General features: G+C 66.6%; 40 protein-coding genes and 1 pseudogene. 32 read left to right on the top strand and 9 right to left on the bottom strand.

Going from position 1 to position 45,692, the window contains the following annotated elements:
• From RMP09_RS10325 to RMP09_RS10275, 11 genes are all read left to right on the top strand, one after another.
• Positions 1–1,370, top strand: a 1,370-nt coding sequence (locus RMP09_RS10325) for a molybdopterin dinucleotide binding domain-containing protein (RefSeq protein ID WP_310565892.1), incomplete at its 5' end; no start/stop codon positions are given.
• Between the two features lie 20 nt (positions 1,371–1,390).
• A complete protein-coding gene (gene narH, locus RMP09_RS10320; RefSeq protein WP_310565891.1) occupies positions 1,391–2,914 on the top strand; it encodes a nitrate reductase subunit beta in 1,524 nt (507 codons plus the stop codon).
• 11 nt (positions 2,915–2,925) lie between these two features.
• Positions 2,926–3,606 (top strand): nitrate reductase molybdenum cofactor assembly chaperone, encoded by a 681-nt coding sequence (gene narJ / locus RMP09_RS10315; RefSeq protein WP_310565890.1) that lies wholly within the window; start codon positions 2,926–2,928, stop codon positions 3,604–3,606.
• The gene (gene narI / locus RMP09_RS10310; protein ID WP_310565889.1) at positions 3,603–4,328 is read left to right on the top strand and encodes a respiratory nitrate reductase subunit gamma; all 726 of its coding nucleotides are present in this window, start codon (positions 3,603–3,605) and stop codon (positions 4,326–4,328) included. Before narJ ends, narI begins: the two co-directional genes overlap by 4 nt.
• A 20-nt stretch (positions 4,329–4,348) precedes the next feature.
• Positions 4,349–5,182: a peptidylprolyl isomerase gene (locus RMP09_RS10305; protein ID WP_310565888.1), complete on the top strand. Its 834-nt coding sequence runs from the start codon at positions 4,349–4,351 to the stop codon at positions 5,180–5,182.
• A 13-nt stretch (positions 5,183–5,195) separates the two neighbouring features.
• Positions 5,196–5,867 carry a carbonic anhydrase gene (locus RMP09_RS10300; RefSeq protein WP_310565887.1) on the top strand — a complete coding sequence of 224 codons (672 nt, stop codon included), beginning with the start codon at positions 5,196–5,198 and terminating at the stop codon, positions 5,865–5,867.
• On the top strand, positions 5,864–6,559 hold the full coding sequence (locus tag RMP09_RS10295; protein ID WP_409559710.1) for a nitroreductase family protein: 696 nt from the start codon (positions 5,864–5,866) through the stop codon (positions 6,557–6,559). Before RMP09_RS10300 ends, RMP09_RS10295 begins: the two co-directional genes overlap by 4 nt.
• Positions 6,556–6,960 carry a ribonucleotide reductase subunit alpha gene (locus RMP09_RS10290; protein WP_310565886.1) on the top strand — a complete coding sequence of 135 codons (405 nt, stop codon included), beginning with the start codon at positions 6,556–6,558 and terminating at the stop codon, positions 6,958–6,960. The genes RMP09_RS10295 and RMP09_RS10290 overlap by 4 nt, the downstream gene beginning before the upstream one ends.
• Positions 6,961–7,065: 105 nt before the next feature.
• A complete protein-coding gene (locus tag RMP09_RS10285; RefSeq protein WP_310565885.1) occupies positions 7,066–8,001 on the top strand; it encodes a recombinase RecA in 936 nt (311 codons plus the stop codon).
• Complete coding sequence (locus RMP09_RS10280) at positions 7,958–9,364, top strand: DNA polymerase Y family protein (protein WP_310565884.1); 1,407 nt, start codon at positions 7,958–7,960, stop codon at positions 9,362–9,364. The genes RMP09_RS10285 and RMP09_RS10280 overlap by 44 nt, the downstream gene beginning before the upstream one ends.
• 97 nt (positions 9,365–9,461) lie before the next feature.
• Positions 9,462–12,698: an error-prone DNA polymerase gene (locus tag RMP09_RS10275; RefSeq protein ID WP_310565883.1), complete on the top strand. Its 3,237-nt coding sequence runs from the start codon at positions 9,462–9,464 to the stop codon at positions 12,696–12,698.
• A gap of 22 nt (positions 12,699–12,720) precedes the next feature.
• Here RMP09_RS10275 and RMP09_RS10270 read toward each other — a convergent pair whose 3' ends face one another.
• Together RMP09_RS10270 and RMP09_RS10265 are read right to left on the bottom strand one after the other, a co-directional pair.
• Entirely contained in the window at positions 12,721–13,482 is a 762-nt protein-coding gene (locus tag RMP09_RS10270) for a hypothetical protein (RefSeq protein WP_310565882.1), read from the bottom strand.
• Between the two features lie 6 nt (positions 13,483–13,488).
• The gene (locus RMP09_RS10265) at positions 13,489–14,325 is read right to left on the bottom strand and encodes a DUF2167 domain-containing protein (protein WP_310565881.1); all 837 of its coding nucleotides are present in this window, start codon (positions 14,323–14,325) and stop codon (positions 13,489–13,491) included.
• A 321-nt stretch (positions 14,326–14,646) separates the two neighbouring features.
• Here RMP09_RS10265 and RMP09_RS10260 point away from each other — a divergent pair, with 321 nt between their 5' ends.
• Positions 14,647–14,925 carry a DUF2277 domain-containing protein gene (locus tag RMP09_RS10260; protein ID WP_310565880.1) on the top strand — a complete coding sequence of 93 codons (279 nt, stop codon included), beginning with the start codon at positions 14,647–14,649 and terminating at the stop codon, positions 14,923–14,925.
• An 18-nt stretch (positions 14,926–14,943) separates the two neighbouring features.
• On the opposite strand, the gene RMP09_RS10255 is transcribed toward RMP09_RS10260, so the two are convergent.
• The 4 genes from RMP09_RS10255 to metK all read right to left on the bottom strand — a co-directional run bounded on the left by RMP09_RS10255 (position 14,944) and on the right by metK (position 20,721).
• Positions 14,944–15,411, bottom strand: a complete 468-nt coding sequence (locus tag RMP09_RS10255) for an EVE domain-containing protein (RefSeq protein ID WP_310565879.1) — start codon at positions 15,409–15,411, stop codon at positions 14,944–14,946.
• Between the two features lie 36 nt (positions 15,412–15,447).
• The gene (locus RMP09_RS10250) at positions 15,448–17,004 is read right to left on the bottom strand and encodes a methyl-accepting chemotaxis protein (RefSeq protein WP_310565878.1); all 1,557 of its coding nucleotides are present in this window, start codon (positions 17,002–17,004) and stop codon (positions 15,448–15,450) included.
• A gap of 225 nt (positions 17,005–17,229) precedes the next feature.
• Complete coding sequence (locus RMP09_RS10245) at positions 17,230–19,281, bottom strand: PAS domain S-box protein (protein ID WP_310565877.1); 2,052 nt, start codon at positions 19,279–19,281, stop codon at positions 17,230–17,232.
• Between the two features lie 258 nt (positions 19,282–19,539).
• Positions 19,540–20,721: a methionine adenosyltransferase gene (gene metK / locus RMP09_RS10240; protein ID WP_310565876.1), complete on the bottom strand. Its 1,182-nt coding sequence runs from the start codon at positions 20,719–20,721 to the stop codon at positions 19,540–19,542.
• 228 nt (positions 20,722–20,949) lie between these two features.
• On the opposite strand from metK, the gene RMP09_RS10235 reads away from it, so the two are divergent.
• Together RMP09_RS10235 and RMP09_RS10230 are read left to right on the top strand one after the other, a co-directional pair.
• Positions 20,950–21,795, top strand: a complete 846-nt coding sequence (locus tag RMP09_RS10235) for a lysophospholipid acyltransferase family protein (RefSeq protein WP_409559712.1) — start codon at positions 20,950–20,952, stop codon at positions 21,793–21,795.
• A 25-nt stretch (positions 21,796–21,820) separates the two neighbouring features.
• The gene (locus tag RMP09_RS10230; RefSeq protein WP_409559709.1) at positions 21,821–22,747 is read left to right on the top strand and encodes a lipid A biosynthesis acyltransferase; all 927 of its coding nucleotides are present in this window, start codon (positions 21,821–21,823) and stop codon (positions 22,745–22,747) included.
• Between the two features lie 2 nt (positions 22,748–22,749).
• Here the strand turns inward: RMP09_RS10230 and yihA are convergent, their stop codons facing one another.
• Positions 22,750–23,493, bottom strand: coding sequence for a ribosome biogenesis GTP-binding protein YihA/YsxC (yihA, locus tag RMP09_RS10225; RefSeq protein WP_310565874.1), 744 nt, complete (start codon positions 23,491–23,493; stop codon positions 22,750–22,752).
• A gap of 100 nt (positions 23,494–23,593) precedes the next feature.
• Between yihA and RMP09_RS10220 the strand changes: the two genes are divergently transcribed.
• The 5 genes from RMP09_RS10220 (at position 23,594) to RMP09_RS10200 (ending at position 29,626) form a co-directional block, all read left to right on the top strand.
• Positions 23,594–24,208 (top strand): c-type cytochrome, encoded by a 615-nt coding sequence (locus RMP09_RS10220; protein WP_310565873.1) that lies wholly within the window; start codon positions 23,594–23,596, stop codon positions 24,206–24,208.
• A 172-nt stretch (positions 24,209–24,380) separates the two neighbouring features.
• Entirely contained in the window at positions 24,381–26,510 is a 2,130-nt protein-coding gene (locus tag RMP09_RS10215) for a cytochrome c biogenesis protein ResB (RefSeq protein ID WP_310565872.1), read from the top strand.
• The gene (ccsB, locus tag RMP09_RS10210) at positions 26,507–27,868 is read left to right on the top strand and encodes a c-type cytochrome biogenesis protein CcsB (protein ID WP_310565871.1); all 1,362 of its coding nucleotides are present in this window, start codon (positions 26,507–26,509) and stop codon (positions 27,866–27,868) included. Before RMP09_RS10215 ends, ccsB begins: the two co-directional genes overlap by 4 nt.
• A 127-nt stretch (positions 27,869–27,995) precedes the next feature.
• Positions 27,996–29,003, top strand: a complete 1,008-nt coding sequence (gene msrP, locus RMP09_RS10205) for a protein-methionine-sulfoxide reductase catalytic subunit MsrP (protein WP_310565870.1) — start codon at positions 27,996–27,998, stop codon at positions 29,001–29,003.
• Positions 29,003–29,626: a protein-methionine-sulfoxide reductase heme-binding subunit MsrQ gene (locus tag RMP09_RS10200; protein ID WP_310565869.1), complete on the top strand. Its 624-nt coding sequence runs from the start codon at positions 29,003–29,005 to the stop codon at positions 29,624–29,626. The genes msrP and RMP09_RS10200 overlap by 1 nt, the downstream gene beginning before the upstream one ends.
• Here RMP09_RS10200 and lptM read toward each other — a convergent pair whose 3' ends face one another.
• Positions 29,627–29,809 (bottom strand): LPS translocon maturation chaperone LptM, encoded by a 183-nt coding sequence (lptM, locus tag RMP09_RS10195; RefSeq protein ID WP_310565868.1) that lies wholly within the window; start codon positions 29,807–29,809, stop codon positions 29,627–29,629.
• A 58-nt stretch (positions 29,810–29,867) separates the two neighbouring features.
• Here lptM and cyaY point away from each other — a divergent pair, with 58 nt between their 5' ends.
• Positions 29,868–30,197: an iron donor protein CyaY gene (cyaY, locus tag RMP09_RS10190; RefSeq protein ID WP_310565867.1), complete on the top strand. Its 330-nt coding sequence runs from the start codon at positions 29,868–29,870 to the stop codon at positions 30,195–30,197.
• Here the strand turns inward: cyaY and RMP09_RS10185 are convergent.
• Complete coding sequence (locus RMP09_RS10185) at positions 30,187–32,619, bottom strand: penicillin-binding protein 1A (protein ID WP_310565866.1); 2,433 nt, start codon at positions 32,617–32,619, stop codon at positions 30,187–30,189. The two genes, cyaY and RMP09_RS10185, sit on opposite strands and share 11 nt — an antisense overlap.
• A 269-nt stretch (positions 32,620–32,888) precedes the next feature.
• Between RMP09_RS10185 and RMP09_RS10180 the strand changes: the two genes are divergently transcribed.
• The 12 genes and pseudogenes from RMP09_RS10180 to RMP09_RS10125 all read left to right on the top strand — a co-directional run.
• On the top strand, positions 32,889–33,968 hold the full coding sequence (locus RMP09_RS10180; RefSeq protein ID WP_310565865.1) for a pilus assembly protein PilM: 1,080 nt from the start codon (positions 32,889–32,891) through the stop codon (positions 33,966–33,968).
• Complete coding sequence (locus RMP09_RS10175) at positions 33,965–34,591, top strand: PilN domain-containing protein (RefSeq protein WP_310565864.1); 627 nt, start codon at positions 33,965–33,967, stop codon at positions 34,589–34,591. Before RMP09_RS10180 ends, RMP09_RS10175 begins: the two co-directional genes overlap by 4 nt.
• A 14-nt stretch (positions 34,592–34,605) precedes the next feature.
• Positions 34,606–35,277: a type 4a pilus biogenesis protein PilO gene (locus tag RMP09_RS10170; protein ID WP_310565863.1), complete on the top strand. Its 672-nt coding sequence runs from the start codon at positions 34,606–34,608 to the stop codon at positions 35,275–35,277.
• 17 nt (positions 35,278–35,294) lie between these two features.
• Complete coding sequence (locus RMP09_RS10165; RefSeq protein WP_310565894.1) at positions 35,295–35,822, top strand: pilus assembly protein PilP; 528 nt, start codon at positions 35,295–35,297, stop codon at positions 35,820–35,822.
• Entirely contained in the window at positions 35,819–37,987 is a 2,169-nt protein-coding gene (pilQ, locus tag RMP09_RS10160) for a type IV pilus secretin PilQ (protein WP_310565862.1), read from the top strand. Before RMP09_RS10165 ends, pilQ begins: the two co-directional genes overlap by 4 nt.
• Positions 37,988–38,507: 520 nt before the next feature.
• Positions 38,508–39,071 (top strand): shikimate kinase, encoded by a 564-nt coding sequence (locus RMP09_RS10155; RefSeq protein ID WP_310565893.1) that lies wholly within the window; start codon positions 38,508–38,510, stop codon positions 39,069–39,071.
• Between the two features lie 37 nt (positions 39,072–39,108).
• Positions 39,109–40,227, top strand: a complete 1,119-nt coding sequence (gene aroB, locus RMP09_RS10150) for a 3-dehydroquinate synthase (protein ID WP_310565861.1) — start codon at positions 39,109–39,111, stop codon at positions 40,225–40,227.
• Positions 40,228–40,253: 26 nt separating this feature from the next.
• Positions 40,254–41,420 (top strand): deoxyguanosinetriphosphate triphosphohydrolase, encoded by a 1,167-nt coding sequence (locus tag RMP09_RS10145; RefSeq protein ID WP_409559711.1) that lies wholly within the window; start codon positions 40,254–40,256, stop codon positions 41,418–41,420.
• A 5-nt stretch (positions 41,421–41,425) separates the two neighbouring features.
• Positions 41,426–42,652 carry an MFS transporter gene (locus tag RMP09_RS10140; protein WP_310565859.1) on the top strand — a complete coding sequence of 409 codons (1,227 nt, stop codon included), beginning with the start codon at positions 41,426–41,428 and terminating at the stop codon, positions 42,650–42,652.
• 52 nt (positions 42,653–42,704) lie between these two features.
• The gene (locus RMP09_RS10135; RefSeq protein WP_310565858.1) at positions 42,705–43,352 is read left to right on the top strand and encodes a hypothetical protein; all 648 of its coding nucleotides are present in this window, start codon (positions 42,705–42,707) and stop codon (positions 43,350–43,352) included.
• Between the two features lie 192 nt (positions 43,353–43,544).
• Positions 43,545–44,246, top strand: a complete 702-nt coding sequence (locus RMP09_RS10130; RefSeq protein WP_310565857.1) for an REP-associated tyrosine transposase — start codon at positions 43,545–43,547, stop codon at positions 44,244–44,246.
• A 191-nt stretch (positions 44,247–44,437) separates the two neighbouring features.
• A pseudogene (locus RMP09_RS10125) lies at positions 44,438–45,692 on the top strand (glutamate synthase subunit alpha); the annotation flags it as partial.

Here is a 45,692-nt window from a genome sequence, read left to right as displayed (position 1 = left end):
CCACCTGGTACGAGAAGAACGACCTCAACACCAGCGACATGCACCCCTTCATCCACCCGCTGTCCACCGCGGTGGACCCGGCCTGGCAGAGCAAGAGCGACTGGGAGATCTACAAGGGTTTCGCCAAGGCCTTCAGCGAGGTCTGCGTCGGCCACCTGGGCGTGGAGAAGGAACTGATGCTCACGCCGCTGATGCACGACAGCCCGTCCGAACTGGCCCAGCCTTTTGACGTGAAGGAATGGAAGAAGGGCGAGTGCGAGCTGATCCCGGGCGTCACCGCCCCGAGCATCACGGTGGTCGAACGCGACTACCCCAACACCTACGCCCGTTTCACGGCCCTGGGCCCGCTGATGGACAAGGTCGGCAACGGCGGCAAGGGCATCGGCTGGAACACCCAGACCGAGGTCGGCCAGCTCAAGGAACTCAACGGCACCGTGCACACCGAAGGCGTGGCCAAGGGCCTGGCCCGCATCGACAGCGACATCGACGCCTGCGAGGTGGTGCTGCAGCTCGCGCCCGAGACCAACGGCCACGTCGCCGTCAAGGCCTGGGAAGCGCTGAGCAAGATCACCGGCCGCGACCACACCCACCTGGCCCTGCACCGCGAAGACGAGAAGATCCGCTTCCGCGACATCCAGGCCCAGCCGCGCAAGATCATTTCGTCGCCGACCTGGTCGGGTCTCGAATCCGAAAAGGTGTCGTACAACGCCGGCTACACCAACGTGCACGAACTGATCCCATGGCGCACCCTCACCGGCCGCCAGCAGTTCTACCTGGACCACCCCTGGATGCTCGCCTTCGGCGAAGGCCTGACCAGCTACCGCCCGCCGGTGGACCTGAAAACGGTGGACGAGATGATCGACCGCAAGCCCAACGGCAACAAGGAGATCAGCCTCAACTTCATCACCCCGCACCAGAAGTGGGGCATCCACAGCACGTACAGCGACAACCTGCACATGCTCACGCTCAACCGCGGCGGCCCGGTGATCTGGCTCAGCGAGGACGACGCCAAGAGCGCCGGCATCGCCGACAACGACTGGGTCGAGCTGTTCAACACCAACGGCGCCATCGCGGCACGGGCGGTGGTCAGCCAGCGCGTGAACCCGGGCATGGTGCTCATGTACCACGCGCAGGAAAAGATCATCAACACCCCCGGTGCGGAGATCACCAACACCCGCGGCGGCATCCACAACTCGGTCACCCGCATCGTGACCAAACCGACCCACATGATCGGCGGCTACGCGCAGTTCAGCTACGGCTTCAACTACTACGGAACCATCGGCACCAACCGCGACGAGTTCGTCATCGTGCGCAAGATGCGCAAGATCGACTGGCTCGACGGCGAGGGCAATGACACGGTTCAGGCTTGATCAGCACAGGAGAAAACAAGATGAAAGTACGTGCCCAAATCGCGATGGTGCTGAACCTGGACAAGTGCATTGGTTGCCACACCTGTTCGGTCACCTGCAAGAACGTCTGGACCAGCCGACCCGGCGTGGAATACGCCTGGTTCAACAACGTCGAAACCAAGCCCGGCATCGGTTACCCCAAGGAATGGGAGAACCAGGACAAGTGGAACGGTGGCTGGGTCCGCAAGGCCGACGGTTCCATCGTCCCCAAGCAGGGTGGCAAGTGGTCGCTGCTGATGAAGATCTTCAGCAACCCCAACCTGCCGCAGATCGACGACTACTACGAGCCCTTCACCTTCGACTACGACCACCTGCAGTCGGCGCCCGAGATGAAGGCCGCGCCCACGGCCCGGCCGCGCAGCCTGATCACCGGCCAGCGCATGGAGAAGATCGAATGGGGCCCGAACTGGGAGGAAATCCTGGGCGGTGAATTCAGCAAGCGTTCGAAGGACAAGAACTTCGACGACGTGCAGAAGGACATCTACGGCCAGTTCGAGAACACCTTCATGATGTACCTGCCGCGCCTGTGCGAGCACTGCCTGAATCCAGCCTGCGTGGCATCCTGCCCCTCGGGCTCGATCTACAAGCGCGAGGAAGACGGCATCGTGCTGATCGACCAGGACAAGTGCCGCGGCTGGCGCATGTGCGTCAGCGGCTGCCCCTACAAGAAGATCTATTACAACTGGCAGACCGGCAAGGCCGAGAAGTGCATCTTCTGCTACCCGCGCATCGAAGCCGGCCAGCCAACCGTGTGCTCTGAGACCTGCGTGGGCCGCATCCGTTACCTGGGTGTGGTGCTGTACGACGCCGACCGCATCGCCGAGGCCGCCAGCGTGCCCGACGAGAAGGACCTCTACCAGGCCCAGCTCGACATCTTCCTCAACCCCAACGACCCGGCCGTGATCGAGCAGGCGCGCAAGGACGGCATCCCCGAGAGCTGGCTCGAAGGCGCGCGCAAGAGCCCGGTCTACAAGATGGCGATCGACTGGAAGGTGGCCCTGCCGCTGCACCCCGAGTACCGCACCCTGCCCATGGTCTGGTATGTGCCACCGCTGTCGCCGATTTCCGCCGCCGCCAACGCCGGCCAGATCGGCAGCAACGGCGAGTTGCCCGACTTCAGCCAGATGCGCATCCCGCTGCAGTACCTGGCCAACCTGCTGACCGCCGGTGACACCGGCCCGGTGGTGCGCGCCCTCGAACGCATGCTGGCCATGCGCGCCTTCCAGCGCGGCAAGCACGTGGACGGCGTGGAAAACCTGAAGGTGCTGGAGCAGACCGGTCTGACCCGCGCCCAGGTGGAAGAGATGTACCACGTGATGGCGATCGCCAACTACGAGGACCGTTTCGTGATCCCCAGCTCGCACCGCGAGTACGCCGAAAACGCGTTTGACCTGCGCGGAGGCTGCGGCTTCTCGTTCGGCAACGGCTGCTCGGACGGCGCCTCGGAAACGAGCCTGTTCGGTGGCGACAAGCGCCGCACCATCCCGATCCAGTCGGTGGTCTGAAAGGAAGCACGATGAAAAACACCCGTTACTCCCTGCGCGCACTCGCCCGCCTGATCGCCTACCCCGATGCGCAGCTGCGCAGCGAGCTGGACGCCCTGCTGCAGGTGCTGGACGACGAAGACGCCGTGCCGGCCGCGCGCCGCGCCGAGCTGCGCACCCTGGCCGTCAACCTGCAGCGCCAGGACCCGCTGGAGGTGGAAGCCCGCTTCGTCGAGACCTTCGACCGCGGCCGTGCCACCTCGCTGCACCTGTTCGAGCACGTGCACGGCGACTCGCGCGACCGTGGCCCGGCCATGATCGACCTGGTGCAGACCTACGAGAAGGCCGGCCTGTACCTGGCCCCCGAGGAACTGCCCGACCACCTGGGCGTGGTGCTGGAGTTCGCCTCCACCCAGCCGCCCGAGCTGGCCAAGGCCTTCCTGGGCGAGATGGCCCACATCCTCAACGCCATCTTCAGCGCGCTGCTCAAGCGCGAGAGCCCCTACGCCGCCGTGATCGCGGCCGTGCTGGAGCTGGCCGGGCACAAGGCCCAGGCCGTGGCCATCCCGGTCGAAGAGAGCATGGACGAGGCCTGGGCCGAGCCCGAGGCTTTCGACGGTTGCAGCACCCGGGGCCAGAACCGCCCGGGCCAGGCGCAGCCCATCCACATCGTTCGCAAGAACACCTCCACTTCTCAAGGAGTCGCAGCATGAACGGCTTCCACAACTTCGTTTTCGGCATCTACCCGTACATCGCGCTCACCATCTTTTTGCTGGGCAGCCTGATCCGTTTCGACCGCGACCAGTACAGCTGGAAGAGCGATTCCTCGCAGCTGCTGCGCAAGGGCCAGCTGCGCTGGGGCAGCAACCTGTTTCACGTCGGCATCCTGTTCCTGTTCTTCGGCCACAGCGTGGGCATGCTCACGCCGCACGCGCTGTACGAGTCCTTCATGACCGCGGGCGCCAAGCAGCTCATGGCCATGGTCTCGGGCGGCCTGTTCGGCCTGTTCGGTTTTGCCGGCGTCAGCATCCTGCTGCACCGCCGCCTGTCGGACGTGCGCATCCGCGTCACCAGCAAGACCAGTGACATCGTGCTGCTGTGGCTGCTGTGGGCGCAGTTCGCGCTCGGCCTGGCGACCATCCCGCTGTCGGCCCAGCACCTGGACGGCGGCATGATGATGCTGCTGGCCGAATGGGCGCAGCGCATCGTCACCTTCCGCGGTGGCGCGGCCGAGCTGATCGCCGATGCCAGCTGGGTCTTCAAGGCCCACATGTTCCTGGGCATGAGCATCTTCCTGATCTTCCCGTTCACCCGCCTGGTGCACGTGTGGAGCGGCTTCGGCACGCTGGCCTACATCACGCGCCCCTACCAGGTGGTGCGCAGCCGCCGCATCGGCATGACGCCGCAACAGCCGCTGAGCCAGCGGGGCCGCTGACCATGCAACAAGGAACCCCCATGACCGACCGTTCGTCCACCGGCTGCGGCAGCGCGCACTGCGCCTGCTCCGGCCAGATGCAGATCGTGCCCGCCAGCATCAACGGCATCGCCCTGCACGAGCCGGGCGAGGCGCTGGACGCCGAGACCCTGCGCGAGCGGGCCTACGCCGAACTGCTGCGCCAGCGCGCGGTGTTCCGCGGGCTGCTGCCGGGCGCCCACGTGCTGGTCGCGCCCGAACTGAACGCGGCCGAGCGCCACGTGCTCGAGGCCATGACCGACGAGGAGGTCACCTGCCCCGAGCCCACCGACGACGAATGCCGCCGCTACTACGACGCCAACAAGCCGCACTTCATCGTCGGCCAGGCGCTGCATGTGCGGCACATCCTGTTCGCGGTCACGCCCGGTGTGAACGTGCACGCGCTCACCCAGCGCGCCGAAGCCGCCCTGCTGGAGCTGGCGCGCAAGGACGTGCCCCCCGGCCGCTTCGAGCAGCTGGCGGCCGAGCTGTCCAACTGCCCGTCCAGCGCCGAAGGCGGCAGCCTGGGCTGGGTGTCGCCCGAGGACTGTGCCCCCGAACTGGCCAACGAGCTGTTCTTCCAGACCGACTCGCGCTGGGGCATGGGGGTGCATCCGCGCCTGGTGCACACGCGCTTTGGCCTGCACATCATCGAGGTGCTGGGCCGCAAGAAGGGCAACCTGCCGGCCTACGAAGACGTGGCCGAATCGATCCGCCAGCGCCTGCAGCACCAGTCGCGCGCCACCGCGCTGCGGCAGTACATGCGCCTGCTGGTGGGCCAGGCGAAGGTCGAGGGCATCGAGCTCGACGGCGCCGATTCACCCCTGGTGCAGTGAGCACGAAGCCGCCATGCCCGACGAACTGCTGCTGCGCCTGCGCGATTTCCAGGACGACTATTTTCCGCAGCACCAGCAGCGCTTCCAGGACCTGGTGGCCCAGGGCCAGCGCCCCAAGACCCTGTTCATCGGCTGCAGCGACTCGCGCCTGGTGCCCTACCTGCTGACGGGGGCGGCGCCGGGCGAGCTGTTCCTGGTGCGCAACGTGGGCGCCTTCGTGCCGCCCTACGACCAGTCGCACGGTCTGCACGGCACCATGGCGGCGATCGAATTCGCCGTGCTCAGCCTGAAGGTCGAGCACATCATCGTCTGCGGCCACAGCCACTGCGGCGCCATCCGCACCGCCTACGAAGGCGCGCCCGACGAGGCCATCGCGCTCAAGGCCTGGCTCAAGCTGGTCGACGAGGCGCTGCTGCCGGTCAGCCTGGGCCCCGAGGTGCTGCACCGCACAGAACAGCGTGCGGTCGTGCTGCAGCTCGAACGCCTCATGGACTACCCCATGGTGCGCCGCGCGGTCGAGGCCGGGCACCTGAGCCTGCACGGCTGGCACTATGTGATCGAGAGCGGGCAGGTCCACGTGTTCGACGCCGCGCTGGGCGCCTTCGTGCCGGCCGCCGAGGCCTCGCACAGCGGCACCGGTCCCTACCTGGCCTACGTGGAACCCGACGGACAATCTTCGGAATGAACGTTTCCCTGCACCGCTTCGCGTCTTCGGCGCCGGCCGCGCCGACGCTGCCCGACGAGGCGCCCCTGGCCGATGCGCTGCAGGCGCTGATGGACGCGCGCCAGACCGTGCTGCCCAAGCGCCTGGTCGACCCCGGCCCCAGCGCCGCCGAACTGCGCGACTGGCTGGCCTGCGCCACCAGCGCCCCCGACCACGACCGCCTGCGCCCCTGGCGCCTGGTGCTGGTGCCCGCCGCCCAGCGCCCGCGCCTGGGCCAGGCCTTTGCCGACGCCCTGCGCGAACGCGACCCCGCCGCCACCGCCGACCAGCTGGAGCAGGCGCACGACAAAGCCCTGCGCGCGCCGGTGCTGCTGCTGGTGGTGGTCAACGGCGCCTGTGGCGACCCCGAGATCGACCTGAACGAACGCATTCTCTCGGCCGGCTGCGCGGTGCAGAATCTGCTGCTCATGGCCACCGCGCGTGGCTGGGGCTCGGCGCTCACCAGCGGCAAGGCGCTCAAGTCCGGCGCGTTGCGCACGCTGTTCGCGCTCGGCCCGCAAGAGCACGCGCTGTGCTGCCTGAGCGTGGGCACCGCCAGCGCCCGCAAACCCACCCCGCCCCGCCCGGGCGTGCACGAGATCGTGCGCACCCTCACCGACGCCGGCCCCATCGACGGCCTGACCGAAGGCCCGAACCCCGACACCACGCCATGAACATCACCTGCTTTGACGACCTGATCGCCGCCGCCCGCACCCAGCCCACGCCCCAGACCCTGCTGATGGTCTTTGTGGACGTGGAACTGCCCCCCGACGCCAGCCCCGCCGAACGCGCGCGCTTCGAGCAAGGGCAGGGCGGTGCGCTCAGCCCGCGCATGTGCCTGGACCGCACCGCGGCCGAACTGAGCGACTGGGCCAGCCTGGCGGCCGAGGCCGACCAGCAGTCGCGCGAATGGCGCATGGCCATGGTGGCCGCGCTGTCCGGCACGGCCGGCCAGCCCCCCAAGGACGACGCCATCGAACAGGCCCTCAACCGGATGGTCATGGCCGTGCACCAGGGGCAGATCGAGGGCTTCATCCCCTTCGACCGCCAGGGCCAGGCGGTGCACTTCGGGTGAGGCGGCGGGGCCGGACAGTCCCCGAATATGCCCCCCAACAGCCTCGTGAACCGCTGGTCAAAAGACTGTACAAAAAAACAGTAAAAAGGCTATCATGGGCGCACCATGCAGCCCATTCCTCGCCGGCAGGCGGCCCTTGCGCCCCCTGCCGTTCCTGTCTCTGAAGCGCCCCCGGCGCTGGTCCTGCCGCCGGCCGTGGCCGCCGCCGTCTGGCGCGGCGACCAGCTCGGCCACGCGGCCCTGCCCACCCGGCCCAGCGGCTTTGCCGCGCTCGACGCCGAACTGCCCGGCGGCGGCTGGCCCTGCCAGGGCCTGACCGAACTGCTGTGCCCCCAGCCGGGCACGCTGGAATGGCGCCTGCTTGCGCCGCTGCTGCGCGCGCTGTGCCCGGCCGGTGGTCCCGTCGGTGGCTCCGTCGTTGGTGGAGCGGGTGCCACGGCGCGCCCGTCCGCGTCCACCCCGGTGCTGCTGGTGGGGCCGCCGCACCCCCCGCACCCGCCCGGCCTGCGGGCCGACGGCATCAGCGAACGCGGCCTGGTCTGGCTGCAGGCCCACACCATGGCCGAACGCCTGTGGACCACCGAACAGCTGCTCAAGGCCCGCGCGCCGGGCGTGCTGGTGGCCTGGCTGCCGCAGGCCCGACCCGAACAGCTGCGCCGCCTGCAGGTGCTGGCCGGTGCGGCGCAGGGGCCGGTGTTCGTGTGCCGGCCACAGGCCGCCGCGAGCGAAGCCTCGGCCGCGCCGCTGCGCCTGCTGGTGCGGGTGGGGGCGGGGGGCACGGCGGGGGTGGATGACGGCCCCTGGTCGCTGCAGGTCGATCTGCTCAAGCGCCCCGGGCCGCCGCTGGCGCGCACGCTGTGCCTGCCCTCGGTGCCCGGTGGCCTGGGGGCGCTGCTGCCGCCGCGCCTGCGCGTGCCACCCCGGCCTGTGCCGGCCCCTGTTCCTGCCCCAGTGGCGGGCCCTGTCCCGGTTGCTGCCACGGCCCTGGAGAACGACCATGTGGTGGTCCGCCCTGCTGCCGCCCGATCCGTCTGGCACTGACGCTGGCGCCGGTGCCCAGGCCCGTGCCGATGCGCTGGCCTGCGCGGCCGCCCGGGCCGACGCGACCGCGCAGGCGCTGGCCCTCTGGGCGCTGCGTTTCACGCCGCGCGTGGCCCGGCTGGACGAAGCCGTGGTCATGGACGTGGCGGCCAGCCTGCGCCTGTTCGGCGGTGCGGCGGCCCTGCGCGAGCGGGTGCAGGCCGAGGCCACCGAGCTGGGCGCCACCCGCATCGCCTGGGCGCCCAACGGCCTGGCCGCGCTGGCGCTGGCCCGTGCGGTGCGAATGGCGCCGGGTGCGCTCTCTGTGCTTGCGGCGCCGGTCGACGCGGCCCCGCTGACCGCGCAGCTCGACCCCCTCCCGCTGACCGTGCTCAGTGCCACCGCGCCGCACCGGCAGACGCTGGCCCACATCGGCTGCCGCACCCTGGGCCAGCTGCGCCGCCTGCCGCGCGCCGGCCTGGCGCGCCGCTTCGATGCCGCGCTGCTGCACGCACTCGACCAGCTCTACGGCCACGCGCCGCAGACCCCCACCTGGGTGCGCACGCCCGCCGTGTTCGACGCCCGGCTGGAACTGCCGCACCGGGTGGACGAGGCCGGCGCGTTGGTATTTGGCGCGCGCCGCCTGCTGCTGCAGCTGGCCGGTTGGCTGGCCGCGCGGCAGGCCGGCACCACCGCCTTCACCCTGCACTGGGCGCACGACGCCATGCGCTCGCGCGGCGCGGGCGAAGGCGGGCAGCTCACGGTGCGCACCGCCGAACCCACGCGCGAGGTCGAGCACCTGGCGCGCCTGCTGGCCGAACACCTGGCCCGCGTCACCCTGGCCGCGCCGGTGGGCGACCTGCGCCTGCTGGCCGACGAGGTGCGACCACTGGCCCCGCGCAGCGCGTCCTGGCTGCCCGACGACGCGCAGTCCGAGGGCGAAACCCTGTCCAACGCGCTCGAACGCATCGCCGTGCGCCTGGGACCGGACCGTGTGCAGTGCCCGGTGCTGGTGGACGACCACCGGCCCGAACACATGTGCCGCTGGCAGAGCGCCGGGCAGGCACTGCCCCGGCGCGCGGGCGCGCCGGACGCCGACACCGCCTTCGGCCCCGGCCTGCCGCAACCGGCCTTTGTGCTGCCGCAGCCGCTGAAACTGTGGGTGCACCAGCACCGGCCGCTCTACCAGGGCGAACTGCAGCTGCTGCTGGGCCCGCAGCGTGTGGAAGGCGGCTGGTGGGACCGCGACGAAGCCCTGGGCCACACCCGCCACGCGGTGCGCGACTACTGGGTCGCCGCGTCCGCGCAGGCCGGGCTGCTGTGGGTGTTCCAGACCCGGCTGGCCGAAGAACCGGCGTGGTTTCTGCACGGCTTTTTTGCATGAACCTTGTGCCCCCACGCTCCCCCACTGCGTGTGGGTCGCTGCCCCCCACGGAGGCTGATCCGGCTTGGGGCGGCCCGGCGCCGGATCGGCTGTGACCATGTCCCTGCCCGACCACGCCGAGCTGCTGTGCTGCTCCAGCTTCACCTTTCTGCGCGGCGCCAGCCACCCGGGCGAACTGGTCGAACGCGCGAACGCCATGGGCTACACCGCGCTGGCCATCACCGACGAATGCTCCATGGCCGGCATCGCGCAGGCCCACGTGGCGGCCAAAAAACACGCGCTGCCGCTCATCGTGGGCAGCCAGTTCCGCGTGCAGGGCGGGGCGGCGCCCACCGGCGACTTCACCCTGGTGCTGCTGGCCACCAGCCTCGACGGTTACGGCCACCTCTGCGAGTTCATCACGCGGCTGCGGCGCGCAGCCGACAAGGGCCACTACCGCCTGGCGCTGGACGGCATCCGCCCCGCTGCGCTGGCCGACTGCGTGGCCATCGCCGTGCCGCCGCGCGGCGCCACGCAAGACCAGTGCGACGCCACCGCGCGCTGGCTGCTCGGCGCCTTCCTGGGCCGCTGCTGGCTGGGCGTGACGCAGCTGCGCCAGCTGGACGACGCCATCCACCTGCACCGCCTGCGCGAGGCCAGCGCACTCACCGCCGTGCCCCTGGTGGCGGTGGGCGACGTGCACATGCACGTGCGCTCGCGCAAGGCGCTGCAGGACGTGCTGACCGCCACCCGCGTCGGCCGGCCGCTGGCCGACTGCGGCTTCGCCCTCACGCCCAACGCCGAACAGCACCTGCGCACCCGCGTGCGCCTCGCCCAGTGTTTCCCGCCCGATCTGCTGGCGCAGACGCAGGTGGTCGCGCAGCGCTGCACCGGCTGGTCGCTGGACGAACTGCGCTACCAGTACCCGGCCGAGGTGGTGCCGCCCGGCAGCACGCCCGCGCAGCACCTGCGCGCGCTCACCGAAGCCGGCGCCGCCGCGCACTGGCCCGCCGGCGTGCCATGCAAAGTGCGCGCGCAGATCGAACACGAGCTGGCCCTCATCACCGAACTCGGCTACGAGCACTACTTCCTCACCGTGCACGACATCGTGGCGTTTGCGCGTGGGCAGGGCATCCTGTGCCAGGGCCGCGGCTCGGCGGCCAACAGCGCGGTCTGCTACTGCCTGGGCGTGACGGCGGTGGACCCGGCGCGCTCCTCGCTACTGTTCGAGCGCTTCATCTCGCGCGAACGCAACGAGCCGCCCGACATCGACGTGGATTTCGAACACGAGCGGCGCGAAGAGGTCATCCAGTACCTCTACCGCAAGTACGGGCGCGACCGTGCGGCGCTGACGGCCACGGTCATCCGTTACCGCCCGCGCAGCACCGTGCGCGACGTGGGCAAGGCCCTGGGTTTTGACGACGCCCTGCTGGAACGCCTGGCCAAAGACCACCGCTGGTGGAGCGAAGACGGCCTGGCCGATGAGCGCCTGCGCGAAGCCGGGCTGGACCCCGACAGCCTGGCCGCGCGCCAGTTCGTCACCCTGGTGCGGCAGCTGCTGGGCTTTCCGCGCCACCTCTCGCAGCACACCGGCGGCTTCGTGCTCACCCGCGGCCCGCTGGCGCGGCTGGTGCCGATCGAAAACGCGGCCATGCCCGACCGCACCGTGATCCAGTGGGACAAGGACGACCTCGACGCCATGGGCCTGCTCAAGGTCGACGTGCTGGCGCTGGGCATGCTGACCGCCATCCGCAAGGCACTGGACTTCATCGGCCAGCGGCGCGGCCGGCCCATGCCCATGCACACCATCCCCGACAAGGACGAAGCGACCTTCGACATGATCTGCGCCGCCGACACCGTGGGCGTGTTCCAGATCGAAAGCCGCGCGCAGATGGCCATGTTGCCGCGCCTGCGGCCGCGCACGTTCTACGACCTGGTGGTCGAGGTCGCGCTGGTGCGGCCCGGCCCCATCCAGGGCGGTGCGGTCCACCCCTACCTGCGGCGCCGCCAGGGTCTGGAGCCGGTGGACTATCCCAAGGGGCTGGAGGCCGCGCTGGAACGCACCCTGGGCGTGCCGGTGTTCCAGGAGCAGTGCATGCAGATCGCCATGATCGCGGCCGATTTCACGCCCGGCGAAGCCGACGGCCTGCGCCGCGCCATGGGCGCGTGGCGGCGCAACGGCGGGCTGGGCGCCTACGAACACCGCCTCATCGACGGCATGACGCGCAACGGCTACCCGCTCGATTTCGCGCAACGTGTGGTCGAACAGGTCAAGGGTTTTTCCAGCTACGGCTTCCCCGAAAGCCACGCGGTCAGCTTCGCGCTGCTGGTCTACGACAGCTGCTGGATCAAGCGCCACCACCCGGCCGAGTTCCTGGCCGCCATGCTCAACAGCCAGCCCCTGGGCTTCTACACGCCCAGCCAGCTGGTGCAGGACGCGCAGCGCCACGGCGTGGTGGTGCGCCCGGTGGACGTGATGGCGAGCGAATGGGATTGCACGCTGGAACCTGCAGAAGGGAATTCCGTCGTGGCACCTCATGCTTCCGTTCGCCCTGAGCCTGTCGAAGGGCACACACACCAGCAGGTGTCTACGCAAAGGCTTCGACAGGCCCAGCCCGAAGGGGAGCCTTTGACCGCAAACACCGGAAAACCCGCCGTCCGCCTGGGGCTGCGGCAGGTCAGCGGCCTGTCGGCAGCCGAAGCGCAACGCATCTGCACCGCTCGCGCCGAACACCCCTTCACCAGTGCGGAAGACCTGGCCCTGCGCGCCAGCCTCGACCGCCAGGCCCTGCAACACCTGGCCGCCGGCGACGCGCTGCACAGCCTGGCCGGCCACCGCCGCCAGCAGGTGTGGGACGCGTCCGCGCTGCAGGCCGCGCCGGCCATGCTGCGCCGCGCCCCGGTCAACGAAGCCGCGCTGCAACTGCCCGAAGCGCCCGAAGGCGAAGCCATCGTCTGGGACTACGCCAGCACCGGCCTGACCCTGCGCCGCCACCCGCTGGCCCTGTTGCGCGAGCGCTTGAACCAGCGCCGCTTCATGACCGCCGAACAACTCAAAGCCGCGCCCGACGGCCGCCTGGTGCGCGCCTGCGGCATCGTCACCTGCCGCCAGCAACCCGGCACGTCCAAGGGCGTGGTGTTCGTGACGCTGGAAGACGAAACCGGCACCGTGCAGGTCATCGTCTGGCGCGCGCTGCGCGAACGCCAGCGGAATGAACTGACCGGCTCACGCCTGCTGGGCGTGCACGGCGTCTGGCAGCGCGACGGCGCGGTCTGCAACCTCATCGCCGGTCGTCTGGAAAACCTCAACCCCCTGCTGGGCCGGCTGGCGCCGGAGAGCCGGGATTTTCATTGACGGGAGCGCTCTTCATGGAGGCTCAGCCTGTCAGGCAGGAGCGGGCTTTCTGTATCCATTGCTGTTGTTGCGAGTGCGAAGATGACGTCGGCGTGTCGTCCAGCTCAAGACCCAGATTGGTTTCCAGCGTAGCCAAGCGCTCGCGCAGTTGATACACCAGAAGCTCGCGCTGAACACTGCCCACTGCCAGCCGTTTGAGTTGGTGCAGACCCACACCCAGGGCCGGCATATCCAGCTTTTTGCGCGATACCAAACGCCGCCCCATGTTCATCAGGTAGGCGGGCACGAACAAAGCTTCTGCGGCAAAGACAAACACCTCATGACCACTCAGATGGAGGTCGTGGCGTCGCCGCAGAAGCAGGCCCAGCCCGATCAGCCAGAACACGGCGTGTGCCAGGATGAGTGCCAGCAAGCAGAGGCTGAAATCGGTTCGGAACGAAGCCCAGGCCAACACCAGCGCTATCACCAAGTAGGTGCTGCCCAGCCAAGAAAACGCATTGAGCGCAGGCAGAGCCCGTCGCACCTGACGCTGACCCGTACGCCAAGCGGCGGGTCGCAGGTCACCCAGGCAGTGGGTGGTGAGCACGCCCCGGTCAAACAGATTCAAAGGATTGAGCAGCACCACCTCACGGCCGCTGGCCTCCAGGCGCTTGTGGGCCGAGTAACGCAGCCGACCCTTGCGTCCAAAGCGCAGCATATCGTGGCCCGCAGGCACAAAGACCAGGTTGTCAAACAAGAAAAACCCCGCGGCCACCAGCCAGAACAGGGCAATCTCGTTGGGCACGCAGGTTCAGTCTTTGTTGCGGGAGAAGAAGCGCTTGATCGCCCCCCACAGAGCGGCAAGCCCGGCCAAGATGGCGATGCCAATGGCCTTGAATCCGCCTTTGCTCGCCGCCGCTGCGGCCGCGCCTCCCAGCACCAGGGCACCCAGCCCGTAGGCGGCGACTTTGTCGCCTTGCTTCCAATCGCTGTATTTCTCACCGCTCACGTATTCAAAATCGCTCAGCGCAACTTTGAAATCCGCCAGATCCTGTTCCACTGTCTTGGGGGTGGTGACCAAAATCGCCGTGGTATAGCCGCTGCGGCCCAGTATCTTGGTCGAGACGTTGACGATCAAGTCGCCTGAGGTTTCATCGCGCAATTGCGTGCCCCATTCCAACCGCCTATTTTTCTCATCGTAGCGCGGCGGAATCGCCCAGCCTTCGAGGCTGAGCGCCGAATATCCCTGCTCTTTTCTTCTTTTGGCGCTTTCTTCGTTGCTGGCTTTGAGGGTCTTCAGCAGGGCGTCTGCATCAATTTTTTCGTCGTCCTTGACATAGCCTTCGGGTTCAAACGACAAGACGCCAAACCAATCGGATTTGGTCGCCGCAATGGTGTACGAGTCTTTCTGTGGCGGGTTGCCATTGAGCTGCAAAAACTTGTCGGTGTCGGCGGCGTTCAGGAAGGTGTAGCGTTCGGAGGCTTTGAAAGTGGCCTGGCTGCCGATTTGGCCCGTTTTTCCAGGCTCATGCCAACCCAAGGCCGCGATCTGTTTTGCCGACTCGCTGGCTGCGGCGCCATCTTGGGCTGCAGCGACGCCATAGGCGAGGTTCAAAGCAAGGCCCAGTACCCACAAGATTTTGCGCATGAAATTCCTCCTTGAAACTTGATTGAAATTCAGTCAATCAGACCAAGCACCACATGCCTTGATCGTGAACGCTGAATGTGTTTTTCAAGAGAATTGTAGATCAGCCAAAACGTCAAATTGATGAACGATTGACCGTTGCTGGCCATCTGGTCAAAGCTATCTGTTCTGCTCTATGGTCGCTGACCAACACGCGGGTGGTGCCCTGACAATGGGTCACATTGATCGGTGCAATCGGCGTGTCGCCGGTATGCAACAGCACAAGCATCGAATCCAGTTCGAGGCTTCGTACCATCGCGCCATCTGTCGCAGGAGCCAAGACCCATGTGCCGCAACATCAAGACCCTGTTCAACTTCGAGCCACCCGCCAGCGAGCTGGAAATCCGCGACGCTTCGCTGCAGTTCGTGCGCAAGCTCAGCGGCTTCAGCGTGCCGTCGAAGGCCAATGAAGAAGCTTTTGAGCGGGCGGTGGAGGAGGTGGCGGAATCGGCGCGTCGGCTGATCCGCTCGATGGTGACGAACGCCGAGCCGAAGAACCGCGAGGTCGAGGCGATGAAGGCCAAGGAGCGTTCGGCGCTGCGCTTTGCCGCACCGCGCGACTGAAGCAGCACCTGGCGGTCTTCAGCCGCCGAGCATCTGCTCGGTGATGAAGCGCCAGTGCGCTTCGCTCACTGGCGTGATCGACAGCCGGCTGCCGCGCTGCAGCACCCCCATCTCGGCCAGCTCGGGCGTGGCGCGCAACTCGGGCAGGCCAATCAGGCGCGTCTTCGTCAGCGCCTGCACGTCCAGCAGCAGCCAGCGCGGCTGGTCCGGTGGCGACTTGGGGTCGAAGTAGGGCGAAGCGGGGTCGAACTGCGTGGGGTCGGGCCGGGTGCCCGAGGCCACACGCGCCAGGCCGACGATGCCCGGTTCGGCGCAGCTGGAGTGGTAGAACAGCACGCCGTCGCCCACCCGCATGGCGTCGCGCATGAAGTTGCGCGCCTGGTAGTTGCGCACGCCGGTCCAGGGCACGGTGGCGCCGGGGGCGGCCAGCGCGTCGTCGATCGAGCACTCTTCGGGCTCGGACTTCATCAGCCAGTACGAGGTCATGCAGCCGATCTTATCGGCGCGGGCCGGCGTTGTGGCTCAGGCCGGCATGGCGGTGATGCGGAACTGCGCGACCGACGCCACCAGATGGCGCGCCTGTTCGTCCAGGCTCTGCGAGGCGGCGGCGGTTTCTTCGACCAGCGCGGCGTTCTGCTGGGTGGCCTGGTCCAGCTGGGCGATGGCCGCGCCCACCTGCGACACGCCCGCGCTTTGTTCCTGCATGGCGCCGGCGATGTCCACCACCAGCTGGCTCACGCGCTTGATCTCGTGCACCACGTCGTTCATGGCCTGGCCGGCGCGGTCGGCCAGCTCGGTGCCCGTCCCCACCTGTTCCTGGCTGGCCGCGATCAGCTGCTTGACCTGCCGCGCGGCTTCGGCCGAGCGGCCGGCCAGCGCCCGCACCTCCGACGCGACGACGGCGAAGCCCCGGCCTTGCTCACCGGCCCGCGCAGCTTCCACCGCCGCGTTGAGCGCGAGGATGTTGGTCTGGAACGCGATGCCGTCGATGACGCCGATGATTTCGCCGATGCGCTGGGACGAGGCGTCGATGCCGCGCATGATGCGCACCACCGAGCCCACCGTCTCGCCGCCGGCTTCGGCGGTGTCCGAGGCGCGCATGGCCAGCGTGCGGGCCTGTTGCGCGGTTGCGGCGTTGAGGCTGATGGTGCTGGTCAGTTCCTCCATCGACGCGGCCGACTGCTCCAGCGCGCTGGCCTGGGCTTCGGTGCGGCCGCTCAGGTCGGTGTTGGCGCTGGCGATCTGGGTCGAGGCCGAGCCCACGTGTTCCACGCCCTGGTGCACCTGCCCCACCAGCCGGCGCAGGCTGGCCTGCATGGTGTCCAGCGCGCGCAACAGGTCGGCCACTTCGTCGTGGCCCTGGGTGTTCATGGGTTGGGTCAGGTCGCCGGCGGCGATGCGGTCGGCCATGGCGACCCCGTGGCGCAGCGGGCGCACGATGCTGCGGGCGAGCACCACCGACGCCACGCAGCCCAGCAGCAGGGCGGCCGTGCCCAGCACGACCAGCAGCGTGCGCGCGTCGCCGATGCCCTCGGTCACCGCCTGGCCGTGTGCCTGCGCCAGCACCTCCTGCAGTTGGCGCAGCGCGTCGATGGGGGCCTGCAGCCGGCCCAGGGCGGGCAGGGCGTCGTCGCGCACCTGTTGGCGGGCCTGCTCCAGCTGACCGGCCAGCACCAGGGGCGGGATCTTCGAAAACGAGGTCACGTAGGCGGCGCGCGCGGTGCGCAGCTGGGCCAGCGCGGCCCGACCCTCGGGGCGTGTGACCAGCCGGTCCAGCGTCAGGAGGGCCTCGTCGATGCGCACGCGGTTGGCGTTGATGCGGGCCTGCACCTCGGGCACCTGCTGAGGCGCCACCAGCAGCAGCTCGGCCGTGGCCAGGCCGTTGGCCCGGGTGGCCGTGTCGATCACCGAGACCGTGGCCACTTTCACCAGCTCCTGTTCGAGCAACTGGCGGTTCTCTTCGCCGATGTCCTGCAGCGAACGGTAGGACGAACCGATCAGCGCCGCGATGAGCAGCAGCAACAATCCAAAACCCATCGCAAGCCGCGCTCCGATGCGCCATCTGGCAACCCAACCCATGACCTACTCCTGGTCCGTGAACACCACGGCCTGATGGTTGGAGATCGGCGCGCGGGCAGGGGGTCTGAATACGCCGGAAGAACGAGGTCGGCGATCCATCGGAGCTAGGAGGCTGCGCGGCGAAGGCCTCCAGGCCATGAGCCGTCGCCCCAAAAAGATCGGGGTTCACGCGCCGGTGTTGCCACCGTTCACGTGAACCCCGGGGGGGCTGGCCGCGCGGGCGTATCAGAGCGGCAGCTCGGCCATCGAGGACTGCGGAAAGTCCAGTTTGGGTTCGGGTTCCATGCCGTCAAAGGGCAGGGTGAAGTAGAAGACGCAGCCCTGGCCCGGGGCGGTCTCGGCCCAGATGCGGCCGCCGTGCCGTTCGATGATGCGCTGCGACAGCGCCAGGCCGGTGCCGGTGCCTTCGAAGTCCATCGAATGGTGCTGGCGCTGGAACATGACGAACAGGTTGTGCGCTTTTTCCAGGTCGAATCCGACGCCGTCGTCGCGCACATAGAAGGTGCGCCCACCCACCGGGTTGACGCGCCAGCCCACCTCGATGTGCGCGCTCGCGTGCGTGCGGGTGTACTTGACCGAGTTTTCCAGCAGGTTGGTGAACACCTCGGCCAGCAGCATGGCGTCGCCACGCACCACGGGCAGGTCCTCTTCCACCGTCCAGGTGATGTCCCGGCCCGGGTGTTCCTGCTTGAGGTGACCGATCACGCCTTCGATCAGCGGCGTCAGCGGCACCGGTTGCGATTCGATCGCCACGCGGCCCAGGCGGGCGTACTCCAGCAGGCCTTCGATCATCAGGCTCATGCGCTTGCTGGCCTTGGCGATGGAGGCCAGGTACTGGTTGACCAGCTTGTCGCTGGACTCGCCCAGCTGTTCCTGCAGCAGCGCGAGGAAGCTGGCGATGTGGCGCAGCGGCGCGCGCAGGTCGTGCGAGACCATGTGCGAGAACACATCCAGGTCCTTGTTGGCGGCCACCAGCTGCTGGGTGCGTTCGGCCACGCGCTTTTCCAGTTCCTTGTTGAGGTCGTTCATCACGTCCTCCAGGCTCTTGGCGGCGGTCATGTCGCGGGTGATGCTGGACAGGCCCTGCAGTTCACCCGTTTCGTTGCGCAGCGCGGTCAGCACGGTGTGGGCCCAGAAGCGCGAACCGTCGTCGCGCAGGCGCCAGCCGCGCGTTTCCCACTGGCCATGGGCCTTGGCCAGGCGCATCACCTGCTCGGGGTCGACCTCGTCTTCGCCGGCATTGTTCGAGGCCAGCAGCAGGCGGTAAGGCTTGCCCACGATCTGCTGGCGGCGGTGGCCGTGCAGGCGCTGGGCGCTTTCGGTCCATTCGGTGACGAGCCCGTTTTCGTCCACGAAGTACACGCAGTAGTCCTGCACCGCGTCCACCATCAGGCGGTAGCGCTGCTCGCTCAGGAACAGCTCGGCGCTGCGTTCGCGCACGCGCTCTTCCAGGTCCCGGTTGGCTTCGAGCACGAACTCTTCGGTGCGCTTGCGATCGGTGATGTCGTGCAACTCGATGAAGATGCCTTCGACCTGTCCGTTCTGCTGGTCCGGGATGTAGTGGATCTCGTAGTAGCTGCGTTCCTCGCCCGGCCCGGGGCGTTCGACTTCAAACGTCTGCGGCTGGCCGTTGAGCGCGTCGGCCACGTGCGGCAGGATGTCGGGCAGCAGATCGGGCGGCACCACCTGGGCCAGTGGCTCGCCGATCATTTCGTGCGGGAGCTTGCCGTTGCCCAGAGCGTGTGCGCGGTTGACGAAGCGGCACACCAGGTCCTTGTCGTAATAGGCCAGGTGCACCGGGATGCGGTCGGTGATGGTCTGCAGGAAGCTTTCATGCGCACTCAGGCGCCGTTCGGTCGCCTTGCGTTCGCTGATGTCCACCAGCGTGGTGTTGCTGTGCAGAAACTGGCCCTTGGCGTCGCACACCGCGGTGGACGAGGCCAGCAGCTGGATGCGGCTGCCATCCTTGCGGCGCACCTCGATCTCCAGGCCATCGGTCTGCTCGTCGCGCTGCAAGGCCCGGATGCGGCGGGTGATGGTCTCGCTCAGCGCCGGATCGATCAGCTCGAACAGGGTGCGATGCTCGATCAGTTCCTCGCGCGTGTAGCCCAGCCAGTTCAGCAGGGTCTGGTTGACGTTGACAAAACGCAGCTCCGCATCCAGCGACAGGTAACCGCAGGGCGCGTGGTCGTACAGTGCCTGGGCGCGGTCCAGGGCTTGTTGCAGCTCGTGCGTGCGCTGGGCCACCAGGGCTTCCAGGTCGGGCGTGTGGTCCATGTAGAGGGCTCCAGATCGGGCCTGCGACGGCAGGCGAAATAACTCGTCCCCTCACTATCGGCCGGCGGCGCCCAAAATTCAGTGCTCGACCCCATGGTCAACGCGGGAAAAGAGCACAAAAAAGCCCCTGGCTTGCGCGCAGGGGCTTTGACGGGTTGGTGAACGCTTACTTGAGGCCGGCCGCTTCCCGCAGTGCCGCCGCTTTGTCCGTCTTTTGGCTTCGCCGAAAGCCGGATACCTCGCTGACGCTCTGCGGGCTTACAGCCCGGCGGCCGCGCGCAGTGCCGCCGCTTTGTCCGTCTTTTCCCAGGTGAACTCGGGCTCTTCGCGGCCGAAGTGGCCGTAGGCGGCGGTCTTGCTGTAGATCGGGCGCAGCAGGTCCAGCATCTGGATGATGCCCTTGGGTCGCAGGTCGAAATGGGCTTCCACCAGCTTGGCGATCTCGTCATCGGGGATCACGCCCGTGCCTTCGGTGTAGACCGTGATGTTCATGGGCTTGGCCACGCCGATGGCATAGGCCACCTGCACCTGGCACTGGCGAGCCAGGCCGGCGGCCACCACGTTCTTGGCCACGTAGCGCGCGGCGTAGGCGGCCGAACGGTCCACCTTGGACGGGTCCTTGCCCGAGAACGCGCCACCACCATGCGGGCAGGCGCCGCCGTAGGTGTCGACGATGATCTTGCGGCCCGTGAGGCCACAGTCGCCCTGCGGGCCGCCGATGACGAAACGGCCGGTCGGGTTGACCAGGTAGCGCGTGTTCTGCAGCCATTCCTTGGGCAGCACCGGCTTGATGATTTCCTCGATCACCGCCTCGATGAAACTGTCCTTCATCTTGGTGGAGGTCTCGCTCTGGTCCGGGCTGTGCTGGGTGGACAGCACCACGGTGTCGATGCTGTGCGGCTTGCCGTCCACATAGCGCATGGTCACCTGGCTCTTGGCGTCCGGGCGCAGGAAGGGCAGGCGGCCGTCCTTGCGCAGCTGGGCCTGGCGCTCGACCAGGCGGTGCGCGTAGTGGATGGGCGCGGGCATCAGCTCGGGCGTTTCGTCGCAGGCGTAGCCGAACATCAGGCCCTGGTCGCCGGCGCCGGTGTTCAGGTGGTCGTCGCTGGCGTGGTCCACGCCCTGGGCGATGTCATTCGACTGCTTGTCGTAGGCCACCAGCACGGCGCAACCCTTGTAGTCGATGCCGTACTCGGTGTTGTCGTAGCCGATGCGCTTGATCGTGTCGCGCGCCACCTGGATGTAGTCCACGTTGGCCTGCGTGGTGATTTCGCCTGCCAGCACCACCAGACCGGTGTTGGTCAGGGTTTCAGCGGCCACGCGGCTGCGCGGGTCCTGTTCGAAGATCGCGTCGAGGATGGCGTCCGAGATCTGGTCGGCGACCTTGTCGGGGTGGCCTTCGGAGACGGATTCGGACGTGAAGAGGAAGTCGTTCGCCATGTAGATAAACTCCAAGTGGATTGAGCGGCGTTGCCGGTCTGAGGAGTTCGGCGAACGCTTTAGCGGGATTTGTGAATCGCCCCGCAATTAGTTCTGTAACTCGGCGATGGGGGGATTTTAAACCCGTCGCAGCCACAGGACCAAGCCGAACAAGCCCGTTTTTCGCCCGCAGATCGCCCTGTAAAACCCCCACATCCCGTGACGTCTTTCGTCCAGTTTCTCTTCCGCATGTTTTCGGTCCTGCCGCTGGCGCTGCTGCACGCGCTGGGCTGGGGGCTGGGCTGGCTGAGCTTCCTCGGCTCGGGCCGTTACCGCCGCCGCCTGCTGGCCCATGCCCGCCTGGCCGGTGTGGCCCGCGGCACTGTCCTGGCCTCGGTCGGCGAGGCCGGCAAGCTGGTGGCCGAGCTGCCGCGCCTTTGGCTGGGTCGCCCGGTGGCGGTGGACTGGGACGGGGCCGACTGCATCGGGGCCGCGCAGGCGCAGGGGCGCGGCGTGCTGTTCCTCACCCCGCACCTGGGCTGTTTCGAGATCACGGCCCAGGCCTACGCGCAGCGGTTTGGTGCGCGCCAGCCCATGACGGTGCTGTTCCGCCCGGCGCGCCAGCCCTGGCTGCGCGACCTGGTGGCCGACTCGCGCCAGCGCCCGGGCCTGCGCACCGCGCCCACCACGCTGGCCGGCGTCAAGCAACTGATCAAAGCCCTCAAGGCCGGCGAGGTGGTGGGCCTGCTGCCCGACCAGGTGCCGCCCGACGGCCAGGGCGTGTGGGCGCCGTTCTTCGGCCGAGATGCCTACACCATGACGCTCTCGGCCCGCCTGGCCCACGCGGCCAACGCCCAGGTGCTGCTGGCCTGGGGCGAACGCCTGTCCTGGGGCCGCGGCTACCGCGTCCATGTGCGACGCTACGACGAAGCCACCTGGGGTGTCTTGTCCAGCGACGCGGCCACCGCCGCGCGGCAGATCAACCAGGCCATGGAAAGCCTGGTGCGAGAATGCCCGCGCCAGTACCTGTGGTCCTACGACCGCTACAAGTCGCCCGCGACGCACCGCGCGCCCGGCGACGCGTCCACGGCCTGATCCGCCTCCCGCATCGCCCCGCCGCATGACCCTGTCTGCCCGTCTGAAATCGCTGCGCAAGCCCATCGCCGACAGCTGGGGCAACGCCCTGGGACTCGGATTGATGCGCCTGCTTGCGCGGGCGCCGCTGCCACTGGTGCGCGGGCTGGGCTGGGTGTTCGGTCGCACGCTGCACGCGGTGGCCGGCCGGCGGCGCCGCATCGCCCGCACCAACTGGGCGCTGTGCTTCCCCGATCTGTCCGAGGCGCAGCGCCACGCCGCCGTGCTCCAGCACTTCGTGCATTTCGCGCAGGCCTGGCTGGACCGCAGCTGGCTCTGGCACGGCGCGTCCGAGACCGTGCGTCGCCGCCTGCGACTGGACGGCGAGGTCGCGGCCCTGGCGGGCGACACCCCGACGGTGATCTTCGCGCCGCACTTCGTGGGGCTGGACGCGGGCTGGACCGCGCTGACCTCGCAGCTGGACCGGCGCTTTTGCACCATTTACGCCGAGCAGCTGAACCAGTCGGTGGACCGCTGGATCCTGGAAGGCCGTCAGCGCTTTGGCGACGCGCACATCGTGCCGCGCCGACAGGGCCTCAAGCCGCTGGTGGCGGCCTTGCGCGCGGGCGAACCGCTGTACCTGCTGCCCGACATGGACTACGGCGCCGCCGACTCGGTGTTCGTGCCGTTTTACGGCGTGCCGGCGGCCACCATCACGTCGCTTTCACGCTTTGCGCGGCTGGCGCGGGCGCAGGTGGTGCCGGTCATCAGCCGGCTCACACCGCAGGGGTACGACATCACCGTGCTGCCGGTCTGGGAGGGCTACCCGACCGATGACCCGCTGGCCGACACCGCCCGCATGAACGCGCTGCTGCAGGACATGATCGCGATCATGCCCGAGCAGTACTTCTGGGTGCACAAGCGCTTCAAGACCCGGCCGCCAGGCGACACCCCGCTGTACGGCGCCGACTGAGCTCAGTCCAGCGAGGGCGGCTCCGCGTCGTCGGCTTCGGCGCCGGGGGGCGTGTGCGTCCATTGCCACAGCAGCTGCGCTACCTCGTCCAGCCCCTGCTTTTTCAGGGCCGAGAACAGCCGGGCCTCGCCACCGCCGCACTGCAGGCGGGCGATGGACAGGGCCTTCTGCGCCTCGGCGTGGGTGAGCTTGTCGGCCTTGGTCAGCAGGATCAGGAACTTCAGCCCCTCCTGCACCCGCGGGCGGATCACGTCCAGCAGCGCTTCGTCCAGTTCGGTCAGGCCCAGGCGCGGGTCGCACAGCAGCACCACGCCCTTGAGGTTTTCACGGGTGACCAGGTAGTTGGCCATCACCCGTTGCCAGCGGATCTTGGCCTCCTGCGGCACGGCGGCGTAGCCGTAGCCCGGCAGGTCGGCCAGCACCGCGTCGGTCTCGCCCTGCTTGCCCAGTGAAAAGAGGTTGATGCTCTGGGTGCGCCCTGGTGTCTTGGACGCGAACGCCAAGCGCTTTTGCTGTGTCAGCGTGTTGATGGAGGTGGACTTGCCCGCATTGGACCGGCCCACAAAGGCGATTTCCGGCACATCCAGCGCGGGCAGGTGTTCCAGCTGCGGCGCGGTGGTCAGGAAGCGCGCCGTGTGCAGCCACCCGTGCAGACGCTTGAGCTCCTGCGCATGGGCGGTGTCCGTGGCAGAGGGGCGGGAAGGGCGTTGGGGTGCGGGTGAGGCGGGCTTGTGGTGGTGGGTCATTTGGGGTGGGTCCGGTGGGGCATTGTAAAATCGATCGGTTCCAGCTCAGAAACCCGCACACATCTTCAAACCGATGCGTCGCCCACGACGCCGCCCCGTCATGAAATTGCCCGTCTCTCTGCTCTTCGCGGCCAGCGCCGCTGTGTTGTCGTTCAATGTCCAGGCCCAGGCGGCCAAACCCGATCTGGCCAAAGGCGCTGCGTCGTACGGTCAGGTCTGTGTGGCCTGCCACGCTGCCGATGGCAACTCGACCATCGCCGAGAACCCCAAGCTGGCCCAGCAGCATCCGGAATACCTCGTTAAGCAACTGCAGGAATTCAAGTCCGGCAAGCGCGACAACGCCGTCATGAAGGGCTTTGCCTCGGCCCTGTCCGACGAAGACATGCGCAACATCGGCTTCTGGCTGGGCAGCCAGAAGGCCGCTACCGGCGTGGCGCAGAACAAGGACACCGTCCGCCTGGGCGAGCGCATCTACCGCGGCGGCATCGCCGACCGCCAGGTCGCCGCTTGCGCGGGCTGCCACAGCCCCAACGGCGCCGGCATTCCGGCCCAGTACCCGCGTCTGGCTGGCCAGCAAGCCGTCTACACCGAAGCCCAGCTCAAGGCGTTCCGCGACGGCGCCCGCCACAACAACGCCCAGATGACGGGTGTGGCCGCCAAGATGAACGACCGCGAAATCAAGGCCGTGGCGGACTACATCGCCGGTCTTCGCTGATCGTGCGGGCTTTGTCCCCGGCCGGTCCGGGGATATAAGTCACTAATAATATTTGACGTCACAATGCGAGCTTTCGACACCGCTTTGCATTGAACCGTCAGGCTTTTCAAGCATCACAACAGGGCGTGTTCTGGCTACCAGACCCGCCCTGTTTGTTTTTTCCGGCGCATTCATGACTGTCTCCACCCAAGGCCTGCAAGTTTCAACCCGCTCCCGCATCTTTGGCGAGTTGGTGGAACTGGTGTCTTCGATGCGCTTTGCCATCGCGCTGCTCACGGTGATCTGCATCGCCTCGGTGATCGGCACCGTGGTCAAGCAACACGAGCCGCTGAACAACTATGTCAACCAGTTCGGCCCGTTCTGGTCCGAGGTGTTCGGCAGCGCCCAGATCTACACCGTCTACAGCGCCTGGTGGTTTTTGCTGATCCTGGCCTTTCTGGTGACCAGCACCAGCTTGTGCATCGCCCGCAACACGCCCAAGATCCTGGCCGACTTCAAGGCCTACAAGGAAAACATCCGCGAGCAGAGCCTCAAGGCCTTCCCGCACCGCGCGGAAGGCGTGCTGGCCGAAGGGCCCGAAGCCGCGGCCCACCGCATCGGCCAGACGCTGCTGGGCGCAGGCTGGAAGGTCAAACTGCAGTCGCGCGAAGGTGCCGCCGGCAAGGGCTGGATGGTGGCGGCCAAGGCCGGTACGGCCAACAAGGTGGGCTATCTGGCGGCGCACAGCGCCATCGTGCTGGTGTGCATCGGTGGCCTGCTCGACGGCGACCTGATCGTGCGCGCGCAGATGTGGTTCAACGGCAAGACGTCGTTCAGCGGTGGCGGCCTGATCGCCGACGTCAAGCCCGAACACCGCCTCTCGCCCCGGAACCCGACCTTCCGCGGCAACCTGCTGGTGACCGAGGGCAGCACCGCCAGCACCGCGATCCTGAGCCAGTCCGACGGCGTGCTGCTGCAGGACCTGCCGTTCTCGGTGGAGCTCAAGAAATTCATCGTCGAGTACTACGACACCGGCATGCCCAAGCTGTTCGCCAGCGACATCGTGATCCACGACCACGAAACCGGTGAGAAGAAAGCCGCGCGGGTGGAGGTCAACCACCCCGCCAGCCACCGCGGCATCAACATCTACCAGTCCAGCTTCGACGACGGCGGATCGCGCGTGAACCTGCGCGCGGTGCCCATCAACGGTCCGGCCAAGCCGTTCGAGTTGTCCGGCACCATCGGTGGCACTTCTGCTCTGACCAATGGCGACCAGAAGCTGACGCTGGAATACACCGGTCTGCGCGTGATCAACGTCGAGAACATGGGCGGTGCGTCCGGCAACGGTGGGGCCGACGTGCGGGCGGTGGACCTGCGCAGCTCCATCGAAAGCCAGCTCGGCGCCGGGCACAAGACCAACAGCGAGAAAAAGCTGCACAACGTGGGTCCGAGCTTCAGCTACAAGCTGCGCGACGCGGCCGGCCAGGCGGTGGAATACAACAACTACATGCTGCCGGTGGACATCGACGGTGCGCGCATGTTCCTCTTCGGCATGCGCGAGACCCCGTCCGAGCCGTTCCGTTACCTGCGTGTGCCGGCCGACGACCAGGACAGCCTGGACGAATTCGTGCGCATGCGCGCGGCCCTGTCCGACCCGGTGCAACGCGAGCAGGCCATCCGCCGCTATGCGGTCAACGCCGTCGAAGGCGGCAAGCCCGAGCTGGCGGAGGCGCTGCAGCAGTCGGCCAGCCGTGCGCTGGGCCTGTTCGCGGGTGCCGAGACCATCGCGGCAACGCCGGGCGATCCGCCCGTCAAGGGCGGTCTGCCGGCGGTGTCGGCCTTCATTGAAAACAATGTGCCCGAAGCCGAGCGCGAGCGCGCCAGCGATGTGCTGGTGCGCATCCTCAATGGCACGCTGTTCGAGTTGCTGCAGGTGGGGCGCGAGCGCGCCGGTCTGCCGCCGCTGCCCAACGACGACAAGGCGGTGGGCTTTATGCGCGGAGCCGTCATGAGCCTGAGCGACTCGTTCTACTACCCCGCGCCCATGACCTTCCAGCTCAAGGACTTCCAGCACGTGCAGGCCAGCGTGTTCCAGGTCGCTCGGGCGCCCGGCCAGACCATCGTCTACCTGGGTTGTGTCTTGCTGATCGTGGGCGTTTTTGCCATGCTCTACGTGCGCGAACGCCGCGTGTGGGTGTGGCTGGCGCCGGCGGGCGAAGGCCACGCCCAGGCCACCATGGCCCTGTCGTCCAATCGCAAGACGATGGAAGCCGATCAAGAGTTTGAAACCCTGAAAACCCAGTTGTTGAAGGTGACCCCATGAACACCGCCACCCAGACCATCGAACTCAAACGTGGCCACAACGCCAGTGCCCTGCAGCCCGGTTATTTCGCCCGCCGCGATGTGTGGGACTGGCTGTTCGCCGTGCTCGTGCTGGCCGGCGCCGCCTGGGCCTTCATGCGCTACGGCGCAGCCATGGACGTGTACGACAAGGGGATCCTCGCGGGCGCGGCGCCTTCGCTGATCTGGCTGGGCTGGTTCTGGCGACCGCTGCGCGCGCTGATGGTGGTGGTGGCGGTGCTGTCGCTGCTGGCCATTGCGCTCTACCAGACGCCGGCGGGTGCCGCCGACCTGGCGCGTGCCGACCAGGCCTTCCTGCTCAAGTACTTCCTCTCCAGCCAGTCGGCCATTCTGTGGATGAGCGTGCTGTTCTTCATGAGCACCCTGTTCTACTGGGTGGGCATGTTCAGCCGAGACGGCAACACCTTCGAAGGGCTGGGCTCGCGCCTGGCCTGGATCGCCGTCACGCTGGCGCTGGTGGGCACCATGGTGCGCTGGTACGAAAGCCACCAGATCGGGGTCGGCATCGGCCACATCCCGGTCAGCAACCTGTACGAAGTGTTTGTGCTGTTCTGCTGGATGACCGCGGCCTTCTACCTGTATTACGAAGACCAGTACCAGACCCGCACCATGGGCGCCTTCGTGATGCTGGTGGTCAGCGCGGCCGTGGGTTTTCTGCTCTGGTACGCGGTGGTGCGCGAGGCGGGTCAGATCCAGCCGCTGGTGCCGGCGCTGCAAAGCTGGTGGATGAAGCTGCACGTGCCGGCCAACTTCATCGGCTACGGCACCTTCGCCATCGCGGCCATGCTGGCCTTTGCCTACCTGATCAAGCAGAGCGCGGCCGAGACCCGCTGGTACAAGCTGGCGCCGCTGTGGTTGCTGGGCATCGTGCTGTGTTTTGAACCCATCGTCTTCCGCACGTCCGCCGCCGAGAAGGGCGGCAGCTACTGGTTCATCTACTTCGGCATCTCGGCCCTCATCGTTGCCACCATCATGTTCGGCCGCCGCCGCATCGCCGCCCGCCTGCCGGCGCTGGAACTGCTCGACGACGTGATGTACAAGGCCATCGCGGTCGGCTTCGCCTTCTTCACCATCGCCACCGTGCTGGGCGCCTTCTGGGCCGCCGAAGCCTGGGGCGGTTACTGGAGCTGGGACCCCAAGGAAACCTGGGCCCTGATCGTCTGGCTGAACTACGCCGCCTGGCTGCACATGCGCCTGATGAAAGGCCTGCGCGGCACCGTGGCCGCCTGGTGGGCCCTGGTGGGTCTGGTCGTGACGACCTTCGCCTTCCTGGGCGTGAACATGTTCCTCTCGGGCCTGCACAGCTACGGCGAGCTCTGATCGCGGTCGACGCCGGTTCACGACACCCCGCTTCGGCGGGGTGTTTTGTTTTGGGTGCCCCGATGCGCGGAAACTTTGTAAGACACTGCGGCCTCGTACGACCGACAGCCAACAACAGGAGCGCACCATGATCATCCGGTCCACCGACCACGGTTTCCAGCATCCCTTGGCCAGCGAGATCACGGCCCAGGGCGCCTACCTCGGTCGGCGCGCGTGGATGCAGCGCCTCGCGCTGGGGGCGGGCGGGGCCGCGCTGGCCGGCTGGGCTTCGCGCGACGCGTTGGCGCAGGCCGCGGGCACCGCGCGGCCGAACCGGCTGGCCGCCTTGCCTGCGGTGCGTTCGGGCGTGCCCGGCGCGCAGACGATGGAAAAAACCACCGGCTACGCGGACGCCAGCACCTACAACAACTTCTACGAGTTCGGCACCGACAAGTCGGACCCGGCGGCCCACGCCCACACGCTCAAGACCCGGCCCTGGACCGTGTCGGTCGAAGGCCTGGTGAACAAGCCGCGCACCTACGGCATCGACGACCTGCTGAAGCTCGCGCCCATGGAGGAGCGCATCTACCGCCTGCGTTGCGTCGAAGGCTGGTCCATGGTGATCCCCTGGGTCGGTTTTTCGCTGGCCGAGCTGATCCGCCAGGTGGAGCCGCAGGGCAGCGCGAAGTACGTGGAGTTCGTGACCCTGGCCGACCGCGAGACCATGCCCGGCGTGCGCTCCAGCGTGCTGCTGTGGCCCTATGTGGAAGGGCTGCGCATGGACGAGGCCCGCCACCCGCTCACTTTGTTGGCCTTCGGCATGTATGGCGAGGTGCTGCCTAACCAGAACGGCGCTCCGGTGCGCCTGGTCGTGCCCTGGAAGTACGGCTTCAAGAGCGGCAAGTCGCTGGTCAAGATCCGCTTCGTCGAAAAAGAACCCAAGACCGCCTGGAACATCGCCGCACCGCAGGAGTACGGCTTCTATTCCAACGTCAACCCCGACGTGCCGCACCCGCGCTGGAGTCAGGCCACCGAACGCCGGCTGGGTGACGAAGGCGGCCTGTTCGCCAAGCGGCGCAAGACCGAGCGTTTCAACGGCTACGAAGCGCAGGTTGGGCAGCTGTACGCGGGCATGGACCTCAAGAAGTTCTATTGATGCGCGCGCTGGGCCACCCGGCCGCCAAGCCCCTGGCCTTCGGCCTGTGCCTGTTGCCCGCGGTCTGGCTGTTCTGGGCCGCCGCGACCGACCAGCTGGGGGCCAATCCGGCCGAGGCGCTGATCCGGTCCCTGGGCGACTGGACGCTGCGGGCGCTGGTGCTGGTGCTGCTCATCACGCCGCTGCGCGTGACGACGGGCTGGCCGCAGCTGGCACGTTTTCGCCGCATGGTGGGGTTGTTCGTGTTCTTCTACGCCAGCCTGCACTGGCTGTCCTACGCCTGGTTCGACATGGGGTGGGTCTGGGCCGACATCGTGGCCGATGTGCCCAAGCGCCCCTTCATCCTGGTCGGAACGCTGGCCTGGCTGTTGTTGCTGGCCTTGGCGCTCACCTCGTTCAACCGCGCCATCCGTGCCCTGGGGGCGGCGCGCTGGCAGGCGCTGCACCGCGCGGCGTATGCGGTGGCCGTGCTGGCGGTGCTGCATTTCTTCTGGATGCGCGCCGGCAAGCAGGACTTTGCGGAGGTGGCGGTGTACGCCGCCCTGCTGGGCGGCTTGCTGGGCTGGCGGGCCTGGCGTCGCTGGGCGCGCCGCCGTGTGGCGTCGCAGGCGACGGCGGGTTGATCAGCGGGTGGGGCTGCTCTGGCCAGGGGTGGACGTGGCCGGCGTCACCGCCGATGCGGGTGCGGGGCCGCTCGGGGCGGTCGAAGCCGGCGGCAGGAACAGCGGTCCCTTCTGACCGCACCCCACCAGCAGCGCGCAGCCCACGCACAGCGCTGCAATGCCCATGCGGCCAGCAGTGGCCATGGTGCGGGTGTCACAGCCGCCTAGAATTGATCGGGTTCCCATCATCCGCACGATTCTAATGACCGACACCGACTACCTGGACCGCGCCGAGGCGCTGCTGCGCGCGGTGGAACTCGCCTGTGATCGCATCAACGACGAGTCCGATGCCGACATCGACAACCAGCGCGTGGGCGGCATGATCACGCTGACCTTTGCCAACCGCAGCCAGATCATCATCAACCTGCAAAAACCGCTGCAGGAAGTCTGGCTCGCCGCGCGGGCCGGCGGCTTTCACTACCGCCACGACGGTCAGGCCTGGATGGACACCAAAGGGCAGGGCGAATTTTTCGCCAACCTCAGCCGCTACGCCAGCGAGCAGGCCGGGCTACCGCTGACCTTCAGTTCTTGAAGAGGTCGAGGATGCTGCGGCGGTCGGCGTTGTCCACCGCCGGCTCGCCAGACCCGCTCTCCGCTGGGGCCTCGCCGCTAGGCTCTGTGTTGTGGGCTGCGGCGCCGGGCCAGGGGTCGCGCAGGCCCAGGCCCCGCACCCCGTGTCCCGGGCCGTACTCTTCGAAATACCACTCGCCGCCGATGTTGATCACACCCGCCGGCGGCGTGTAATCGCTCACCGGCACGCCCTTGAGGGCTTCGGCCATGAAATCGATCCAGATCGGCAGGCTCAGCCCCCCACCGGTTTCGCGGCTGCCCAGGTTGCGCGGCGTGTCGTAGCCCACCCAGGCTGCGGCGGCGATGGTGGGCTGGTAGCCCACGAACCAGGCGTCCATCGAGTCGTTGGTGGTGCCCGTCTTGCCGTACAGGTCCGGCCGCTTGAGCGTCGCCTGCGCGCGCGCGGCGGTGCCGCTGCGGGTGATCTCCTGCAGCAGGCTGCTCATCAGGAAGGCGTTGCGCTCGTCGATCGCGCGGCGCGATTCGTCCAGCGGGGCAGCGGGCGCTTCGTACAACACCTTGCCCCGGCTCTCGGTCACCTTGGTGATGAGCTCCGGCGTCACGCGGTAGCCGCCATTGGCAAACACCGCGTAGCCCGTGACCATCTGCATCGGAGTGACCGTGCCGGCCCCCAGGGCCATGGTCAGGTAGGGGGGGTGCTTGTCGGCGTCGAAACCGAAGCGCGTCACCCATTCCTGCGCGCTCTGGGTGCCCACCAGCTGCAACACGCGGATGGACACCATGTTCTTGGACTTGGCCAGCGCGCGTCGCACCGACATCGGGCCATCGAACTGGCCGTCGTAGTTCTTGGGCTCCCAGGGTTTGCCGCCGGTCTCGCCCGCACTGTAGAAGAGCGGGGCGTCGTTGACCACTGTCATTGGCGTCACGCCCTTTTCCAGCGCGGCCGAATAAATGAAGGGTTTGAAGCTGGAGCCCGGCTGTCGCCACGCCTGGGTCACGTGGTTGAACTTGCTGGTCGGGAAGTCGAAGCCGCCGACCAGGGCCCGGATGGCGCCGTTGCGCGGGTCCATCGCGACGAAGGCCGATTCGACTTCGGGCATCTGGCTGATGCGCCAGCCCTTGTCGCCCAGTTGGACCACCCGGATCACTGCGCCGGGGCGGATCTTGATGTTCGGCCCCGCCTTGTCCGACAGGCCCGACGTGGCCGGGCGCAAGCCCTCACCGGTGATCTCGAACGGCTCCCCGTCCTGGCGCACCGCCACCACTTTGCGCGGGTTGGCGTCCAGCACCACGGCCGAGAGCAGGTCGTCGCTGTCCGGGTGCTCGTTGAGCGCCTCGTCCACCGCTTCGTCGCGCGCCGGGCCGGCCGGCGGCAGGGTGATGAACAGCTCCGGACCGCGGTAAATCTGCCGGCGCTCGTAGTCCAGCACCCCCTGGCGCAGCGCCCGGTAGGCCGCTTGCTGCTCGTTGGCCCGCAGGCTGGTGGTCACGTTCAGGCCGCGGGTGTAGGCCTCGTCGCCGTACTGCGCCACCATCGACTGGCGCACCATTTCGGCCGCGTATTCGGCGTGCACCCGTTGCTGCGCGCCGCTCACCCGCAGTTTCAACTCCTCGGTCTTGGCGGCCTGCGCCTCGGCGGCGGTGATGAAGCCGTTTTCCAGCATCCGGTCGATGATATGCAGCTGCCGCACCCGGGCGCGCCTGGGATTGCTCACCGGGTTGTAGGCCGACGGCGCCTTGGGCAGACCGGCCAGCATGGCCGCCTCGGCGATCGTCACGTCCTTGAGCTGTTTGCCAAAGTAGGTCTGGGCGGCGGTCGAGAAGCCGTACGCCCGCTGGCCCAGGAAGATCTGGTTCATGTAGATCTCGAGGATCTGTTCCTTGGTCAGCAGGTGTTCAAGCTTGAACGTGAGCAACACCTCGTAGATCTTGCGGGTGTAGGTCTTGTCGGCCGACAGGTACACGTTGCGCGCCACCTGCATGGTGATGGTGGACGCCCCCTGGCTTTTGGCCTGACCCAGGTTGGCCAGCGCGGCGCGCATCATGCCCTTGTAGTCCACACCGCTGTGCTCGAAGAAACGTGCGTCTTCGATCGCCAGCACGGCGTTCTTCATCACATCGGGAATTTCGTTGATGGTCAGCAGGTTGCGCCGTTCCTCACCAAATTCGCCAATCAGCTGGCCGTCGGCCGTGAACACGCGCAGCGGCAGCTTAGGGCGGTAGTCCGCCAGGTCGGCGACATCGGGCAAGTTGGGGTAGGCCACGGCCAGGGCGATGCCAAGACCCAGGAACAAGGCCACAAAGCCCGCCACGATCAGGCCCGCCAGTGTGGTCACCGCCCGCGCCAGCCACCGAAGAGCGCCCCCGCCCGGACTGCCGGTGCGTTCGGATGGACGGGCGGCGGCTTGATCGTCTGAAGACATGCGAGGTGCGAGCGAAAATTGCGGATTATAAAAATCGGGATGGCGGCGATGGCGCCTGTGTGAGTCCGCCTATTGTGAGAGCTTGTTCACGCCAGGCGTTTGCAAGCGATGTTGCAAGGGGGAATGCCCCCGATTTTGCGTATGCTTTTGACAACGTTCCCATTTGTTGCAAAGACAAAAAATCTTTGCTGCACAAAGGGCTTACTGCTAGCATTGAAGTGATTTCTTAAGTCTGGCGCGCATCCGCGCCACCATTTTTGGGGGCCACCTTGATCTCATTGGGGTCGTTATTCAGCCGGGAACCGGCGCCGCTGTTGGGCATTGACGTCAGCTCGTCCAGCGTGAAACTGGTGGAACTCGGGCGCAACCGCGCCGGTGATCTGGTGCTCGAGCGTTGCGCGATCGAGCCCCTGGAGCGGGGCTGGATCACCGACGGCAACATCGAAAAGTTCGATGAGGTCGCCGAGGCCGTGCGCCGCGTGGTGCGCAAAAGTGGCAGCAAGACCAAGAACGTCGCGCTGGCGCTGCCGGCGTCCGCGGTGATCACGAAAAAAATCATCCTGCCCGGGGGGTTGTCGGACAAAGAGCTGGAAGCCCAGGTCGAGTCCGAAGCGAACCAGTACATCCCGTTCTCGCTGGACGAAGTGAGTCTGGACTTCTGTGTGATCGGCCCCAGCGCTACGTCGGTGGGCGATGCCGAGGTGCTGATTGCCGCCTCCCGCAAGGAAAAAGTGTCGGACCGCCAAGGCTTGGCGGAAGCCGCTGGCCTCAAGGCGGTGGTGATGGACGTCGAGTCCTACGCCTCGCGCATGGCCGCGGGCCGCGTCATCGAAACCCTGCCCAATCAAGGTCTGGATTCCTTGGTGGCACTGTTTGAAGTGGGCGCCCTGACCACCAGCATGCAGGTCATCCGGAACGACGACGTGCTGTACGAACGCGACCAGGCGTTCGGCGGCGCCCAGCTGACTCAACTCATCGTGCGGCAGTACGGTTTTTCGGCCGACGAGGCCGAGGCCAAGAAACGCTCCGGTGACCTGCCGGACGACTACAAGTCGGTGGTGCTGGACCCGTTCATCGAAAGCATGGCGCAGGAGGTGGGGCGGGCCTTGCAGTTCTTCTTCACCAGCACGCCTTACAACCGGGTCGACCATATCCTGCTGGCCGGTGGCAGCGCCGCCTTGCCCGGCCTGACCGATGCCGTCACGCACCAGACCTCGTTTGCCTGCATGGTGATCAACCCGTTCGATGGCATGGAAATGTCGGGCAATGTGCACGCGCGCAAGATCGCCCGTGAAGCGCCGTCCTACCTGACCTCCACCGGCCTGGCCCTGCGGAGGTTCTACCAATGATCCTGATCAACCTCTTGCCTCACCGCGAGGCGGCCCGCAAACGCCAGAAAGAGCAGTTTTTCACCCAGCTGGGCCTGTCGGCGTTGCTGGGTGGTGTGATTTGTGGCGGCGTGTTCGTCTGGTACCAAGGGCAGATCGCCTCACAGCAGGATCGCAACACCTTCCTTCAGACGGAAATCACACGCCTGGACAACGAAATCAAAGACATCGCCAGCCTGCAGGCCCAGATCGCTTCGTTGCGGGCGCGCCAGACCGCGGTGGAGGACCTACAGGGCAACCGCAACCTGCCGGTGCATCTGCTCGACGAACTGGTGACCCAGTTACCCGACGGCGTCTACCTGACCAGCATGAAGCAGGAAGGCCAGAACGTCTTGCTGACCGGTATCGCTCAGTCGCAGGAGCGGGTGTCCGAGCTGCTGCGCAACCTGTCCAACCAGAGCGTGTGGCTCAGCAAGCCGCAGCTGGTGGAAATCGTCGCCTCCAGTGTGGGCGCCGCCGGTCGTGATCAAAAGCGCGTGTCGAATTTCACGATGCGGGCGACCTTGTCCCGTCCGGCCACGGACCCCACCGCAGTGAACGCCACGAGCACGGCTACCGTGGTGCCGGCGCCGGGCAAAGTTTGAGGCACAGAACCACCATGGCTGCAATGTCCCTCAACCTGGACGCCAAGGCGATCCAGGAACAACTCAAGAAGCAGTTCACCGGACTGGACCCCAACGATCCGTCGCTGTGGCCCGGCCTGCCGCGCAACCTGCTGTATGTGGCCGTCTGTCTGGCGGTGATCGCCGGACTCTGGTTTGCATGGCTTCAATCGGTGGATGAAGAACTCATTGCTGAAAAGACCCGCGAAGAACAACTGCGCGAGGACTACAAAAAGAAGCTGGTTCAGGCGGTCAACCTGGATGCGCTCAAGAAGCAGCTGGAGCAGGTGCAGCAGTACGTGACGCAACTCGAGCGCCAACTGCCCAGCAAGGCCGAAATGGATGCGCTGCTGTCCGACATCAACCAGGCTGGGATTGGCCGCAGCTTGCAGTTCGAGCTGTTCCGGCCCGGGCAGGAGTCGGTCAAGGAGTACTACGTCGAATTGCCGATCTCGGTGCGTGTCACCGGGCGTTACCACGATGTGGGGCTTTTCGCGGCCGATATCGCCAACCTGTCCCGGATCGTGACGCTCAACAACTTGACGCTCACGCCGGGCAAGGACGGAGTGCTCGCCATGGATTGCACCGCCAAAACGTTCAGATACCTGGACCAGGATGAAGTCGCCATGCAGAAAAAATCGGCTGGTGGCAAAGGAGCGGCCAATTGAAAAGCATCACCGTTTTGATGGCCGTCGGTGGGCTGCTCTTGGGCCTGGTGGGTTGCACGTCCTCCGGGCAGGACGAATTGCGTGAGTGGATGCAGACAGAACGCAGCAACATAAGGCCGCAGGTCAAGCCTATCCCCGAGCCGACCAAGTTCATTCCGCAAGCGTATATGGGCGAGCGCTTGATCCAACCGTTCAGCGATGAAAAGCTGGCCAGCGTGCTCAAAGGCAGCGAAGCGACACCCGTTGCCAACTCGGCCCTCATTGCGCCCGAGCTCAATCGGCGCAAGCAGCCGCTGGAGGCGTATCCGCTGGACGCCATGTCCATGGTGGGCAGTCTCAACCGCCAGGGACAGCTGGTGGCGCTGCTCAAGGTGGACAACCTGCTGTACCAGGTGAGGCCGGGCCAGTATCTGGGCCAGAACTACGGCCGGATCACGAAAATTTCTGAGACCGAAGTGGTGCTGCGCGAAATCGTGCAGGACGCGGTGGGTGAGTGGATCGAGCGGCCAGCAGCGTTGCAGTTACAAGAGGAAGGTTCTAAATGAAAAAGCATGACTGGGCCACGGGTGCCGGTGCTGCGCAGCGCAAGCTGCTCCAGTGCACAGCTGTTCTCTGTCTGACCCTGGGCAGTGCCATCGCCTATGCGCAAAACGCCATCCAGTCGCTGTCTGGTGTTGCGCAGGGTGGCGGTGAGGTGGTTCGCATCGAGATGTCCGAGCCTTTGCTGGCCGTTCCCTCGGGTTTCACGATCCAGTCGCCGGCTCGCATCGCGCTGGATTTCCCTGGCGTGGTCAACGGGATCGGGCGTAGCGCGGTTCAGATCAACCAGGGCAATCTCCGATCTGCCAATGTGGTGCAGGCCGGAGATCGAACTCGCGTGGTGATCAACCTCAAGCAGGCCGCCTCGTATCAGGCCCGAATAGAGGGGAAAACGCTCCTGATCGTTCTGGACCGGACCGAGGCATCGACCACGGCCGCGGGCGCTCCAGCGTCCAAGCCCACTTTTGCTGATAGCCAGAACAACAGCGTTGCATCACTCAAAGACGTTGACTTCCGGCGAGGAACCGGCACGACGGGCAAGGTGGTCGTCGAGTTGGCGAACAACCAGATCGGCGTTGACATCCGGCAGCAGGGGCAGAACCTGGTGGTGGATTTCCTGAAGTCGACGCTTCCCGAAGGTCTACGCCGACGCATGGACGTCAGCGATTTCGGGACCCCCGTGCAGTTGATTGCGACAAGCCAAGTGGGCGACCGTGTGCGCATGGTTGTCACTCCCAAGGGGAATTGGGAGCATTCGGCCTACCAGAGCGACAACCAGTTTGTGCTGGAGGTGCGCGAGCAGACGGTGGATCCGGCCAAGCTGACGCAAGGACCCGGCTACAACGGAGAAAAACTGTCGCTGAACTTCCAGAACATTGAAGTGCGCTCGCTGTTGCAGGTGATCGCCGACTTCACGAACTTCAACGTCGTGACCTCCGACTCGGTCAGCGGGGCGGTGACATTGCGTCTGAAGGACGTTCCATGGGACCAGGCGCTCGACATCATTCTGCAGGCCAAAGGTCTGGGTATGCGCAAATCCGGCAATGTGCTGTGGATTGCGCCAAAAGATGAAATCTCAGCTCGCGAAAAACAAGAGCTGGAGTCCAAGGCCTCGATCGAGAGTCTGGAAACGCTGCGAACGCAGGGGTTCCAGATGAACTATGCGAAGGCCGCCGATATCGCGGGTCAAATCACTGCGACGGGTGGCAGTGGGGCGGCTGGCGGCAATGGTGCCCGCATTCTGTCCCCGCGGGGCAGCGTGATTGCAGAACCCCGAACCAACCAGTTGTTCGTCACCGATGTTCCCTCGAAGCTCGAGCAGGTGCAAAGTCTCGTGCGACAGCTGGATGTTCCCATCCGGCAGGTGCTGATCGAGGCACGCATTGTGGAAGCCTCCGATTCGTTTGGCCGATCGATCGGTGTCCGTCTGGGCGGCAGCGACCGACGTGGGGTCAATGGCGGCGATGCTGGGTACGCGGTGAGCGACAACACGCGTGTGGCGTTTGGGGGCAGCTACAACGCGATTGCATCGACGACCGGAGAAGCCGGAAATGCGATGAACACCTCCAACACATCGTTTGTCAATCTGCCTTCGACGGGTGCCGGTGGTTTTTCGCCAGCAGCCATTGCGGTCTCCTTGTTCAGTGCAGCATCCAACCGGTTTCTGAACCTGGAAATTTCAGCCCTTGAGGCCGATGGCAAGGGCAAGATCGTGTCCAGCCCCCGCGTGGTGACCGCTGACCAGGTCAAGGCGTTGATCGAGCAGGGCACGGAATTCCCTTACCAGACCGCGACTTCGAGTGGGGCGACCGCGTTGTCCTTCCGCAAGGCCAACCTGAAGCTGGAAGTGACGCCCCAGATCACCCCCGAAGGCAACATCATTCTCGATGTGGACATCAACAAGGACAGCCGTGGCGAAACCACCGCCGCTGGTGTCGCCATCAACACCAAACACATCCAGACGCAGGTGCTGGTGGAGAATGGTGGCACCGTGGTCATTGGCGGCATTTTTGAACTCAATGAACGCGATGACGTGACCCAGGTGCCGCTGTTGGGTGATATTCCTTATCTGGGTAATTTGTTCAAAAATAAATCGAAGTCGACCAGTAAGTCAGAGTTGCTGGTGTTTTTGACGCCGCGCGTGATCTCTGATAGAGGTGTGCTGCGATAAATGCCATGAAGGCATATGGTGGTGTTAAGTAAGGTTAATCGAGAATTTCAATGCGTAAAATATTTACTCTGATTGCGGTTTGTCTATTGGCTGCGTGTGGTGGCGGTGGTGGAGATGCGGCAGATCCAGTAGTCCTGTCAGTTAATGTTGCGGGAAAGACTTGGACTGAATGTGTTGGATCTGTTGATGGCGCGCCCAGTCGACACGTTATTGTTGGTGGGCATTCTCCGTATACTGCTCGATCACTGTCGCCTGATTTGATTGTTGGTACCATGAGTGGGAGTATTTTTACTCCCGCGACGAATGGGCAGTTTGGATCTCAAGATCCTATGATTTTGTCGGATTCCGGGGCTTCGATTTGGATTGTGACGAATAATATGCCCTGCGATAGTCAGGGTATTGTTGAGGTGCGAGATCTATTTAAAACGCTTGTTAATATTACTATCTCTACGGCGGCTGCGGAGTAAAAGTGGCTGGGCGTTATTCTGATCTTGATGGTTGATTTTCATTGTTTATCAGTTTGAGAGTTTCCTTGGTGGGCTTGCCAGGTTCTGGCAAGTCCACCGTCGGAAGACAATTGGCCAGGCGACTGGCCATTCCTTTTTTCGACTCGGACCACGTGATCGAGCAGCGTCTGGGCTGTTCGATTCGGGAGTATTTCGAGCGCGAAGGGGAGGAGCGTTTCCGTGACATGGAACAGGCCGTGTTGGACGAGCTGACGCAGGGTGAGGCTTGCGTGTTGTCGACGGGGGGCGGTTCGGTGCTGCGTGCAGCCAACCGTGCGCACCTGCACGAGCGCGGGCGGGTCGTGTACCTGCGGTCAACGCCCGAGGAGGTGTTCAGGCGCGTGCGGCACGACCGCAACCGACCGCTGTTGCAGGTGGCCGACCCCTTGCAGCGCCTGCGCGATCTGTACGCGGTACGGGACCCGCTGTACCGCGAGACGGCGCATTTCGTGATCGAGACGGGGCGACCGTCGGTGGCGACCCTGGTCAACATGATCGTGATGCAGCTGGAGTTGGCTGGGGACGCCATGGGCGCTGAGGCCGGCAGCGCACCACCGCCGGAACATCGCCCGACCTGAGGCGGTGCGGGTGGGGCAGGCCCTAAACTTCAGGGCTATGCCCAAGACTTCCCATCTCTCCATCGAACACGTGGACATCGCCCTGGGCGATCGCAGCTACCGCATCGCCATTGGGCGCGGTCTGCTGGATGCCGCGGACAGTTTTGCCGGTTTGCCCGCGGCGAGCACCGCGCTGATCGTCAGCAACACCACGGTGGCGCCGTTGTACCTGGCGCGTCTGTGCGCTGCGCTGGCCCCGCATTACCGGCAGGTGCACAGCGTGGTCCTGCCCGACGGAGAGGCGTTCAAGACCTGGGAGTCGCTGAACCTGATTTTTGACGCCTTGCTGGCCAAGGCCTGCGACCGCAAGACGGTGCTGTTCGCCCTGGGCGGTGGCGTCGTCGGCGACATGACCGGCTTTGCCGCCGCCAGCTACATGCGCGGCGTGCCCTTCGTGCAGGTGCCCACCACCGTGCTGGCGCAGGTGGATTCGTCAGTGGGCGGCAAGACGGCCATCAACCATCCGCTGGGCAAGAACATGATCGGCGCGTTCTACCAACCCCAGCGCGTGGTCTGCGATCTGGACGCGCTCAAGACCTTGCCTCCGCGCGAGCTGAGCGCGGGGCTGGCCGAGGTGATCAAGTACGGGCCGATCGCCGACATGGCGTTCTTGGACTGGATCGAGACGAATATCGATGCCTTGATGGCGCGCGAGCCGGCTGCGCTGGCGCACGCCGTCCGGCGCAGCTGTGAGATCAAGGCCGATGTGGTCGGCCAGGACGAGCGCGAGTCGGGCCTGCGGGCGATCCTGAATTTTGGCCACACCTTTGGCCACGCGATCGAGGCGGGCATGGGCTACGGCGCCTGGCTGCACGGCGAGGCGGTGGGTTGTGGCTTGGTGATGGCCGCGCGCCTGTCGCAACGGCTGGGCCTGGTCGACGAGGCCTTCGTCGAGCGCTTGCGCCGGCTGGTGCTGCGGGCCGGTCTGCCCGTGGTGGCGCCGGTGCTGGACGCCGCCGACAACGCCGGCCGTTACCTCGCGCTGATGCGTGTGGACAAGAAGTCCGAGGCCGGTGAGATCAAGTTTGTGCTGATCGACGGCCCGGGCCGGGCCGTGGTGCGCGGGGCGCCCGACGCGCTGGTGGCCGAGGTGATTGCCGAGAGCTGCCGCGCATGATGACGGCGTCGGCGGCGGGCGATGCCATGGCGCTGGCCCCTTACGCCAGCCATGCTTCGCAGAGCCGCGGGCGCCGCTTTGCCGAACCCGATGCGCCCACGCGTTCGGCGTTCCAGCGCGACCGGGACCGCATCATCCACAGCACCGCGTTCCGTAGGCTGGTTTACAAGACGCAGGTTTTCCTGAACCACGAAGGCGACCTGTTCCGCACGCGGTTGACGCATTCGCTGGAGGTGGCGCAGCTCGGGCGCAGCATCGCGCGCTCTTTGCGACTCAACGAAGATCTGGTGGAAGCGATTGCGCTGGCGCACGACCTGGGCCACACGCCGTTCGGTCACGCCGGGCAGGACGCGTTGAACACCTGCATGAAGGCGCTCACGCCGGTGCAGCCGGGCACGCCAGAGGGCGAGGCCTGGGGTTTCGAGCACAACCTGCAGAGCCTGCGCGTGGTGGACGAGCTGGAAGAGCGTTACCCCGCGTTCGATGGCCTGAACCTGTGCTTCGAAACGCGCGAAGGCATCCTCAAGCATTGCTCGCGCGCCAACGCAGAACGGCTGAACGCACGCGAACCCGGCGGGGTGGCTTCGCGTTTTCTGCTGGGGGGATCGCCCTCGCTCGAAGCGCAGCTGTGCAACCTGGCCGATGAGATCGCCTACAACGCGCACGACATCGACGACGGCGTGCGCTCGGGGCTGCTGACGCTGGAGCAGCTGGCCGAGGTGCCGCTGTTCGAGCGCTACCGCCAGCAAGCCCTGGGCGCCCACCCGCAGCTGGGCGGGAGGCGCCTGCTGTTCGAGGCCATCCGCCTGATGCTCAGCGATCAGGTGTACGACGTGATCGACACGACGCGCGAGCGCCTCAGCGCATCGGGCGTGGGCCATGCCGACGAGGTGCGCCGGGCCGCGCCGCTGGTGGCGTTTTCAGAGCGCATGCGCGCCGAGTCGCGCCACCTCAAGGCGTTTCTGTTTCGCAACCTCTACCGCCACCCGCAGGTGGTGGAGACCACGGACCGCGCGCGCCAGGTGGTGAACGAACTGTTTGCGCTGTACATGGAGCGCCCGCAGGAGCTGCCAGAGGCGCACGCGCGCCAGCCGCAGCGCGCCCGCGCGGTGGCCGACTACATCGCGGGCATGACGGACCGTTTTGCGATCCGCGAGCACCAGCGCCTGAGTGGCACGGTGCTGTTTCCCTGAGCAACATGCGTGAGGTGTCAACACCGGACAGCCCGGCCCATGCCGCGCGGCAGGCCGCCGTGGTGGTGGCGGTGGGGGTGGCGTGTGCGCTGCACATCGGCAAGCTGCCGGTGGCCATTCCACCGCTGCAAGCGGCCCTGGGCCTGAGCCTGGTGCAGGCGGGGTTTCTGCTGTCGCTGGTGCAGCTGGCGGGCATGACGCTGGGGCTGCTGGTGGGCCTGGCGGCGGACAGGTTGGGCCCGCGCCGGGTGATGCTGGCCGGGTTGCTGCTGCTGGCGCTGGGCAGTGGCCTGGGTGCGCTGGCGGGCGATGTGCAGGTGCTGCTGTGGACCCGCGCGCTGGAGGGGCTGGGCTTTTTGCTGGCGGTGTTGCCAGCGCCGGGTCTGTTGCGCCTGTGCGTGCAGCACCCGCCCACGCTGGCGCGCGCGCTGGGCTGGTGGGGCGCGTACATGCCGGTGGGGGCGGCGCTGGCCTTGTTGCTGGGGGCGCCACTGATCGGCCTGCTCGGCTGGCGTGGTCTGTGGGCGGTGCTGGCCGTGGTGGCGCTGGGTGCGGCGCTGCTGTTGTGGCGGGTCGTGCCCGCGGCGCCGGGGCCCACCGCTGGGGCCGACGCACCCCGCCTGGGGCCTCGTTTGCAGCGCACCTTGTCGGCACCCGGCCCCTGGCTGATGGCGCTGGCTTTCTTCTGTTATTCCGGCCAGTGGCTGGCCGTGGTGGGCTTCCTGCCCACCATCTACAGCCAGGCGGGCGTCAGCGGCGCGGCCCTGGGGGCGCTCAGCGCGCTGGCCGCGGGCATCAACATGCTGGGCAATGTCGGGGCCGGCCGTCTGCTGGCCCGCGGCGCGCGGCCCGGTGTGCTGCTGGCCACGGGCTATGCGGCCATGGCGTTGGGGGGCCTGGTGGCATTCGGTGCGGAGGGGCACCCTTGGGCCCAGTACGGCGCGGTGTTGCTGTTTTCCAGCGTCGGGGGGCTGATCCCAGGCACCTTGTTCGGGCTGGCGGTGGTGCTGGCCCCGGGCCAAGAGACCGTGTCCACCACCGTCGGCTGGATGCAGCAATGGTCTGCGCTGGGGCAGTTTGCGGGCCCACCCCTGGTGGCCTGGCTGGCCACGCAGGCGGGGGGCTGGCAATGGACGGGGCTGTTCACCGGTGCCTGTTCCCTGGCCGGGCTCGTGCTGGCCTGGCGGGTGCAGCGCGTCTGGGCCGGGCGCTACACTGCGGCCCGGCTTTGAACCCCACGCGGCCCCGCAGAGGGCTGTCCACCGCATCACAGGGAGTGATCAGATGAGCTTTCTTCACCAGCTCAAACAGCAGGCGCAGACGCTGCAGTCGCAACAGACGGCGCAGGTGCAGGACTTCAGCGCCAGCACCGCGGCCACCGAGGCCGCATGCCAGCGGCTCTGGCATTACCTGGACGACCTGCACCGCCAGCTCAACGTGATCGAGCCAGCGGCGCCCCCGCTGAGCCTTGACGGCAAGGCGCACTGGCCGGCCATGAAGCAGACCGGCTTCCGTTTCGATGCGCGCAAGAAGATGTTGCGCGATCAGGAGGTGTTCGACTACCTGGCGCTGGGCTGGCAGTTGCTCCCACGCGAAGCGGGCGCGGGCAAGGGGCAGGTGAAGGTCAACTTCCCACCCGATCTGGAGCGGGTGGAGCGGCGTTTGCGCGTGGGCCATGTGCCGCACGAACGGCAGGAGCAACGCCACCCGCAGACCAACGGGCTGCAGGCCATCGTGTTCGAACACGAGATGGCGGCGCGCGCCAGCGTCATGGTGACGGCCGATCACGACCAGGGCGTGCTGCGCTTCCGCCTGGCCGGTGTCACCGGTCTGGAGACCGTGCACACCGAATACCGCACCGGGCAGATCGGCCCAGCGGTGCTGGACGAATTGGCCAAACTCATCGTCGGTCAGGACAGCCGCTTTCTGTGAACGCGCCGAGGGGGCTCGGAGGGCCGCCTGGCGGTGCGTCCGCTGTTGCAGGCGCTCGCTTGTGCAGCCTCCTGGCACTGACCGGGCGGCCGCCTGAAAACGGCACGCCCCCGGCCACATGAAGCCGAAAACCGGAAAAACCGGGGTCAGATTCCAATTACCATCGCCCAATCAAACCCCACCGGACTCCCCATGGCCCGCTTGCCCCGACTCACCATCCCCGGTTATCCGCACCACGTGATCCAGCGCGGCAACAACCGCCAACCCATCTTTGTGGATGCGGCCGACCGCGAGCACATGCTGGCGCTGCTGGCCGGTTACGCACAGCAGTTCAAAGTGGCCATTCATGCCTACGTGCTCATGGACAACCACCTGCACGTGCTGGCCACGCCCGAGACCGCCGATGGCTTGCCCAGCCTGATGCAGGCGGTGGGCCGGCGCTATGTGCGCTACTTCAACGACCGCCATGGCCGCACCGGCACGCTGTGGGAAGGGCGGTACCGGTCCACCGTGATCGAGACCGACCGCTATCTGTTGGCCTGCATGGTCTACATCGACCTCAACCCGGTGCGCGCGGGCCTGGTGGGGCAGGCGCGCGACTATCCGTGGTCCAGCCATGGGCACTACATCGGACAGCGGTCCGACAAGCGGATCACGCCCCACCCACTGTGGTGGACCCTGGGCAACACACCCTTTGCGCGCGAGGCGGCGTACGCCGAAATGGTGCATGCCGGCATCGGCCCGGACCAACAGGTGGCGTTGACCGATGCCACGCTGCGGGGCTGGGCGCTCGGCGGCGAGGGTTTTGTGGCCGGCCTGCAGAAATTGACCGACCGCCGCACGACCCCCTTGCGCCCTGGTCGCCCACCCGGGCGCTCCGTTCCGCGGGTTTGACACCTGAAGTCGTTGATTTCATTGGGGTAATGCCATTTTTTGATATGTCCCCAATTAATTCTGACGGAACTTGAGTTGAAGTTAATTGGAATCTGACCCCGTTTATTGGCCTTGGCATTTTTGTTGCAACGCAGTAAGCTCCGCGTCCCGCGATTTTTGTTTTTGTGCCCCTGAACCGAGAAGGAAGCGCCATGACCACGGCAGCCGAGCAGCAGCAAGTCCAGCAACAGGGTCTGTACGACCCGGCCAACGAGCACGATGCCTGCGGCGTCGGCTTCGTGGCGCACATCAAGGGCGAGAAGCGTCACGACATCGTGACCCAGGCGCTCAAGATCCTGGAAAACATCGACCACCGTGGTGCCGTGGGGGCCGATGCCCTGATGGGCGACGGCGCCGGCATCCTGATCCAGCTGCCCGACGCGCTGTACCGCGAAGAAATGGCCAAGCAGGGCGTGGCCCTGCCGCCGGCGGGCGAATACGGCGTCGGCATGATCTTCCTGCCCAAGGAACACGCCAGCCGTCTGGCCTGCGAACAGGAGATGGAGCGCGCCATCAAGGCCGAAGGCCAGGTGCTGCTGGGCTGGCGCGATGTGCCCGTCAACAAGGACATGCCCATGTCCCCGACGGTGCGCGAAAAAGAGCCGATCATGCGGCAGGTCTTCATCGGCCGTGGCACCGACGTGATCGTGCAGGACGCGCTGGAGCGCAAGCTGTATGTGATCCGCAAGACCGCCAGCGCCCACATCCAGGCGCTCAAGCTCAAGCACAGCAAAGAGTATTACGTGCCCAGCATGAGCAGCCGCACGGTGGTCTACAAGGGCCTGCTGCTGGCCGATCAGGTGGGCACCTATTTCCTGGACCTGCAGGACCCGCGTTGCGTGTCGGCCCTGGGCCTGGTGCACCAGCGCTTCTCGACCAACACGTTCCCCGAGTGGCCGCTGGCCCACCCCTACCGCTACGTGGCCCACAACGGTGAGATCAACACCGTCAAGGGCAACTACAACTGGATGAAGGCGCGCGAAGGCGTGATGTCCTCGCCGGTGCTGGGCGCCGACCTGCAGAAGCTGTATCCGATCAGCTTCGCCGGCCAGTCCGACACCGCCACCTTCGACAACTGCCTGGAACTGCTGACCATGGCCGGCTACCCGATCAGCCAGGCCGTGATGATGATGATTCCCGAGCCGTGGGAACAGCACACCATGATGGACCCGCGTCGCCGCGCGTTCTACGAATACCACGCCGCGATGCTGGAACCCTGGGACGGCCCGGCCTCCATCGTGTTCACCGACGGTCGCCAGATCGGCGCCACGCTGGACCGCAACGGCCTGCGCCCCTCGCGTTACTGCGTGACCGACGACGACCTGGTCATCATGGGTTCCGAGTCCGGCGTGTTGCCGGTGCCGGAGAACAAGATCGTGCGCAAGTGGCGCCTGCAGCCCGGCAAGA

Source organism: Hydrogenophaga sp., assembly GCF_031426985.1.
Taxonomy (GTDB): Bacteria; Pseudomonadota; Gammaproteobacteria; order Burkholderiales; family Burkholderiaceae_C; genus Hydrogenophaga.
Note: the sequence above shows the minus strand (reverse complement) of the source record. Positions and strands in the feature narration are given on the sequence as shown.

Coding starts and splice junctions, on each gene's coding strand:
- RMP09_RS10295 (WP_409559710.1), top strand. CDS start 5,864: ATGAACGTTTCCCTGCACCGCTTCGCGTCTTCGGCGCCGGCCGCGCCG.
- RMP09_RS10145 (WP_409559711.1), top strand. CDS start 40,254: ATGGCGCTGGCCCCTTACGCCAGCCATGCTTCGCAGAGCCGCGGGCGC.
- narH (WP_310565891.1), top strand. CDS start 1,391: ATGAAAGTACGTGCCCAAATCGCGATGGTGCTGAACCTGGACAAGTGC.
- pilQ (WP_310565862.1), top strand. CDS start 35,819: ATGAAAAAGCATGACTGGGCCACGGGTGCCGGTGCTGCGCAGCGCAAG.
- RMP09_RS10175 (WP_310565864.1), top strand. CDS start 33,965: ATGATCCTGATCAACCTCTTGCCTCACCGCGAGGCGGCCCGCAAACGC.
- RMP09_RS10255 (WP_310565879.1), bottom strand. CDS start 15,411: ATGACCTCGTACTGGCTGATGAAGTCCGAGCCCGAAGAGTGCTCGATC.
- RMP09_RS10165 (WP_310565894.1), top strand. CDS start 35,295: ATGGCCGTCGGTGGGCTGCTCTTGGGCCTGGTGGGTTGCACGTCCTCC.
- RMP09_RS10230 (WP_409559709.1), top strand. CDS start 21,821: ATGACCCTGTCTGCCCGTCTGAAATCGCTGCGCAAGCCCATCGCCGAC.
- aroB (WP_310565861.1), top strand. CDS start 39,109: ATGCCCAAGACTTCCCATCTCTCCATCGAACACGTGGACATCGCCCTG.
- RMP09_RS10245 (WP_310565877.1), bottom strand. CDS start 19,281: ATGGACCACACGCCCGACCTGGAAGCCCTGGTGGCCCAGCGCACGCAC.
- RMP09_RS10140 (WP_310565859.1), top strand. CDS start 41,426: ATGCGTGAGGTGTCAACACCGGACAGCCCGGCCCATGCCGCGCGGCAG.
- narJ (WP_310565890.1), top strand. CDS start 2,926: ATGAAAAACACCCGTTACTCCCTGCGCGCACTCGCCCGCCTGATCGCC.
- RMP09_RS10265 (WP_310565881.1), bottom strand. CDS start 14,325: ATGCGCAAAATCTTGTGGGTACTGGGCCTTGCTTTGAACCTCGCCTAT.
- RMP09_RS10300 (WP_310565887.1), top strand. CDS start 5,196: ATGCCCGACGAACTGCTGCTGCGCCTGCGCGATTTCCAGGACGACTAT.
- msrP (WP_310565870.1), top strand. CDS start 27,996: ATGATCATCCGGTCCACCGACCACGGTTTCCAGCATCCCTTGGCCAGC.
- RMP09_RS10215 (WP_310565872.1), top strand. CDS start 24,381: ATGACTGTCTCCACCCAAGGCCTGCAAGTTTCAACCCGCTCCCGCATC.
- RMP09_RS10185 (WP_310565866.1), bottom strand. CDS start 32,619: ATGTCTTCAGACGATCAAGCCGCCGCCCGTCCATCCGAACGCACCGGC.
- metK (WP_310565876.1), bottom strand. CDS start 20,721: ATGGCGAACGACTTCCTCTTCACGTCCGAATCCGTCTCCGAAGGCCAC.
- cyaY (WP_310565867.1), top strand. CDS start 29,868: ATGACCGACACCGACTACCTGGACCGCGCCGAGGCGCTGCTGCGCGCG.
- ccsB (WP_310565871.1), top strand. CDS start 26,507: ATGAACACCGCCACCCAGACCATCGAACTCAAACGTGGCCACAACGCC.
- yihA (WP_310565874.1), bottom strand. CDS start 23,493: ATGACCCACCACCACAAGCCCGCCTCACCCGCACCCCAACGCCCTTCC.
- RMP09_RS10235 (WP_409559712.1), top strand. CDS start 20,950: ATGTTTTCGGTCCTGCCGCTGGCGCTGCTGCACGCGCTGGGCTGGGGG.
- RMP09_RS10130 (WP_310565857.1), top strand. CDS start 43,545: ATGGCCCGCTTGCCCCGACTCACCATCCCCGGTTATCCGCACCACGTG.
- RMP09_RS10305 (WP_310565888.1), top strand. CDS start 4,349: ATGACCGACCGTTCGTCCACCGGCTGCGGCAGCGCGCACTGCGCCTGC.
- narI (WP_310565889.1), top strand. CDS start 3,603: ATGAACGGCTTCCACAACTTCGTTTTCGGCATCTACCCGTACATCGCG.
- RMP09_RS10280 (WP_310565884.1), top strand. CDS start 7,958: ATGTGGTGGTCCGCCCTGCTGCCGCCCGATCCGTCTGGCACTGACGCT.
- lptM (WP_310565868.1), bottom strand. CDS start 29,809: ATGGCCACTGCTGGCCGCATGGGCATTGCAGCGCTGTGCGTGGGCTGC.
- RMP09_RS10285 (WP_310565885.1), top strand. CDS start 7,066: ATGCAGCCCATTCCTCGCCGGCAGGCGGCCCTTGCGCCCCCTGCCGTT.
- RMP09_RS10290 (WP_310565886.1), top strand. CDS start 6,556: ATGAACATCACCTGCTTTGACGACCTGATCGCCGCCGCCCGCACCCAG.
- RMP09_RS10220 (WP_310565873.1), top strand. CDS start 23,594: ATGAAATTGCCCGTCTCTCTGCTCTTCGCGGCCAGCGCCGCTGTGTTG.
- RMP09_RS10250 (WP_310565878.1), bottom strand. CDS start 17,004: ATGGGTTGGGTTGCCAGATGGCGCATCGGAGCGCGGCTTGCGATGGGT.
- RMP09_RS10170 (WP_310565863.1), top strand. CDS start 34,606: ATGGCTGCAATGTCCCTCAACCTGGACGCCAAGGCGATCCAGGAACAA.
- RMP09_RS10275 (WP_310565883.1), top strand. CDS start 9,462: ATGTCCCTGCCCGACCACGCCGAGCTGCTGTGCTGCTCCAGCTTCACC.
- RMP09_RS10200 (WP_310565869.1), top strand. CDS start 29,003: ATGCGCGCGCTGGGCCACCCGGCCGCCAAGCCCCTGGCCTTCGGCCTG.
- RMP09_RS10260 (WP_310565880.1), top strand. CDS start 14,647: ATGTGCCGCAACATCAAGACCCTGTTCAACTTCGAGCCACCCGCCAGC.
- RMP09_RS10135 (WP_310565858.1), top strand. CDS start 42,705: ATGAGCTTTCTTCACCAGCTCAAACAGCAGGCGCAGACGCTGCAGTCG.